The following is a 55,375-nucleotide window of genomic DNA, read 5'->3' as shown; positions in this document are numbered from 1 at the left end:
CGGGCAGTACCGGAGATCTCGTATGTAGCGCCGGTCATGGTCACGGTGGCGTCACCGCCAAGGTCTCGGTTGTAACCCCCGGTGAAGCCCTCGGGATCCTGGATGGTTATGGACTCGACGACCGGTTCCTTGGCGGTTGAGACCATTGCCGTCGTCTCTGACGTGCCGCCACGTGTCGTGATCATGGTCAGCGATTCGCCTGTCATGCACTGCACGCTCTCGGGTGTTACCGGGTTGATGCCATCGATGCTGAGCTGGGCGGTGCCGGCCGGCAATGTCCCGGGTTGGCGCTCGGCGGGTCCTGGCGCTGACGAACAGCCGACCGCGCAGCCGATCACCAGCACAGCCGCGATGAATACCGAGTCGGTTCGCTTCACGGCGATCTCCTGTCAGTGGACTTGCTGCAAACTGTCGGTGGCTACGGCTTCACCATTTGTCTTTGGCGGTGAATCATCGGTTTGCCCGGAGTTTCGAGCAGGCCGCCGGGCGATCCGCGAATTAATTGAGCGCGCCGGCGACGGGGCGGTATCGGCCAACGATGACGCACCGGCCGATACCTGTGTCAGTGCGGCGTTCTGGATCTCGGTGTCGAAAGGTAGACCGTCGGCGACGGTGATCAGGGCGACCAGTGCTTGCACGCATTGTTCGGCGATTTCGTCTCGTTCTACGTCGCCGTGGTGCAGCCAGTCGGTGGTGACATTGTCGAGGTAGCCAGCCCAGCCTTCCACTGCTGATCGGAGGCGCGGACTAGGGTCGGCGGGACAACCGAGGCTGTGTAGGAGTTCACGTCGAGCCTCGCGTCGCGCGGCTTGGGCGATTTCACGGATGTGCGGCGGGGCAGCGTTTCCGTCTTGCATCAAGCCGGTGAATCGCGCTGCGTGCCGCTCCACGTACTCGAAGTGGCGACGGACGTAGCCGCGGACCCGGTCCGGCCCTGCGAGTTCGTCTTCTCGCGGACGTTCGTACTGCAACATGTCCTTCCATGCCTGGTCGACGGCATCGGAGAAAAGGCCACGTTTGCCGCTGAAGTAATACGAGACCAACCCGTGGGCCACACCGGCATCACGACATATGTCATCGATCGACACGTCGTCATAGGGCCGTTCGGCGAAGTGCTTCATGGCTATGTCGAGAATGATTCCGCGCCGCGCGGACTTCCGCGGCCTGTCGCGTATCGCTCGCACTGCTGGTTGTGCCATGCCACTGATCTTAAGGGAAACCACCGCTGATGTTGACTCTAGGTCAAGTTAAAGCCAAGTTTGACTTTAAGTCAAAGTCAAACTACGTTGTGATGCATCCCATACTGTTCCCTGAGAGAGGGGGTAGGTCACCTGTGGACTTCGATTTTGTGATCGTCGGTGCAGGATCCACGGGGTCGGTCCTTGCGGCCCGCCTGAGCGAGGACTCCAGTCGGTCAGTACTGCTGTTAGAGGCTGGTGAGCTGTACGGCGGTGAGCCGAGCAATTTCCCGGACTGCGTCACCAACCCTGCGAACATGACCAGTTCGATGCCGGGGGGGCCGCACAACTGGACCATGCTCGGAACCCTTGTGCCGGGTGTTCAGGTGCCGATACCCCGCGGAAAGGGCATCGGCGGCTCGGGTGCCATCAATGGCGCCTATTTCGAGCGCGGCACTGAAGCGAACTTCGACGAGTGGGCGAAGCTGGGCAATGACGCCTGGTCGTACGATCAGGTGCTGCCGTTTTTCAAGCGTTTGGAGAAAGACCTCGACTTCGGCGGAGACCTACACGGGGCCGATGGTCCGATCGCGGTCCGACGAGAAACTGCCGACCGCGCGCCGGAGTTCACGGGCGCGTTCACTGCCGCCTGCCGCGGAATGGGATTCCCCGACGAGCCCGACAAGAACGCCGGGGGCACTGATGGAGTGGGCCCGGTGCCGCTCAATGTTGCCGATGGAACCAGGATCAGCAGCGGCATCGCTTATCTGGTCCCAGCGTTGCGCCGTCCGAACCTCACCGTCATCGGCAATGCCCATGTTCGCAAGGTGGTGCTCGAGGGCAGCGTCTGTGTCGGTGTGGAGGCTGACGTCGACGGTAAGCGGGAGGTATTCCGAGGAGCCACGACGGTGTTGTCCGCCGGGGCGCTCCGGTCACCTCAACTCTTGATGCTCTCGGGTATCGGGCCGGCGGCGCACCTCCGGCAACACGGTATCGATGTGATTCAAGACCTTCCAGGAGTCGGCGCCAACCTGACCGATCACCCCGAGTTGAGCCTCCGTTGGAACTTCTCCGGTAAGTCGAAGGTCATCGCTGGGCGTGGCGTCATGACCAGTGCGCTGAACTGGACGTCGGAGGGCTCCGATCAGCCGGGTGACTTGGAGATCCTGCCGTTCGTATGCAAGGCCGGCGACATGATGAAGCTCGGCCCGATGCTGAAGGCGCCGCGCAAATCCTTCGCGGGTCTGCGTCAGACGTCACTGAAGTTCATGATCCAGCAGGCGAAAGGGATGAACCACCCGTTCGCGGCGATCGGCTTGCAGCAAGAGGACAGCCGCGGTCAGGTCAGACTCAGGTCTGCCGACCCGTACGAGCAACCGGACATCAACTGGAATCTGATGGCGACCGACAGTGACCGTCGCCGCTTCCGGGAGGGAATCCGGGTCGCCGCCGACGTCTTCGGATCGTCCGAGATGCGAAAGATCGGTGGCCGGATGATCAACCTCGACGAGGCAAGCCTGCAGGACGACAAGGCACTCGACGAATGGGCGGTTCGCAATATCTTCGCCGTCGGCCACCCGTCCTGCACCTGTCGCATGGGTCCGGAGTCGGACACCGATGCGGTTGTCGATCAGTTCGGCCGCGTGTACGGAGTCGACGGGCTTCGTGTCGCCGATACCTCCATTTTCCCCAAGATCCCTTCGCGTGGGCCGAATGCCACGGCGGTGATGGCCGGCGAGCGGATCAGCGATTTCTTGATTTCCCCTTCGACCATTAGGAGCCAGAATGACGCTTGAACAGACCGAGACAAACCAGGTGGAGACTGACGAGTCCACCGCGATCGTGCGGCAGGGGTCCGAAGCAATCGCGGATGCGTTGGTGGCCTCCGGCGTAGAGGTCGTCTTCGGATACACCGGCGGCTCGGTGCCGGCTCTGACGCAGAGTCTCTTCTCGCGTGATATCGCCGATTTCGGCGGTCGCACCGAGATCACCGCGGCATGGATGTCGTACGGATACAACCGGGTCAAGCGCCGCGCGGCGTCAGCCGTGGTCAGTTGGACGGTTGGCGCGCTCCATACGGCGCCGGTCGTCTACTCGGCGAAGCAGGACGGCACTCCGTTCCTGCTGATGGTCATGAACAACCCGCCCGCCATGGAGGCGCGCGACTGTCTTCAGGATGGCGTGGAGATCTATCCGTCGCTGAAGCCGCTGTCGAAGTACATCAGGAAGGTGACCGACGCCGGGGACATGCCGGTGATCGTCCGCCAAGCCGTGAAGGAAGCCAGCACCGGCCGATTCGGTCCGTCCGTGCTCGACTTGGCCCAGACTGCGATGTTCCAGACCACCACCATCAAGGTGGAGGAGCTCGAGCTGCCGAAGCCGCCGGCGGCCCAGACAGAGGATGTCGCCGCTGTCTGGGATCTGCTGTCGGCCGCGGAACGCCCGGTGCTGTACATCGGGGCCGGCGTGCACATCTCCGATGGCGCCGAAGAACTGCGTGAGCTCGCCGAATTGCTTGGTGTGCCGGTGGTTTCCACCTCCTGGGGAGGCCGAGGGGTTTTGCCGGACGCACACGAGCTTTACGCCGGTGCGTCTGGCAACTTCGGCTGGCGTTCGGCCAATGACGTCCTGCAGCACTCGGATCTGTGGATCTCCATCGGAACGTCGTTCTCGCAGATGAGTACCGGTTCCTGGACTCTGAACAAGCCCGAGAAGGTTGTCCACGTCGACGTGGACCCACGCGAGGTCGCCAAGATCTTTCAGCCCACGGTCGGCCTCGTCGCCGATGCGAAAGCGTTCCTGCGGCAATTGCTCAACTGGGCCCGCGACAATGCGACGCAGGCTAAGGACATCAACGAGCGTCTGGGGGGCTGGCGCGCCGATGCCACCGCCTACAAGCAGGAATGGCTCACCGAGATGGACGCCTGGTTTGACGGCACAGAGGTGCCCGTCAACCAGTACTTCCTGATCCGCACATTGTCCGAGCAGCTTCCCGACGACACGCTGGTCGTTGCCGACTCCGGTGGCAATGCGTTTGGTATGTACCGCGCATTCCAGTACAAGACGGTGACGCCGTTGGCAACAGGCGGTCGGTACATGTCGCTTGGTGCCAGCCTCCCGGTGGCGATAGGCGCCAAACTCGCCGCGCCGGAACGGACCGTGGTCAGCTATCACGGTGACGGCGGCTTCTACTACGACCTCGTGGAGCTGTCCAACCTCGCACAGCACAACATGAAGGTCATCGTCGTCATCGACAACAACGGTTGCCTTCTGGCCAACCGTGCGTCGGCCAAGGCCATGGGAATCGACAATCCCTGGGTGGATTTGCCGGAGTCCACCGACTTCGTGGCCGTTGCGAAGGGTTTTGGGGTCGATGGTGAGCGGGTCGAAACACCCGACCAGCTGATCCCCGCCATTCAACGTGCGCTGGCTTCCGAAGGAAGTTACGTGCTCGACGTTCGTACCGAGCCGGGACTGCGGATCGTCCGTGCCATCGCCGGAGTGATCCCCATCGTCGGCGACCGGACCCCGAAGTCCGGACACCTGGCCGAGGTAATCGAAGGGTCATGGCCTAGCTGACACAAACGCGGTGGCCCGGGGGCATCCGGCTCCGGGCCACCGCCTCGACCTGAATCGAGAACTCCATGAGTTGGTTCCTGCGTTACACCTCCCACCTCGGGTACTTTCCCCCGGAACTTCGACCGCAATTCGCCGCGACGGTCGGAAGTGATGACCCGGTCGCGCATATCGAATACGCGTCGTCGATCGGTATGGCGGGCGTCCTCTATCCCTGGGCGGCAGAACGACCGGACACCGAGGTGCGCGCTGTTCGTGACGCGCTCACGTCGACGGGCCTCGGGATCGGCTGTCTCGTCGGAGTGCCGTTGGCGGCCACGTTCGGCGGCCCCTGGGCCGACCGATCTCCCAACGGTCGGTCCACGTTGGAGCAGTACGTCGTCACGGCGGCGAAGACGGCCACCCTGCTCGGGTCATCCACACTGGCTGCGATCGTCACCGCGGATCCCAGCCGCGACGGTGACGCTCAGGTAGAGGCTCAGTTGGACGACGCCGCAGCGAATGTGCGCGACATGGCGGGCGTGGCGGCAGACCACGGTTTGACACTCGCGGTCGAGCCGATGTGCGTCCTGCCCGGCATGCTGGTGAACAGCACGCAACGGGCCGCCGCACTGCTCGACCGGGCCGATCACCCCTCGACGGGGCTGATCTTCGACACCGGTCATGTCGCCAGCATGGGCGAAGACATTCTGACGACGTTTGCCGACGTCTTCGACCGTATCGCTGTCCTACAGTTGGTCGATGATCCGGGTCGTGTCGAACCGGGAGCTGGAAACCTTCCACTGGTGGAGCTTGCGGCCGATGCAAACCGCCGGGGTTATTCCGGTTTGATCGACCTGGAGCATGACTGGTCGACGCCCGATGCAGCCGGCGAACAGGCCGGATTGGACCGGGTGCGCGCCTTCGATGACGCGGTCCGATCCGCCGTAACCGGTTTGTCGTCCAATGAGGCCGGATGATCTCGAAATCTACTTTGTCGCAAGATATCTCACACGGATCGGGTGCTCGTCGAACTGTCGGCGAGCACCGTTGGTCGCCGGTGTCGTGAGATTCGCGCGCGGCGGGCGCCGCGCCTGAACGATTGGGGGCAACAAGATGAGCGAGCACGTCAGTGGCGATGGCGCCGAGAAGACAGTCCGTGACTTCTTTGCCATGTGGACACCTGCAGCTGGGTCCCTTGAGCAGGCCATCGACCGATTCTTTACGGACGAGACGGTGTGGGAGAACGTAGGTCTGGGAGCCATGGTGGGAAAAGACCAGGCGATCAGCTTCATGACCGGATTTCCCATTCCGCTTGCCTACATCACGGCTGAGGACATCACGATGGCCACCGCCGGTGACATCGTGTTCGCCGAGCGCGTCGACCACTTCCATGACGACACCGGCGCGATCATCCTGTCGGCGCGGCTGAACGGTGTGTTTGTCGTCCACGACGGCAAGATCGCACAGTGGCGCGACTACTTCGACACCGCTGGCTTCGCTGCCGAACTTCAGAAGTTGGCAACCCCCTAGCGCCACACCATCGTTGGTCTATCAGCCTGTGACGAGGAATTATGGCAGAGGCCCTGTGGTTCACCGCTCCCAAGACCGTCGAATTGCGCTCTGAACCGGTGCCTGCACCGGCTGCGGGACAGATCTGCGTGCGTGCACTGTGCGGCTTGGTGAGTGCAGGTACCGAGATGAACATGTACCGCGGGCAGGGCAATCTTCCTGACATCGGGCTCATCCCCAATGCGGAAGGCAGCCTGCCGTTCCCCGTGAAATTCGGCTACCAAGAAGTCGGGGAGATCGAAGCGGTTGGGCCGGGATCCCAGTTCGCCGTGGGCGATCGGGTGTTCTGCATGCACCCACATCAATCGCGTTTCACCCTTGCCGAACAGTTCGCTTTCCGGATTCCGCCCGATCTCCCATCGCAGAAGGCGGTGTTCGCGGGTCTGTTCTGGGTCGGCCTGAACACCGTGATCACCACACCCCCGCTGGTCGGTGATTGTGTGGTGGTCAGCGGTCTCGGAGTGGTGGGCAGCATGGCCGCATACCTTGCCAACTTGACCGCCGCGAGTTTGGTGCTGATCGACCCCAATGCCGAGCGTCGCAGGCGCGCGGCTTGGATCGGAGCCGATGCGGTAGTCCACCCGGACGAAGCCTCCGCCGCGGTCGCTGAGTTTTCCGGGAATCGCGGCGCGGACCTGTTCATCGAAGCCAGCGGTGCAGTCTCGGCCCTGCAGCAGGCCCTTCAACTCACTGGTATGGAGGGGACAATAACGGTCACGTCGTGGTACGGAACGCGACCAGTCGAACTTGTGCTCTCACCCGAGTTTCATCTCCGGAATCAGCGAATCGTGAGCACCGGGCCGAGCATGCCGTCCCATCTGGCGCCGCGTTGGGACATGAACAGAGCCCGCGAAGTGAGCTGGCGGCACTTGGCTCGACTCGACGTCGCCGAGTACTTGGTTTCGCATCGCGTGCCGTTCTCCGATGCCGGCGAAGCGTACCGGCTGATCGATGATCACGATACGGAGACGTTGGCGGTCCTGCTTGAGCATCGTTCCTGACGGACGCACTCCGGAGTAGGACGGCGCATGGACCGTCGGTGCGCCCACCGTCTCGCGCCAGGTCGGTGCGACCCAGCCACTGTGCCCGGAGGCACCTTTACGTAGGTACTTGCGCGAGCAAAAAAGGAACCCAACGCTCGGAAAGCTGTCTCGCCAGGAATTTGACTTTAAGTCAAAGTCAAACTACTTTGTGATCTAGCGCATAACCCACATCACCAAGGGGGTGGATGATCGTTGAAGATTGACCGTTCGGACCTGCTCCCGTGTGAGTCTCGCGTCCGCTGCCAAAGCGGCGGTGAATGATGTCGATCTCGGTGGATTCCACAATGGCGACCACGATCAGCTCGGCTGAGTCGGGGTCCCGGGGAGCGGGTGAGTTCGATGTCACCGTCGTCGAGCGGCGGCAGGTGTCCGATTGTGTGATCGCGCTGACCTTGGAAGGCCCGTCAGGTGAGCCACTGTCGTCGTGGGACCCCGGCGCGCACATCGACGTACTGCTGCCCAATGGATTGATCCGGCAGTATTCGTTGACCGGCGACAATCGGGATGATGGTCGCTGGCGGATCGGCGTCCTGCGTGAGGTGGCGGGCCGTGGCGGGTCCGCATGGATCCACGACAATGTCGCCGAGGGGTCGACACTCCGGGTTCGCGGACCGCGCAACAACTTCAAGCTCGTACCGTCGCCCCAGTACGTTCTCATCGCCGGCGGTATCGGGATAACTCCGCTGTTGGCCATGGCGGCCGCGTTGGAAACCGACGGGTCGCAGTGGCGGATGGTGTACGGCGGCCGTACACGGAGTTCGATGGCGTTTCTCGACGAGTTGGGCGGCTACGGCGAGAAAGTCCAGATCGTCCCGCAGGATGAGCATGGTGTGTTGGATCTTGCGGGTATCCTCGGAGACCCCGCATCCGACACCCTCGTATATTGCTGCGGTCCGACCGGGTTGCTCGAGGCAGTCGAAACATACTGCACTGCCTGGCCTTCGGGGGCGTTGCGGGTTGAGCGGTTCAGCGGTAGCGAGCAAACCAACGGACAAGCCGCCGATCAACCGGTCGAGGTCGAGCTGCAGCAGTCGGGCATGACGCTGACCGTACCCGCCGGGAAGTCCATCCTCTGCGCTGTGGAAGAGGCCGGTATCGACGCTCTTTATTCCTGTCGAGAAGGGACGTGCGGTTCCTGCGAGACACCGGTGCTGTCTGGGGAGATCGATCATCGCGATCATGTCCTCAGTGAAGAGGAGCGGATGGCCAACGACACCATGATGATCTGTGTGTCGCGTGGGCTGTCCAAGCGGATCGTCCTGGACCTCTGATGTTCCGGTCCATGTGGCCATTACAACTTCGGATTGAATCGAGGAGCTAGATGTACCCGAAATCCTTTCCCCGCCAACAGTGGTACGTAGCCGGCCATTCAGAAGACTTCGGGCGTGACTTGTTGTCGCGATGGATCCTGGGGGATCCGATCTGCTTCTATCGGCGCCGCGACGGTGCGCTGACCGCGCTGGTCGACCGCTGTATCCATCGACAGATGCCGCTCAGTCTGGGCCGGCTGAAGGGCGATGACCTGGAGTGCGGTTACCACGGCATCCTGTACGCCGATGACGGTCACGCCAAGGATATTCCATCGCAGCGGGCCGTGCCGCCCGCGTGTCGGGTGCACCGCTACCCATTGAAGGAATCGGGTGGTTTCGTCTGGATCTGGATGGGTGATCCGGAGCGGGCGGACGAAAGTCTGATCCCTGACCACCCGTGGTTGGAATCCCCGGAGTGGACAGTCGTCCGAGGAACCTTGCACATGGACGCGCGTGCGCAGTTGATCAATGAGAATCTACTAGATCTATCGCACGTCTCGTATCTACACCCCGAGTCGATCGGTACCGAAGAGGTTGCAGCGGCCCCGATTTCGACGAAGTTCGAGGGGCGTTCGGTGCGGGTGATTCGTTCGATGCAGGGCATCGAGAGTCCTCCGTTCTTCGAAAAGACAATGGGGCTGGGCGGCCTCATCGATCGCGAACAGATCGCAGAATTCATTGCCCCCGGATTTCACATCACTCATGTGATGGCCAAGCCGGCCGACTCGACGAACGACGAGGAAGCGTGCCGACACAAGGCCGTTCATTGCATCACGCCAGAGCGGGAGAATTCAGCCCACTACTTCTGGGCTGTCACCCGCGATTACGCGATAGGCAACGATGAGGTGGACCACCTGATGCGGGAGGGAGTGCCGACGGTGTTCCGGCAGGACATCGCGGCAGCCGAGGCCATTGAGCGGGTGATTTCTGCTTACGCTCCGGGATATCCGGTTGAGCTGAACATCAAGGTTGACGCGGGACCCTTGCGGGCGCGGCGGATCATCGAGCAGCTGGTTGCCGAAGAAACCGTTGACGAGACCAGCACTCAGCCTGCGTGAGCGACGATGTCCAGGTTTCCCGAATACGAGCCGATTGGCATGTGGTGGACTGTCGACGCACCTTCGTTGCGCGTCCCTGATCCCGCCCACGACTACGTATCGATCTGGTCCGCCGGAGACGACGGACCGTCGATTCTCCTCGTTCCTCCCAAAGGTTCCGATCACACCGCTTGGGAGCATCTCGTGCCGGAGCTGGCCCCGCATTTCACGGTGCATGCCATGGATGCCCGCGTCGCGGATCGCGACGTCGTCGGGGTGCGAACGGCGGCTGACGCGGTGGGCGCGCGCATCGTGGTCGCCGACGGTGATGCCGCCGACGCGGCCGTGCAGGCGGCGCGCGCAAACGACACAGTACTGCTCTGTGAACGGCCACGGTCAGTAGCGGCGCCGGAAGCTGACGTTGCCGGGGCATCAGACGACAACGTGCAAACTATCCGGCTGCGCGCTGACGCGGATGGGGCCGATCAACTCATCACTGCCTTGCGGGCTGTCTCCGGCCCGGCGGGGCCGCCGGCACAGGTCCGGTCCGTCGACGATCAGGAAAGGGGTGTCCGATGACCGTGCACGACGAGAAAGTTGATTCCGGCGCCGACGATCGCTACGAGGAGTTGGCTGAACTACATGCAGCACCGCTGTGGCTTTATCACACGAATTTGGTTCCGCCAGAGCCACGCCCCACCGCTGTCCCGGCGATCTGGCGTTATGCGGAGCTGCGCCCGCATCTGATGCATTTTTTGGGCGCGCTGTCGTTGGAGGACGCCGAGCGCCGGGTCCTGATGCTGGTGAACCCGGGAATGACCGATCCCCCCGCGACGACGACATCGCTGTACGCGGGCCTGCAAATTATCGGCCCGGGTGAAACGGCGCAGGCACATCGGCATGTCGCCAATGCATTTCGGTACATCATGGAAGGCGCCGGCGCGTACACCACGGTCAATGGTGAACGGGTTCACATGAGTCCAGGCGATCTGCTGCTGACCCCGAACTGGCACTGGCACGATCATCATCACGAAGGTGACAATCCGATGGTCTGGCTTGATGCCCTGGACTATCCGCTGACCAATACACTCGATGCCAGCTTCTTCGAATTTTACGGCGACCGAACCCAAAAGAGTTCGGTGCCCGATGATTTGTCGTCCCGGCAGTACATTCACGGTCAACTCGCCCCAGCCTGGGAGACGGTGCGATCCCCGGCGTCGCCAATCGGCAAGTATCCCTGGACCGAGACGTTGAAGGCGTTCGAGGCGATTGCCGATGACGCGTGGGGTAGTGCCGCTGAGGGTGTGCTCCTGGAGTACCGCAATCCTCAGACAGGCGGCTCGGTCTTACCGACGATGTCTTGCCGAATCAGCCGACTACGTCCCGGATTCCATGGGGAGAGTATCCGGCGCACAGCGAGCGCGATCTACCACGTCGTCCAAGGATCGGGCGTGGCTCATGTCGGAGAAACGGTGTTGGAGTGGCATGACAAGGACATCTTCGCAGTCCCGCCGTGGCACCAACTTCAGTTGCGGAATTCCAGCCAGACCGAAGATGCGTATTTGTTCAGTTACACCAATGAGCCGGTGTTGAAGGCTCTTGGCTTCTACCGCGAGGAGTCCACCGAGGACTCCTCGCCATCCACCAACTAGGAGGCGTCGATGCGTTTCGTCGTTTTCGCCGAGCAGCGGCTCGGCCTCGTCGATGGCGATACCGTCATCGATGTCACCTCACTGGTCCCCGGACCTGATACTGCTGCAGGTCCTTTGGACCGGTTGATCAACAACGCGGGTGCACTCGGCACGTTCTCGCAAGCGGCGCTGAGCGATTTGCCCCGTCATCCGATAGACGAGGTGATACTCCAGGCGCCGCTGCCCAGGCCGGCGAAGGTCATCGGTGCACCGGTAAACTACGTGGACCACAAGATCGAGATGTCCGAGCAGCGGTCGATCGCTGACCTCGGCGTATTCCTCAAAGCGTCCTCATCGGTCATCGGTCCTGGCGGGACGGTGATCATGCCATACAACGACATGCGCACCGACCAGGAGGGAGAACTCGTCGTCGTGATCGGGCGTACCGCTCGTCACGTCGACGCCGCAGACGCACTGGACTACGTGTTCGGCTACAGCTGTGGTCTGGACATGACCGTCCGCTCCACAGAGGACCGGTCGACGCGCAAGTCGTTCGACACCTTCAGCCCGCTGGGCCCGTGGGTTGTCACGGCAGACGAGGTCTCCGATCCAAGAGATCTCACCCTGCAGACGCGGGTGAACGGCGCGCTCCGGCAAGATGTTTCGATAAGTGACTTGATCTTCGGCATTCCCGAACTCATCGCCTACACGAGTTCTGTGATGACTCTGTGGCCCGGCGACGTCATCTTCACCGGCACCCCTGCAGGCGTCGGCCCGGTCACGAACGGGGATCTGATCGAGGTCACGGTAAGCGACATCGGCACCCTCGCCGTCACGGTATCCGACGAGCAGGCTGTCAATTACGCGGATCGGCCCGGCTGGAGCGCCGTGTCACCGACGCCGAAGCTGGTGAGTAGCGAATAGGACAGACATGAGCATCGACGCCGATTCTGTCCCTGCTGGGGGACCACCGAATGTGTTTGATGCCAGCTTGCCTGATCTGGACTATTACCAGCTGTCCACCTTCGAAGAGGTCCACCGGCGGATTGCCCAGGCACGTGAGGTCGCACCGATCGCGCTTGGGCCGCTTGGGCCGGAGTGCCTGACTTACGAGTTGGTGCGTGCAGTGCTGCGTGATGTCCGGTTTATCGCAGTGCCGGGCTTCGGGATCGGCCTGCAGGGGGTCAGCAGTGGACCGCTCTGGGACAGAGTGACCAAGGTGATCACGTGTATGGAGGGCGAGGATCACCGTAGGTTGCGTCAGCTGGTGTCCAAAGGGTTCGCGCCGCGCAGCGTTGCCCGGTTGGAGTCGTTCATCGCCGGTCTCATCTCGGAGCTCGTGGCCCCTCATGTTGCGGCAGGACAGTGTGATGTCGTCACTGACATCAGCCGGCCCTATCCGACACCAGTTATCTGTGAACTGATCGGCGCACCTCGCAAAGACTGGGGCCGGTTCTCTGACTGGACCGATGAATTCGCGAAGATATTCGCGCACAACGTAGTCGAAGATGCCCCGGATATCCTCGCCGCCTGGGAGGCGATGGATATCCACATCGAGGGCCTCGTCGCGGCACGACGAGAAGCGCCGGCCGACGACGTGATCTCAGAATTGGTGCGCTCCGAGGCCGACGACCACATCAGTCACAGCGAGTTGCTGGTGATGATCATGACGTTCTTGGCGGCCGGTTCCGACACCACACGCAATCAACTGGGTGCCAGTGTGGACGTGTTGTGCGACCACCCCGAACAATGGGAAATCCTCGCCGATAGGCCCGATTTGGTGCCCGTAGCGGTGGAGGAGTTGTTGCGCTACTCGCCGGTCTTCCTGCATGCGCCGCGGGTGGCCATTGAGGACGTTACGTTGGGGGGCGTCACGATTCCGGCCGGCACCGTCGTGAATGCGAACCTTGCGGCGGCAAACCGGGATCCGGCCGTGTTTCCCGATCCGGACCGACTGGATATCTTGCGAGACGGTTCGGCCCCGATGATGACGTTCGGCGGGGGTACACACAACTGTCTCGGAGCACACCTGGCCAGACTTGAGCTGGTTGGGGCGCTGCGGGTGATCGCTCGGCGGATGCCGAAGCTACGGCGCAGCGGGCCGGCGCCTTGGAAACCGTTCGTGGGCATGACCGGCCCCGTGACGCTACCTGTGGAGTTCGAGCCCGGTCACTGATCGATTGCTGAGCGGCACACCGGTAGCAGCTGTCGAATTCGGATACAGGTGCGCTGCTGATCGTTGGATCCCGTCAGGAGGCTGCAATGTTCTACGGTCGTTTGGCCAATCCCGCGTCCACCATCGGCACGGACCCCCGGTCTGATCCGCGCATGGTCAAGGCCTTGGCGCCGTTCGGACTGGACGGTCGCGCACCATCGCCTGAGATTGGCGTGGATGCGCCTCTTTCGGAACGACTCGCGTTGGTGGCGACGACCGAGAGGGGTTTGGGCGCCGTTTTCGACACGCTGGGAGAAGCGATCCCGGTGGTCGACGGAGTCACAACCACGTCGACGACCATATCCGGCAGCGACGGTAACGTCGTGACCCTGTACATCAGCCGTCCCGATGGCCGCGGTGACGCGTTGCCCGGTGTGGTGCACATTCATGGCGGTGCGATGGCCATGTGCAGTGCCACCGATATCAGCTATTGCCGCGTGCGCGAATACCTCGCTGGCACAGGGGTAGTCGTCATCGGTGTCGAGTTTCGCAATTCGGGTGGAAGGCTGGGGCCCCACCCGTATCCGGCGGGTTTGAACGACTGCGCTGCGGCCATCCGTTGGGCAGCCGAGAGTAAGACCGACCTCGGGATCACCCATATCGTCGTGTCTGGCGAGTCGGGCGGCGGTAATCTCAGCCTGGCTGTCGTGCACAAGGCCAAACGCGAAGGGTGGCTGCACGAGATCGCCGGGGTCTACGCTCAATGCCCTGCGATATCGAATGCCTATGTCGAACAGCCCGCAAACCTGCCCTCGCTGAAGGAAAACGACGAATACTTCATCAGTTGCCGGTTGGCGGCGCTGTTTATGTCGGTCTATGACCCGGATGGGCTGCATGCCTTCGATCCGGCGTGCTTCGCGGCGACAGCGATAGACGAGGATCTGATCGCGCTTCCGCCCCACGTGATTTCGGTAAACGAACTCGACCCGGCCCGCGATGAGGGGCTTGCCTACTATCGCAGGCTGGTTCGGGCAGGAGTGCCCGCGATCGGGCGAATGGTTGCAGGCACCTGCCACAGTGGCGACATACTTCTGGCGGGTGCCCTGCCGGAGGTATTCGATGCGACGATGCGTGATGTGAGCGGTTTCGCGTGGCGATGCAGCCGCTATCACCGGTGTGAACCGATACCGGCACAGCCGATTTCACCAGGTGACGGACAGTGACTGCAGCGCTGTCAGGATCCGGTGTGCCCGCCGGTTCTGCAGCTGTTCACCTTCCCCTAGTCGCAGATCCGGCAGCCGCCGGATCAAGCACTCAAGGGCGACCCGTCCCTCCATTCGGGCCAGCGGGGCACCGAGACAGAAGTGGGTCCATTTCCCCAAGCTGAAGTGCTTGTTCACATCCTGACGTTCGAGGCTGAAGGTGTCCGGATCGCTGAAGACGGTCTCGTCCCGCATTGCCGAAGCGAAAGCCAGGATGACTGTAGATCCCTGCGGTATCGGGATTCCGGCCAGGACAGTGTCCCGCGTGACATACCTGCGCAGACCTCGAGCCGGGCTCTCGGCTCGGAGAGCCTCCTCGATCACCATCGGCACCAAACCCGGGTCGGCTTTGACCTTCTCCCAGAGTGCCCGATCACGCAGCAAGGCGAAGATGGCAGCGCCGATGAGGCTTGCGGAGTTTTCGAAGCCGGCGAAGAAGAGATTCGACACCAGCCGCACGACCTCCCGGGTCGTCAGCGCCGGTGAGCTATCGTCCGATGTTGCGGTGACCAGTCTCGAGGTGAGGTCGTTGCCAGGCGTTTCCCGCTTGTGCGCTATGAACGCACGGAGCCAGGTGTCGTAGGCGAGTACCCGCTCGGCTGCGGCTCGCCGCTGTGCTGCAGGCACAGATGGTGACCCCGCCTCGGTTGCTTCTACCAGCCCCCCCGCCAACCGTCCGAAGTTGGCGACTTCCTCCGTTGGGATACCCATGATGCCGCAGATCATTTGCATCGTGAGCGGCTGTGCGAACTCCTGGTAGAGGTCGGCTGATCGGGCACCGATGAAGCCGTCGACCAGCTCGTCGGCCAATCGACGTGCTTCGGGTTCGTACTCCGCGACTGCCTTGGCGGTGAAGGCCCTCTGCGCGAAGCCGCGCAGCCGAGAATGCTCTGGCGGATCCGTGTTCACCAGGGGCTCACCGCGGGGGTCTCCGTCGGGCAGCAACTCCTCGATTTCGTTCACCTGCTGGAACTCGATGACGTTGCGCGACGAATAGGTTGCGGTGTCTCGCAATGCCGTGAGGCAGTTGTCGTACCGCGTCACCCACCATTCGTCGACTTCGGGGACGTAGAAGACGGGCGCGGCTTTCCGGGCTTGGGAGAGCCATGGGTGCGGGTCGCGGAGTTGCTCGGGATTCAGGGGGTCGAACGGGCACTCGTTGACAACAGGTGGCCGGGCAACCTCGTTTGTGCCTGTCATTTCTTCCTTTTTCTTGCGGTGGTTCGGAGCGGTTGAATTCGGGTCGTGCGAGCGATGGCCGCAAGGCGCGAGGCTGCTTGGCCGACGTCCGCCGAGAACGCCGAACACCGCCAAATACGTTGTCAGACATCAGGCCACACCAATCGGCGCTGTCCGAAAACTCGGGCCTCGACAAGTTCCACGACGACCGGAGTTGACTGTGGGTCAACAGTAGATCGGCCCGTGGAGAGCCGTCAACGAATTGACAACATCGGCCACGCGCGTGTCGACACTGGTCCACATGGTTGATGTCCGCGACGGCGATGCCCGGCCGCCTGAATGGGGCCGGCAATCCGGCGGCTTGGCGATCGCGGTCAGTGGCATGCCTCACTTGACAACACCGGTAGTGATCCACGTAATATTTGACTGTGAGTCAATGTTGGCTTCCATGCTTTATAGACATTGCATGTGATGACGTCAACACCCGGTTTGCCCGCGGGATCGGCGGGCCGGAGCGTCCGGTGTGCGTCATCGGAGGGCGACGATTGTCACGGGACAACCAGTAAGAGTGGGACGGGGCGCTGCGCCCGAGGTCTGAGAGTGAGAAGCAACGAAATGGCTACCGAAGACTTGCGATTCGACGGGCAAGTAGCAGTTGTTACCGGCGCTGGTGCCAACCCCGGCCTCGGCCGGTCTTATGCGCTTTTCCTGGCATCACGCGGCGCCAAGGTCGTGGTGAACGATCTCGGCGTCGGACCGGACGGCAGTGGTGCTGTCGGCACAGGCGTCGAGGCGGTGGTCGAGGAGATCAACAGCAACGGCGGCGAGGCTGTCGGTGATGGTCACTCGGTTGCCGAACCCGAGAGCGCCAAGGAGATCGTCGGTCAGGCAATCGACCGGTGGGGCCGGGTCGACATCGTCATCAACAATGCCGGCATCGCCCCCTTCGGCGGCTTCGATCAGCTTGCCGACGACCTCATCAGTCGCGTGGTAGGGGTTCACCTGATGGGTCATATCTGGATGTGCCGCGCAGCATGGCCGCATATGGCAGAGCAGGGCTACGGGCGTCTGGTCAACGTCAGTTCGGGCGTCGCGGTGATGGGAATGGCCAACCAGTCGATCTACGCTGCGTCCAAGCTCGGCATTGTCGGCCTCACCCGCGTACTGGCCGCCGAGGGGGCTGAGCTGGGAATCAAGGCAAACGCGATCATGCCGATGGCGAGCACCCTGGCGCTGGAGAAGCTGACCCCGCCGGGATTCAACGACCAGATCCGCGATTCGGGCCAGGTACCTGAAGTGGTCGCGCCGGTTGTCGCATACCTGGCCCACCGGGAGTGCAGTGTGTCCGGCAAGGTGATCGACGCGAAGGCGGGAGCGGTCAGTGAGGTCTTCTTCGCGCAAACACGAGGTACCCGGCCCAATCCGAAGCTGACAGTCGAGGACGTTCGCGACGTTTTCGCTGAAGCCGTCGATCGTTCCGTGTTCACCGCCTTCGACGACTACGTGGGTGATCTGTCGCAGTCCCCGGAAGAAGTTGTCGCGGCAGCTTCTCAATGATCGGACTCTTGCCATGATCAGCCCCTCGTGGCCCAAACCGGTACCGCATATTTAGGAGGATCTTGTGACTACTATCGACCGTCCGGTCACTGAAGACGGCAGCTTGACGAACGGACATCTCGACAGGTTGCTTGCGGAGATGGATCGAGACCTGGTGCGCGGTATGGTCTCGCCCCAGGCATTCAACGACCCCGAAGTGCATCGCGCGGAACTCGAGAGGATCTTCACCCGATGCTGGGTGTTTGTCGGTCACGTCTCGGAGATACCGAATTGCGGAGACTACGTTCTGCGTTATGTCGGAGAGGACCAATTCATCCTGGTCCGCGACGAGAACAACCAGATTCAACTGCTTCTGAACAACTGCGCGCACCGTGCCACTGCGGTGTGCCGAGCGGAAAAGGGAAACACCTCCCACTTCCGCTGCCCCTACCACGGATGGATCTACAAGAATTCCGGTGAGTGGAACGGTGCGCCCAAGCGCAGGCAGACCTATCGCGCGTTGAATCCTGCTGAATGGGGCCTGCAGAGGGCACCCTTGGTTGACGTCTATCAGGGGCTGATCTTCGCCTGTCTGGACCCGAACGCAGTGTCGTTGCGCGAGTATCTCGGCGATATGGCCTGGTACCTGGATGTGACGTTCGGTATCCAGGAACAGGGGATGAAGGTCTTCGCCGACGCCCAGCGATGGATGGTGCCGGGAAACTGGAAGTCAGGCGCCGACAACTTCGTGGGCGATGCATTTCACGTGCAATCGGCGCACCGGTCGGCCGAAGAGATCGGCATCATCCAGAACATCAGTTCGACCACGGATACGGTCCATCTGGTTGCCGTCGACGGTGGCCACGGCATCTTGTCGCACGAGCGGATCCTGCCGGAGCCGTGGGGCGTACAGAACTATCCTCCGGACGTCGCGGCCCTGTTCGATCTGAACCGGGTGGATGCCAACCAGCGCAAGTTCTTGGACAAGTACTTCGTCATCGGGTTCAACGTCTTCCCGAACTTCGGGATGGTTTCGACCATCGGGCCGGGCGAGGACGGAATGCCGATCGTGTACACGTCGCTGCGGCAGTACCAGCCGCGCGGGCCGGAGAAGTTCGAGCTGTGGACGTGGCCGATGGTGTGGTCCGCTGCGCCTGCGGAATTCAACGAGGCGTCGCACCACGCCGCAGTGCAGAACTTCGGCGCGGCTGGGCTGTTCGAGCAGGATGACACCGTCGTATGGGCGGGCGCCGCCAGCGCCGGTCGGTCGCCGTTCGCGCGTAAGTTCATGAAGCTCAACTACCAGCTCGGCTTGGACGGGATGAGCGATTTCGAGCCGCTTCCGGATTGGCCGGGGCCCGGCTTCGCCAGCACCACCGGTTACGGAGAGCGAAATCAGCGCCAGTTCTGGCAGCACTGGCGCAAAGTGCTTGGACAGGCCTGAGTGGGCGGAAGGGACCAGCAATGACAACAGTGGAGCAGAGCGAGCCGGTTCGCACCAGCTTTGAAACCGAACGCGCATGTACAGATTTCCTCTACGCCGAGGTCGAGTTGCTCGATGACAACGACTACTCGGCATGGCTTGATACTTGTGTCTCGAAGGATCTGGTCTATCTGATCCCTACCCGAACCACGCGCCAGCGTGCTTCCGGCATATCGGAATTCAGCACCAAGGGCTACCACGTACGCGACAGCTACGCGGGAATGCGCCTGCGTGTCAATCGGCTGGCCACCGAGCACGCCTATGCGGAAGATCCGCCTTCGCGAACCCGTCGATTCGTGACCAACATCCGCGTTCGGGCGGTGTCGGACACCGAAGCCGAGGTGAACAGCAATATCTTGGTGCACCGGTCTCAGGGTGATACGGCTGATTACGACCTGATCGCGGCGGGCCGGCGGGACGTTCTGCGAATCGAAGAGGGTCAGTGGCGGCTCTTGCGGCGTGTCGTACTCCTCAACCACACCATATTGCCGACGCCCAACCTCGGTATCGTGTTCTGAGCCATGGCCTCCGTCGAGTACGGCGACGAGCCGTCCATCCAGATCTCGAACGAGTTCGCTGACATCAGAATCCGCAAGGTGTATACCCGCAACGGCGAGCGGCTGCAGATCGAAGCTCCGCGCCGGGGCTACCGGATACTTCTCGACGCGGTGCAATTGGAAGCACTCACGTGGCAGACACCCGATACATTTTCGCAGTTCTTACGGGCTTCTGTGGGCCGCGACGATGAGTGACGGTGTGTCTTTGGCCGTCATATGGCGACGTTGACTGTGAATCACCCTGCGCAACAAGGGGTTGATGATCCTGAGCTGATTGACCCGAGCTGTGAATGCATTGGTGTCGCCGGTGGGGCAGTTTCGCCGCGGAACGATTGAGCTTGGGAGAAACGATGTCTGGCACAGCGCACCGCCGCGCAACAACGACGCCGACGGTTGCATTGGTCACGGGCGCCACCAAGGGAATCGGCCTGGAAACGGCGCGCCAACTGGCGGCAGCCGGCTGCACGGTACTGATAGGTGCCCGCGACGCGGTCGTTGGTTGTGAGCGTGCCGATGAGTTGCGCCGCGAAGGGTTCGACGTGGTCTCGATCTCACTGGACGTGACTGACGCCGCCAGCATCGCGCGGGCTGAGTCGTGGATTCGAGATACCTACGGCCGCTTAGACATACTTGTCAACAACGCCGGCGTGCTGTTGGAGGCGGACCTGGCGAAGGCTGCGGAGTCCATCGACAGCATGTTCTTGAAGCCTTTCGACGTGTCGACAGACATCCTCCTGCAGACGTTCCAGGTCAACACTTTTGGGCCGATCGCGGTAGCCAACGCGATGCTGCCGTTGCTGCGTAAGTCGGAGGACGCAAGGATCCTCAACGTCTCCAGTGCCCTGGCCAGCTTCGACCGTGCGAAGGCGATGGCAGCGAAGGCCGTGGGCGCGACGGGTGATGACCCGCCATATCCAAACATTTTGGCCTACAACAGTTCCAAGGCTGCTCTAAACGCTGCGACGATGCAGTTGGTGATAGCGCTGCGCGGCACCGGCATCAGGGTGAACTGCGTCGACCCTGGACATTGCGCCACGGATATCAACGGGCACACCGGCGAGCGGTCGGCGGCCGATGCGGCTGAGGTCATCTGTGAGCGGTTACTAGACGGCGGCGACGCAACGGGCAAGTTCTGGGATCAAGACGGGGAGGCGCCATGGTAGGGCCTGGCGAGATGTCTGCGTGGCCGAGAGTTTCCGATAGACCGATCCGACACTAGTGAAAGGCCGATGCGTTGAGGTTGATCTGCATCGAAGAGCACGCCATCGACGACACCTTCAATCGGGCGGCGGAAGCGACGATGAACCGCGAAGCGCCCTACATGTCACAGCTGAACGTGTCGGCCGCCGGTTCGCCGGAAGCACCGCCGTCATCTATGCCGACGATGTTGCCGATGGCGCAGGCAGTAAACCTCGGCCGTGATCTCGGCGCCGGCCGGATCGATGCCATGGATTTGCACGGCATCGATATGCAGGTGGTCTCCTACAGCACGCCATCCCAGTTGGGCCCGGCCGAAACCGCGGTAGAGCTGGCCAGGGCGGCCAACGATCGGCTGGCTGCCGCCGTCGCGGCCAATCCCGATCGTCTCGCGGCATTCGCTGCGCTGCCATGGCAGGACCCGTCGGCGGCCGCGGAGGAATTGACGCGCTGCGTCGAATCGCTGGGTATGCGCGGTGTACTGCTGCTGGGGCGGCCGGGCGCCACGTTCCTCGACGATCTCCGCTACGAGCCGGTTCTGCAGCGCCTCAGTGAGCTGGGCCTCCCGCTGTATGTGCATCCGTTCTACCCCGTTCAGGACGTGCAGCGCAGCTACTACGCGGGATTCGCACCCGCGGTGGAAGCCGCGTTCTCCCTTGCCGGATGGGGTTGGCATCATGAATCAGGCGTTCACGTGCTGCGGATGATCCTGGGTGGGGTTTTCGAACGCCATCCGAATCTTCAGGTGATTTCCGGACATTGGGGCGAGATGGTTCCTTTTTTCCTGTCGCGCCTGGACGACGCCATGCCTGCATCGCTCACCGGTTTGTCGACAACCATCAGTGAGGTATACCGATCCCATGTCTTTGTGACGCCGGGCGGCCTACTCGACGAGCTCCAGTTCGACTACATCTACCGCTGTCTGGGCGCGGACCGGATCATCTGGTCTGCCGACTACCCGTATCTGAGCATGAACGGGCACCGAGAGTTTCTTGACGGGCTCGCAATCCCCGATGAGGACAAACACAAGATCACCCACGGAAATGCCGAGAAGCTACTCGGGGTCTGAGCTGGGCGGGCCGCTCCGATAGCAGCGCCGGGTCGTCCGGCCCGGCGTGCTTCGGGACTCAGCCTTCTCGGCCCGCAGAACTGACCGTCACCTGTGCAAGGCGTTCCTGCAAGTCTGCGATCGAGATACCAAAGGTCTGCAACACCCGTACCGTTCCTGCGGTCGGGTCGATCTCAAAGGTCGCGTAGTCGGTGTACACCCGGCTGACACAGCGCAGCCCCGTGAGCGGGTAGGTGCATTCCGGCACCAGCTTGGCTGCACCCTTTTTGTCGAACAGGTTCATCATCACGTAGACCTTTTTCGCGCCGATGGCCAGGTCCATGGCTCCTCCGACGGCGGGGATGGCGTCAGGCGCGCCGGTGTGCCAGTTGGCCAAGTCGCCGCGCGCGCTGACCTGGAAGGCGCCGAGGACGCACACGTCAAGGTGTCCGCCGCGCATCATCGCGAAGGAATCGGCGTGATGGAAGTAGGCCGCGCCTGCGGTTTCGGTGACCGGGATCTTGCCTGCGTTGATCAAGTCGGGATCGACTTCGGCGCCGATTGCCGCTCGGCCCATACCCAGCATGCCGTTCTCGGTGTGCAGCACAACGCCGGCCTCGGTCGGCAGGTAGTCGGCGACGAGGGTCGGTTGGCCGATTCCGAGGTTGACGTACGAACCCGCTGGAATGTCGCGGGCGATGACGGCTGCGAGTTCGGCGCGGTCCAGCGGACCGCGATCGAGATGCTCGACCAGCTTCGAGTTGGTGCGGATTGTCGTGCTCATGTGGTTACCTCGAGAATCCGGTCGACGTAGATACCGGGTGTGACAACGTTTTCGGGATCGATTTCGCCGGCATCGACGACGCGGGACACCTCGGCGATGGTGAGTGCTGCGGCGGTGGCCATCACCGGCCCGAAGTTCCGTGCCGTCTTGCGATAGACCAGATTTCCGGCTCGGTCGCCCACGTGGGCGCCGATCAATGCGACATCACCGTGAATCGGATACTCCAGTACATAGTCTCTGCCTTCGATCGTCCGTGCCTCCTTGCCTTCTGCCAGCGGTGTGCCGACGCCGGTCGGGCAGAAGAAAGCCCCGATGCCCGCGCCGGCGGCTCGCATCCGTTCGGCCAGATTGCCCTGAGGGACCACCTCAAGAGCGACCTTGCCCGCCCGGTACAGGGCGTCGAACACATAGGAATCGGTTTGCCGCGGAAACGAGCAGATCACCTTGGTGACCCGACCGGCGGCGAGCAGCGCCGCCAGTCCGCTGTCGCCGTTGCCCGCATTGTTGCTGACGATGGTGAGATCGCGCGCGCCCTGTTCGATCAACGCATCGATCAGTGTCGTGGGCATGCCGGCCATCCCGAAGCCTCCGACCAACACCGTTGCGCCGTCGGCGATACCTTCCATCGCCTCGGCGGCGGAGTCGCAGATCACCGTGCGACTCATAGCGCGGTCCCGTCGTACTCGGCGAGTGCCTGGCTGGCGATTCGGAATGCCGTATTCGCGTCTGGCACACCGCAATAGATCGCGGTCTGCAACAGCACCTCCTTGATTTCGTCCGTGGTGAGGCCATTGCGGCGCGCTGCGCGCACGTGCATCGCCAGCTCGTCATGGTGGCCGCGCGCCACCAGTGCCGTGAGCGTGACGATCGATCGGCTGCGCCGGTCGAGGCCGGGACGGGTCCAGATGGTCCCCCAAGCGTAACGCGTGATCAGATCCTGGAAATCGGAGGTGAATTCGCTGGTGTTCGCGATCGCCCGGTCGACATGCGCGTCGCCGAGCACGGCGCGTCGCACCGTCATACCCGCGTCGTACAGCGGGTCGGGCAACGCCATCTGCTCGACAATGAGATCGGCGACCTGCATGGGCACCTCGATGGGTGCCAGGTGTCCGACATCGTCCAACACCACCAGGCGCCCGTCCTTGACTCCGGAGGCGATGAGCGCCAGCGATTCGGGTGGTGTCGCAACGTCTTCGGCGCCGGCGACTGCCAGCAACGGCGTGGTCATCTCGCCGAGTCTCGCGGTCACGTCGAACTCGGCCAGTGCCTCACATGCTTGTGCGTACGATTCGTCGTCGCTGCGGCGCAGGGCATCCAGCAACTCGTCGGCGAGGTCCGGCCGGCGGTCGACGAAGCCGGCAGCGAACCAGCGCTGTCGGGCAGTCTCGACAATGGCCTCGGTGCCCGACGTGCGGACCGTGGCGGCACGGGTTGCCCAATCCTCCGGCCGGCCGATGACCGCGCCGGTGCACAGCAGCGTCGCGGTACGCACCCGCTCGGGTCGGTCGAGCAGGAGCTGCAGACCGACCGCCCCTCCGATGGAGTCGCCCGCATAGTGAAAGGTCGCTCCAGGAGCAATATCGTCGACGAGCGCGAGCACGGCAGCGGCCAGCTCAGGGATCCGGACCGGGCCTGCTGGGCTGTGGCCGTGGCCGGGCAGGTCCCAGGCCACCACATGTACGCGGCGGGCGAGGTGCTCGGCGGCCGACCCCCACAGCGATTCCGCCGAAGTACCCAACGACGGTCCGAGAATCAACAGCTCCGCACTGGGCGGTCCGCCGAAGTCGGTGCCGACCAACGGCGCGGTCATCTGGCCTCCTTCAGATAGTGGCGCGCGCGCTGTAGCGTTGCGCTGACGAGCTCGTCCGTCGCGCCGGTGTATTCGGGAAGTATCTGGCGGCCGGTCAATTCGGCCATCGTTCGCTGTTCGGCGAGGAGATCCCCGGCAGCAGCGAGATTGCCTTCCAGGCGATCGGGGTCGACGACCAACCCGGACAGTAATTCGCTGGTTTGCGCCCCGGCGACAACGGTGCGGCGGGCCAGCGTGCGCAGAGTGGCCCATTCGGTGTGCCAGCCGCCGTCGGCGCGCTCGTCGATGCTCGCGGCCGAGGCCGCGTGCAGGGTTGCGCCCAGCGGTGGCGCGGCCAGGGCGGCGCGGCGGACGAGCACGGACAGTACCGGGTTGTTCTTGTGCGGCATGGTCGACGATCGGCCGCCGTGCCGCTCCGAGAATTCGCCATTCTCGGCCCGGCTGGCGGTCGTGACGTCGTTGGCGATGTGCGCCCATGCGTCACAGCACGTCACCATGGCGTCTCCGGCCCGGGTGATCGACGCCCGGTTGGTGTGCCATGGGGGAGTATCCACAAGTCCCAGCTCCGCGGCGACGCGAGCGGCCAGTGCGATTGCACCGGCCGGGGTGCCGGTGAGCTCGGTCGCCGCGGCCATGGTTCCCGCAGCTCCGCCTACTTGCACCGGTGGGGTGGGCACGGCATTCACGGTTTCGGCGGCTTCCAGCACCGCGGCGAGCCAGTTTGCCATCTTCATGCCGACTGTGCTGGGCAATGCGGGCTGCGTCAACGTGCGCGCAAGCATCGGTACGTCGTGGTGCGTATCGGCCAGTCCAACCAGGGTGCCGACCTGGTTGGTGAGTTCGTCACGTATGCGGGTCAATGCGTCGCGCAGGCACAGCATGAGGGCAGTGTCGACGACATCCTGACTGGTCAAACCACGGTGCAGCCAGCGCGCGGTATCGGGGCCGGAGCGCTCGCGCAGTAGTTCGAGCAGCGCTCGCACCGGGTTGCCGTCGGCCTCGGCAGCAGCCGCCACCGGTCGGGCGTCATCCGGTGTGACAGTTGCGGTCAGGTCAGCGCGTGCCTCCACCGGTGCGACTCCGGCATCGACGAGGGCGCCGAGCCAGGCGTTCTCCACCGAGACCATCGCCGCCAGGTACGCCGCATCACTGAAGATCTCGTCCGCCCGGTGGTCACCCGGCCAGAACAAGTCCGTCACCGAGGTTCCCGGTACTGCAGGAAGACTGTTTCATCAGCGCCCTGCAGCCTGACGTCGAAGCGGAACCCTTGCTGCTCGGGAACCGCGATCAAGGTGTTGCGCCGCGCCTCGGGAATCGAGTTGAGCAGCGGATCGGCGTCCAGTCTCTCGTCGGGTAGGTAGGCGCGGGTGAACAGCCTGTTGAGCAAACCGCGGGCGAAAACCGTCACGGCGATGAAGGGCGCCGAATCATGCTGTGTAGCCGCAGGTTTCACGGTCGTGAAACTGTAGTGGCCGTCCGCGTCGGTGCTGGCTCGACCCCAACCGGTGAAGGTCCACCCGTCACGGTGCAGGGACCCGGTTGCCGAGCACACCCTCCCGTCGCCGTCGGCCTGCCATATCTCCAACAGTGCGTCAGGCACGGGTACTCCGGCGCCGTCGGTGACGACACCGTGGAACCGGATGGCGCCGGGAGAACCCGTCGGCACAAGCTCGTTGTCGCCCCCGAAAGGCAAGGCGTATCCGAAGAACGGCCCGATGGTCTGACCGGGTGTCGCTGTCAGTGCAGGCATCAGCGCTCCTCGAACGGCGTACGGGCCGAACCGGTCAGCACGATGTCCCATCGGTAGCCGGTCGCCCACTCATGGCTGGTGATGTCGTGGTCATAGGTGGCGACGAGTCGGTCGCGTGCCTTCTGGTCCGTAATCGACTGGTAGATCGGGTCGAGGCCGAACAGCGGATCGCCGGGGAAATACATCTGGGTGATCATCCGCTGCGTGAATTCGGTTCCGAACAGAGAGAAGTGGATGTGCGACGGACGCCACGCGTTGTGGTGATTGCGCCATGGATAGGGAGCGGGCTTGATCGTGGTGAAGCGGTAGACACCGTCGTCATCGGTCAGGCAGCGCCCTACGCCGGTGAAGTTGGGATCCAGCGGTGCGGGATGCTGATCGCGTTTGTGGATGTAGCGACCGGCGGCATTGGCTTGCCAGATCTCGAGAAGCTGGCGACGCACCGGCCTGCCGCTTCCGTCGACGACACGTCCGGTCACCGTGATCCGCTCACCGATGGGTTCACCTGTGTGTTGGATCGTCAGGTCCGCCTCGGCCGGAGCGACGTCACTGACTCCGAAACACGGCGCCCACAATTCGACCGATTCCGGGTCGGTGTGGTGCAACGGGTTGAGTGGATGGCGGAGGACGCTACTGCGGTAGGCCGGATAGTCGAGTCGCGGCTGGGTCTCCTCGACCCCGGAGAGTTCGTACGCGGCAGCAGTCGCCGCGATTTCTGCGCTGATCTCAGCCTGGGTCGCTGACGCGGCGTCAGGGGAGGTACCGACGATTGCTGTCATGTCCGAACGGTATCGCTGCCGGCACAGCCATCAAAGCCTAGAATTTCACTCAGTGGAAGGAGTGGCCATGGCGGGGAACACGTCGTCGCCTGGGGCGTCGGTCGCGTCCAGGCTGGTGGCCCTGCTCGGCGCCTTCGATGAGCAACATCGGAGTCTCACCTTGACCGATCTCGCACGTCGCGCCGGGGTGCCCGTGCCGACAGCACACCGCATGGTCGGTGCGCTCGTCGAAGGCGCCGTGTTACAGCGACTCGACGACCGTCGGTATGCGATCGGACGGCTGGTGTGGACAGCCGGACTTTTGGCACCGGTGCAAGGCCGGCTGCGGGAGACCGCGGAGCCGTTTCTGCACGATGTTTACGCCGCCACGATGGCCACGGTGCATTTGGCGGTGCGCGATGACAACCAGGTGCTGTATCTGCACAGGATGCAGGGTCAATCGTCAGTGCCGATAGTGAGCAAGGTTGGTAGTCGGCTACCGATGCACACCACCGGGGTGGGGAAAGTGTTGCTGGCTCATGCACCCGCCGACGTGCAGAATCGCGTACTGGCGAATTTGTCTCCGGCAACGCCGTACACGATTACGCATCCCGAAATGCTGAAGGCGCAGTTGGAGCGAATTCGCCGCGATGGTGAGGCGACGACCAGTGAGGAAATGTCATTGGGGGCGTGTTCACTGGCGGTACCGGTGATCCGTGCCTCCGATGGAGAGGTGGTGGCCGCAATAGGTGTGGTCGTGGCCAGCCTCAGGCGCGACCGCCAGCGATTCCTCGGTGCGCTTCAGGTCGCAGCTCGGGGCATCGGCCGGCGCCTCTGACCGCGCTCAAATCTCACGGTTGGCCGACGCTCGGGCGCATCCGCCTAGCCGAGGTGTTCGCCGATTTCTCGCGCTGCCTCCACGAGCAGTGCTGCCACCGCGCGGTACTGCGAGCTACCCAGCCGGTGAACCGGAGCCGAAACATTTAGCGCCAACAGCATTCCGGGTGCACGCGTGAGGATGGGCACGGCGACCGAGGCCACACCCTCCTCGCTCTGTTCGCGGTTGACTGCATAGCCCTGCTTCCGAATACGTTCGAGTTCGGTGTGCAACTCGGTTCTCGTGGCTACCGAGTGTGGGGTCACACGGACCAATTCTTCCTCGGGATACAGCTGGTCGACCTCGGTGTCGGAGAGCCGGGCCAAGAGTGCCTTTCCGGTGGAGGTGCAGTGCGCGGGCATCGTGCGACCGAGCCGGGAAGCCACTCGAACAGCTGCCGGTCCTTCCGTTGCGGCGATGAATCGAACGTTCGCGCCGTCGAGGATGCCGATATGGACTGACTCCTTGAGTCGTTCGCTGAGCTGGCGCATGACGGGTTTGGCTGTGCCCTCGACATCGATGCGACTGAAGACCGCGAATGCCACCCGAGCCAACGCGGGCCCGGGGTGGTATGCCTTCGACACCGGATCCTGGCGCACGAAACCTCGGTATTGCAGCATCGACAGCAGTCTGTGGGCCGTCGAGGATGCAACCCCGAGGTAGTTCGTTGCGTCCGTCAATCGGATCTGGGGTCGTTCACCAAGCAGCAAGATGAGTTTCAATGCCCTGTCGACAGACCCGATCGGATACTGCGGCACGAGGGCATCCGATTCGTTGCCGGGTCGGCCCGCGTTGTTCTGCATAGCCGAAACGATACCGTCGTTTCATGAGGAAAAGACCTGTTGGGCACGTCGCCGCGCGCTTCTCTTCTCTGTAATACAGAGGAAGGCATTGGGGTCGCCTTCCGATCATCCCTGGTCGCGGGACTATTCGCACGCTCATCTCGACTCCGGGGGTTGACCTCGGGCCCGGAACGGGATCAAAATGTTCTACAGAACAGAGTAATTCTCTGTTGTGCAGAGAATAGTTGAAGGTGGGAGCGGCAATGGAGAATCACCAACAGGTTCTGGACGACGTCCGGCAGGGCATGCTTCCGGCGCACATCTACAACGACAGCGCACTTTTCGAGCTCGAGAAGGAGCGGCTCTTCCGCCGCGCATGGATGTTCGTCGCCCACGAGTCCGAAATCCCGAACGACGGGGACTATGTCGTGCGGCGCCTGCTCAATGACTCGTTCATCATCGCCCGCGATTCGAAGGGCGATGTCAGGGCGATGTTCAACATGTGCCTGCATCGCGGCATGCAGGTGTGTCGCGCCGAGATGGGCAACGCCTCCAACTTCCGTTGCCCCTATCACGGCTGGTCCTATCGGAACGACGGCAGGATCATCGGTCTGCCGTTTCACAAGGAGGCATACGGCGGGGAGGAAGGCTTCCAGAAAAAGGGTCAAACTCTCTTGCCCGCGCCGAATCTCGCCAGCTACAACGGGCTCATCTTCATCAGCATGGACCCCGATGCGCCGCCCCTGGAGGAATTCCTCGGCGGTTTCAAGTTCTACCTCGACTACTACACCAAGCAGAGCAAAGCTGGTCTGGAGGTCTCGGGGCCGCAGCGGTGGCGCATCAAGGCGAACTGGAAGATCGGTGTGGAGAACTTCGCCGGCGACATGTATCACACGCCGCAGACCCACGCGTCGGTCGTAGAGATCGGCCTCTTCCGCGAACCCAAGGCCGAGAAGCGCAAGGACGGGGCCACCTACTGGGCCGACTGCGGAGGCGGCACCACCTACAAGCTCCCGCCGGGAAGCTTCGAGGAGCGGATGGCCTATGTGGGGTACCCCGCGGAGATGGTCAGCCGGATGAAAGAGGTCTGGACTCCGGACCAGCAGCGTGTGGTCGGGGAAGACGGCTTCATGATCTCGGCTGCATCGTGCTTTCCCAACATGAGCTTCGTACACAACTGGCCAAAGATCCAGAACAGCGACGAAGTGTTGCCGTTCATCTCGATTCGTACCTGGCAGCCGATCAGTGAGAACGAGACCGAGGTGTACTCGTGGTTCGCCGTCGACGCGGCGGCGCCGGAGCAGTACAAGAAGGACTCCTACAAGGCGTACCTCATGTGCTTCGGATCGACGGGCATGTTTGAGCAGGACGACGTGGAGAACTGGGTCTCATTGACCAATACTGCGGCCGGCAGCATGGCGCGCCGGCTGCTGCTCAACAGCCGGATGGGTCTGCTGGCAGACGGGGCTCCCGTCGTGGACGCGTTGTCCGAGGAGCAGTTTCACGGCCCCGGCACCGCGATCGTCGGCTACAACGAGAACAATCAGCGGGCATTGCTCCGGCTGTGGGCCGACCACCTCGAGCGTCCCGCCGTGGCGACGGAGACCACCGCGATCGGCACCCACCGTCCCGACGGCATCCCGCCACTCGTGCAAACCAACGGTGCCGGTTCTCCCGCCGATGCCGATCTCGAGGAGGTTCAAGCATGACGTCTGCGCCGTCGAACATCCGCCACGGCTTCCGTAGGGCAGATGACCACGCCACGTGGCAGCTGTCGCGCTTGGGCGATTACGCGCCACGGCAGGTGCGAACGGGTAAACCGTTGCCGTTCAACGACAGCCGGCACCTCCAAGCCCACCAGTTCCTGGTCGACGAGGCTTACCTGCTGGATGCCCAGCAGTACGACGAATGGTTGGATGGCCTCACCGAGGACATCTTGTACTTCATGCCCGTTCGTGTCACGACGGCACTGGGCGCCGGTTATGACACGGCTCCGGCGATGGCGCACTTCGACGAGAACAAGTATTCCCTGAGCCGCCGGGTCGAACGGTTCCGCACCGAACATGCCTGGACCGAGGATCCGCCGTCCCGGCTTCGTCATCACATCACCAATGTGCGTACCTTCGCTTCCGATGACGATGCGCACCTGATCGTCGAGTCCGCCGAACTGTTGTTCCGCAGTCGCGGTGATGTCAACGACGCCGCGCTCGTCTCGTGCGGCCGGGAAGATCTGCTGCGCTTCGAGGATGACCGGTGGAAGCTGGCCCGGCGGACCATCATGGTCGACGAGTCGGTGCTGCGGATGCAGAATCTGGCGGTGTTCCTGTGACCAGCTTCGAGCCTGGAGATCCCCAGACCCAGGGCACCGGCGAACTGGCTGCACTGCTGTCTACGGCCACCGACAATGTCATCGCGTTCGGCAACGAGTTCACCGAAGTGACTGTCCGCCTGGTGGATACCCGAAACGGATCGCGACTGCTCATCATGTCGCCGAAATCCGGACAGTGGATCACGCTGGACGCATTGGAGGTCGAGGCATTGACTTGGCAGAATCCGCGCACGTTGGCCGCCATGGTCGGAAACATGTACGGCCCGCTGCTACCGGACGACGGAGCAGACGCATGACGGGGTGGCTGGAAGGCAAGCGGGCCCTGGTGGTCGGCGCGGGCTCGGGAATCGGCCGGGCAGTTGTCGACGCGTTCCGTGCCGAAGGGGCCCGCGTCGCGGTTCTGGAACGGGACGCATCCAAATGCGCCGCGTTACAACGCGAGTTGCCAGATGTTCCTGTTGTCGAAGGTGATGCCACCACCGCCGAGGCAAACGACCGCGCGGTCGGCGCGGCGGTCGATGCCTTCGGTGGGCTCGACACCTTGGTCAACTGCGTCGGGATCTTCGATTTCTACAAGGGCATCACCGACATCGCGGTCGACGAGCTTCCGACAGCCTTCGACGAGATGTTCCGCACCAACGTGCTGAGCCACCTGCAGTCCGTACGAGCGGCGGTTCCGGCACTGAGGGCGCAGCAGGGCTCTTCCATCCTGCTCACCGAGTCTGCGTCGTCCTACTACGCAGGTCGGGGCGGCGTCTTGTACGTCGCGTCCAAGTTCGCGGTCCGTGGTCTGGTGACTACTCTCGCCTACGAACTGGCCCCGGAGATCCGCGTCAACGGGGTCGCGCCGGGCGGGACGCTGAACACCGATCTGCGTGGTCTTCGGAGTCTTTCTCTCGATGACATCCGATTGGACGACACACCCAACCGGGCGCGCGATCTTGCCGCCCGTACTCCGCTACACGTTGCGCTCACCGCCGAGGATCATGCGTTCAGCTTCGTCTTCCTGGCCTCTGACAGGGCGCGCGGAATAACTGCCGGAAGCGTGCATCCCGACGGCGGGTTCGGGATGGGCACAGCCAAACCTCCTCGTACCGAGTGAGCTGAAAGGACAACGACAATGGCCGTAGTCAAGGCGAATCTGAGTGCATGCCAAGGGTATGCGAACTGCGTCGTCGCAGCCGACGACTATTTCGACATCGATGACGACGGAGTGGTCGTCCTCCTCAAGGTCGATGTTCCCGAGTCCGAACGTGCACGGGTCGAAGAGGCAGCTCGCAGCTGCCCGGTGTCGGCACTCGAGGTCGTCGACTGATGGCCGAGACTGTAGTCATCGTCGGGAGCTCCAACGGTGGCGTGGCCTCCGCACAGGCACTGCGTCGGTCAGGCTATGCCGGACGGATCATCCTCCTCGGAGAAGAGACGGACTGGCCCTATGACAAGCCGCCGCTGTCGAAGGAATTCCTTGCCGGGACAGCAACGGCGGACGACATCTCACTGATCACCGAGGCTGAGGCCGACGAACTCGGGATCGAACTTCGACTCGGGTGCCGCGCGGCAAGCGCGGACTTGGCGCACAACGTGATCGAGCTCGAATCAGGTGAAAAGGTTGGATTCGACTACCTGATCATCGCCACCGGCGCACGGGCGCGCCCCTCGCCATGGGGTCGACCGGCCGGTGTGGAACTGCTGCGCAGCCTCGATGACTCTCAGCGGCTGCAGTCCGCACTCGAACGCGGCGGCAGCCTGGTCGTCATCGGCGGTGGGTTCATCGGCTCGGAAGTTGCGGCGACCGCCCGCTTGAGTGGGCTGGAAGTCACCATCGTCGACCCTCTGCCGACGCTCATGGACCGGGCGCTGGGCCCGGTCGTGGGGGACAGGTTCGTGGAACTGCATCAGCGCCACGGTGTCTCGATGTACCTCGGTACCGGCGTGCAGCAGCTGACGCGCGAAGACGGTCGGCTGAAGATCGAGCTCACCGACGGTGAGACTCTCAGCGCCGACTCGGTGGTTGTCGGCATCGGCGCGATCCCGAATGACGACTGGTTGGCCTCGTCGGGCTTGCTGGTGGACAACGGTGTGGTCTGTGACGAATACGGTCGGGCGGTGCAGCAGTCCAACGTGTTTGCCGTTGGAGATGTCGCCTGCTGGCACCACCCCCGCCACGGACAGCCATGCCGGGTCGAACACTGGACCAATGCCACCGATCAGGCAAACGTGGTCGCGCACAACATCGCTCACCCTGAAGAGCTCATGTCGCACGCTCCGGTCGAGTATGTCTGGAGCGACCAATACGATTGGAAGCTGCGGATCGCCGGTCAGACTGGGTCCGCGACCAAAGTCGAGCTGGTCGAAGCGGATCAGTCGGCAGGTCGCTTCGCGGCGTTGTACAGCGCCGACGGGTCGGCCCTCAGCGGTCTCGCGGTGGTCAATTGGCCCCGCGCGCTGGTTGCGGGCCGAAAGGCATTGCAAGGGGGCACCTCGTATGACGAGTTCAAGCAGACTCTGGAAGGACTTGCTGCCGGCCAGCCCAAGCCCGCCGAAGGCGCGAGGATATGACCAACGACGAATTGTCGGCGTTGCGCGTCCAGGTGGCCGAGGCCTGCCGCGTGGCGGCCAGCCGTGCCCTGGTCGATGGCATCCTCGGGCACATCAGCCTCCGCGTCGACGACGATCATCTGCTCATCCGATGCCGCAGCGACTCGGACACGGGTGTCGCGTTCACCCGGCCAGATGACGTACGCCTCATCCGTTTCGACGGAACTCCCGGTGCAGCAGGGGAGTTGGATGGCTACCGGGTTCCCAACGAGTTGCCGATCCATGTCGAGACATTGCTAGCACACCCTCAACACCGTGCGGTCGCACATCTGCATCCGCCGGCGGTCGTGGCTGCCGAACTGGCGGGTATCACGATCGAGCCGATATACGGTGCTTTCGATATACCGGGCGCCTGGTTGGCGCGCCGGGGCATCCCGGTGTACGAGCGGGCGGTGCTGATCCGCACTCCAGAGCTCGGTAGAGAAATGGTCGCAGCTATGGATGGGCAGCCGGTGGTGATCTGCCGTGGACACGGAATAACGAGCGCCGCAGCGACAGTGCGCCAAGCCGTGGTGCAAGCTATCAGCGTCGATCAACTGGCGCAGATGTCGCTCCGCGTCCGCGCAGCGGGAGGGACGCTCCGTCCCATCGATGACCGGGATTGGGACGACCTGCCCGACCTCGGCCCGAGCTTCACCGAGGACTCGGTGTGGCGGCACGAGGTGGCCCGTCTGTCTCCCGAAACGCGGTGACTCCAGCCGTTTGACTCATCGGTCGATACCCATGTGTCGAACGCGGTCCACCTAAAACAGCAGGAGGTTTTGGTGCCACCGATGCCGCTGCGCGGCGTTGGCCCCTAGATACAACTTTCGTAATGCGGCATCTACAGCCATGACGTGCTGTCGTTGGCCGCGCGTGCCGAATTAAACAAGCAGAAGCCTGGCGACGTTAGGGCGATGGGAGAGTAACGCGTTGAAGAAACTTGGTCGTATCGAGAGCATCGAGCTATGAGCCAGACGGTGCGCGGTGTGATTTCTCGGTCTAAAGGTCAGCCGGTCGAGTTGGTCGACATCGTGATTCCGGATCCGGGTCCTGGTGAGGTGGTGGTCGACATCATCGCGTGCGGGGTGTGTCATACCGATCTGACCTATCGTGAGGGTGGGATCAACGACGAGTACCCGTTCCTGTTGGGCCATGAGGCGGCCGGCACCGTCGAATCGGTCGGTGAGGGTGTCACCCATGTCGAGCCCGGTGATTTCGTGATCCTGAACTGGCGTGCGGTGTGTGGGGAGTGCCGGGCCTGCAAGCGGGGCCGCCCGCAGCTGTGCTTTGACACCCACAACGCCGGCCAGAAGATGACACTGACTGACGGCACCGAGCTGACCCCGGCGCTGGGGATCGGGGCGTTCGCCGACAAGACCTTGGTGCACGAAGGGCAGTGCACCAAGGTCGATTCGGCGGCCGATCCGGCGGTGGCCGGCCTGTTGGGCTGCGGGGTGATGGCCGGCATCGGGGCGGCGATCAACACCGGCGCGGTGAGCCGTGATGACACGGTCGCGGTGATCGGCTGCGGCGGGGTGGGTGATGCCGCGATCGCCGGTGCCGCCTTGGTCGGGGCCAAGAAGATCATCGCAGTCGACATGGATGACAAAAAGCTGTTATGGGCGAAGGATTTTGGAGCTACGCATATTGTCAATGCTGCTGACGTAGATCCGGTGGCGGCCATCCGCGACCTGACCGATGGGTTCGGGGCTGACCTGGTGATTGATGCGGTCGGGCGACCAGCGACATATGAGCAAGCGTTCTATGCCCGTGATCTGGCCGGCACCGTGGTGCTGGTCGGTGTGCCCACCCCAGAGATGCAGCTGCGGTTGCCCCTAGTGGACTTCTTCTCCCGCGGTGGATCGTTGAAGTCCTCCTGGTACGGCGACTGCCTGCCCGAACGCGACTTCGCCACCCTGATCTCCCTGTACCTGCAGGGCCGACTCCCACTGGAGAAGTTCGTCTCCGAACGCATCGGACTGGACGCGATCGAAGACGCGTTCCACAAGATGCATGCAGGTGAAGTCCTGCGGTCCGTGGTGGTGCTCAAGAAATGAGCAACATCGAGCGAGTCGTCACCAGCGGCACCTTCGAACTCGACGGCGGTTCCTGGGACGTCGACAACAACATCTGGGTCGTCGGCGACGACAAGGATGTCGTGGTGTTCGACGCCGCCCACACCGCCGCCCCCATCATCGAGGCCGTGGCTGGACGCAACGTCGTCGCGGTCATCTGCACCCACGGTCACAACGACCACATCACCGTCGCCCCCGAACTCGGCAAGGCGCTCGACGCCCCGGTGCTGCTGCATCCCGCCGACGAAATGCTGTGGCGAGTCGTCCACCCGAACAACGATTTCCACACCGTCGAGGACGGTCAGGTGCTGCAAGCCGGCGGCATCGAACTGCACGCCCTGCACACCCCCGGACATTCCCCCGGATCCGTCTGCTGGTCGATCCCCGAATTGAAGGCGGTAATTTCGGGCGACACCCTGTTCCAGGGCGGCCCCGGCGCTACCGGCCGGTCGTTCTCGGACTTCCCGACGATTCTGGACTCGATCTCCAAGCGGCTGGGGCTGTTGCCCGGTGAGACGGTGGTCTACACCGGCCACGGCGACACCACCACGATCGGTGACGAGATCGTGCATTACGACGAATGGGTCGCGCGCGGGTGTTAGGCCTGGTCACCGTGAGCCGATTCACAGCACCGCTGCGCGTGAGCACTCCCACGTACCGGGATTACATATCTCGGTAGCAACCTTCTGCAGAGCGGTTGGAACAATTGAGCTTTGAGGTGGCACGTGGTAGCTAATGCAACGCATCAGGTTTCAGTTCAGTCAGCTGTCCCGCGGTGGACCCCACGCGAGTCCGAATTGCTTGCTGTCACACTGCGGCTGCTGCGTCAGCATGGCTACGAGAGGCTCACCGTTGAGGCAGTGGCCACCGAGGCGAAGGCAAGCAAGTCAACCATGTATCGCCGATGGCCGTCCAAGGCGGAACTGGTGCTGGCGGCGTTTATTGAAGGTGTTCAACTTACGACGATTGCTCCTCACACCGGGTCTCTGCGAACTGATCTGCTGCAAATTGGCACCATGGTCTGTGAACAATCCAAACAACACGCCGCAACTCTGAGGGCAGTCCTAAATGAGTTGCCGCATATGCCTGCCCTGGAGGCCGCTCTTCGAGACAAATTCGTCCATCATCGCAAAGCGCTCATTTTCGAAGTGCTCGTTGGATCCGTCGATCGAGGGGAGATCGACGCGGAGGCGGTCAACGACGAGATCTGGGACGTCCTTTCCGGCTACTTAGGGTTTCGTGCCCTGGTGCCAGGTCGTCCCCCTACCATTGAGACTGTCCGCATGCTCGTCGACGAGGTCCTCATGCCTAGCTTGACCCGCCACCGATGACACAGCCAGAGTGGTTGCTACTTAACCAAGAACATGGCGGCCACTACACGCTCGTATCGATGGCCCGTCGATGGGCCATCCCGGCGAGGGGCAGCGCAGAAGTGTAGACATGTGGGAAGCGCGGGCCGATAATTCGGCGACCTTCTAGCGACGAAATCCCCGCGAAGGATCACGCGGCGGCATATTGAGAAATGTTGTGAACCAGTTTTCGGGCTGCAGGTTGCCGCCAAGCCCGAGGAATCGGTTACCAGAGTAATCGGGGTCCTCAATTCCGTCATGGGGTCCCTCGGAAAGAAATTCGAAGTCGTTGTCCTGGAAGAACACTTCGCGTAGAAGATCAAAGTTCCGATCTGCGGGATGGGCAGGGAGACGGTCTATATGTTCCGCAGCCAGATCCTCCACCGAAGCGCTTTTGGCCTCCTCAATCATCTTCCAGAGTGCGACCTCTTCTCCGACGCAGGTCGGAAGTGGCCATTCGCCGACCTCCAGGTCGTGGGCCAGATCGTCGTAACAGCGAGCAGCTTGCCGGCGCCACTGCGGCCCTTGACCGTGGGTGTTTGGAGGATAGCTTGAAAACAGGCCGGTATTGCCCTGGAGTTCTTGATTGCACTCGTCGTGTGCCTGCTCGCTTAGTCGTTGGGCCGCGATGTGAAGTAGGAAGGCGGTACGGGGAGTGAGTGCGATTAGTGACTGGTCCTGTTCTTCGCTCGGCTCGCGAGTCAAACCCTCCGATGGTCCAAGATCATCGAAGTCGTTGCAGTGCAGCGCTTCTCCAGCGTCTTTGTCGACTCCTGTTGTTGTTGCGTCAACTCTGATTCCAGAGTCTTGCAGAAGAGGTGACCGGCTAAGCTCACCAAAAACCTCAAACAGTGCTTCTTCGTACTCGGCGAGGGTTGCGACACCAGCAGCGGCAGGAAAAATAGTCGCCGTGTCCGAGTGAAGGTCGATCCCCTTACTCTCGAACCTATTGCGGAGACTTCTTGCTTTGGCAAACAGCCGCTCCGTGTCTTCGATAGTCAGTTCAACTTCAAGGGTCACTATGAACCCGGGCCGTTCGGGTTGCTCTCTCGTTGCCACGGGGTTGATTCTGTCAGGATCAGGGTTATCTGAGGCCAGGAATTCAGCCAGCTTCGATGAGTCGTCGAGCTTGCGGCCCCGGCCGATCTTGTTTGAACGTGCCAAACCGTCAGGCAGGAGCGGGAAGCCTTGGCGTGTGTGGCATCACTCCCAGTCGCGCATGGGGCTAGAGATGTAGTTCGTAGCTTGGGGGGAGTCAATGACAGCTCGCCGCAAGCATGCTCTGCTCAGCTCGCATCGAGATTGGGCCGAATCCGGCTTTGATCGCGCTGATGTTGGCGGCGGTCATGGTTAGGGCGCGGCACGAGCTGACAGGCGCTGGGCCGTCAACGAGCGACAGCAACGTTGCTAAAAGTGTGTAAGCGTTGACTTTATTGAGGGCAACGGCGGCGCGGTGTGACGTAGGTAGCTCGGCGAGCGGCCAGGCTAGCCACGGGCGCAGACCCCACGCTCGAAGGTGCGGATCACGGTGGGGACGGCCTTGTGTCGGGGCATCCGGCCGTTCTGGACGTCCCGATAGGCTGCGTTGATCAGACCGTAGAGGGCATGCTCAATCCACCGTGAGCTGACGCCGGGGTCGAACACGCCTGCGGTTTGGCCGCGCTGGATCAGACTGGAGAGCCGGCGGGCGGTGGACAGCGATTCCCGCGCCGTGTCGCGCGTGCGTCCAGGTTCGCCGAACAGAAACGACATCCGGTGTCCCACCGGAATCAGCGCAGTGATCACACGACGCATCGCCGTGATTGCGCACCCGTCCTCGGGTGCGGCCGCGGCCACAGCAGCAGCGACCACCACGACCGAATCGGCAATAGTGGCTGTGACCAAGGTTTCCCGGTCGGGAAAGTAGCGGTGCACGGTGGTGCGACCGACCCCGGCGGCCTGGGCGATCTGGGACAGGGTGGCGGTGTGGTTATCGGCCAACAGTTCGGCAGCGGCCTCGATGATCGCCGAGCAGGTGCGGGTTTGCGACCCCGAAAGCCGACCTGGTCCCCTTCTCACGGGGCGGCCCTACCTGACAAAGAGGCCGGGAAGGTGCTGCCAAATACGTTGCGCCCACGCAACGATCGGCATGCGGCACAAGCCAGTGCGCACATGTGTCTGGAATGCTCCCTTTCCGCCGGTCCCGGCATGTCATGGCGGTTCGGGCGTGATCGCGGTGCCGGGTGAATCGAACTGTTGTCGAGAAGCGATGCCATCGCAGCACGGCAGGCCCATGGCGCTGCACATCTTTTCCGTGCACCGCATCGACATCGTTAACGTTCCCCGGGCCGCGCCCAGCTGCCGTCATCGAGAAGCCGTTGGCAGGGTAGGGCCGTGGATCCAACGACGCCGGCATGCACCCGATTCAGATCTTGCGTAGTTCGAACAGCGGCAAGATCCGCGAGGTATGCTCTTGGTACTGGGCGAAGGGCGGCATCACGGTCGTGATGTGCCGCCACGCCGCCTCCCGCTCAGGCCCTGCCAACTCGCGGGCCTCGACGGCAAATGCCTGATCGCCGATCTCCACACGTGCCCGCGGGTGTGCGCGCAGATTGTGTACCCAAGCCGGATTGATGTCTGCCCCTGCGTAGGAACCGACGACAACAATCTTGCCGACGATGTCGAAGCGCCCCAGCGGGGTGACCCGGTCCTTTCCGGTCTTGGCCCCGGTGGTGTGCAACAGGACCAAGTTGGCGCCGTGCCAGGGGCCACCGACTTTTCCTCCGTTGGCGCGGAATTCGGCGATGACCTCGGGGTTGAAGGAGGTGTCGGGCAGATCTGGCACAGTCATGCCTCCTTGCGCGCGCTGAGCAACACGCCGGGCATCATCACGCGACCGGAGCTATCGCGCGTGACGTCGACTGCCGGGCCTTGACCGCCGGCGAGGGCGGTGTCATTGGCGTAGAGAGTGGCCGGCCTGACACTGTCGACTGTCCACAGGGTGGCGACGGTGTCGCGCAGCTCGTCGGCGGTGAATCCGTTGGGGCCGGGATGATCGTCACCGAATGCTTGTTTGGCGAACGCGAGGATGAACAGGGCTGCTCCGGGGGCGGCGGCACGGTGGATGCAGCGCACATAATCCTGTCGTCGCTGCACCGGCAGGGCATGAAGCAGCCCGCTGTCCATGACGCTGTTGAACCGGCCGTCGTATCCGCCGAAGTCGGTGATGTCGGCTTGAGCGAACGTCGCCGAGGTCAATCCTTGTTCGGCCGCTGCAGCGGTGGCTGCGGCGATAGCAGTGGCACTTCCGTCGAGTCCGACCACCCGATAGCCCTGGGCGGCCAACGCAAGCGACAGCGCGGCATGGCCGCAACCGGGGTCAAGGACCTCGCTACGGACCTTGCCTTGCTCGATGAGCGCCGCCAGTTCAGGCTGCGGTGCACCGATGCTCCACGGGGGTGGCGCGCTCTGCTGGTAGGTGCTGTCCCAGTCAATCGGCGGCTGTGTCATGTGTGTGCACTCCTTGATCGAGCCGGGCGCCCGGGCGTGCTGCTCGAACGCTTTCACCCACAGTGCCCAAAATCGCACCGGCTGTCTACTTTTGCTGGTGGTCGACCGTCAGTCCGCGGGGGACTGCGCCGCGTCGATGCGCGTGGCCACGACGGCCCAGACCGGCCAGTGAAGGACGTTGTTGTCGAGAAGGGGGCCGATGATGTTGAGACGATCCAAGACGGGCTTCATCCGTTCGCCGTACTGCCCGTCCTGGTTGGTGGCCATGTGCGCGAATGCCTCGGTGTTGAAATGGTGCTGGAAGGTAGTCGTTCCCAGGTGGTCGATGCGCCATCCTGCCGGCGCCAGCACGCGTTCGAAGTTTTCAGCAGTGAGCCCTTCCCCGGGGATGCCGTTGAGGTTGTATTGCCCGAACTCGAACATGAACAGTCGCGCTCCGGGCTTGGTCACGCGATGCAACGCAGCAGCATAGGACGATTGGGCTGGTTCGTCGTCGGCGAAGACGTGGTACACGGCACTGTCCACGACCGTGTCGTATTCGTTGTCCTTCAACCCGTCGAGTGTCGTGACGTCGGCCACCAGGAAGTCGACATCCACCCCGGCGCGTTGCGCATTGAGCTTTGCCCGCTCGATGGCGGCCGGTGAACTGTCGACGCCGGTTACCTGATATCCCTTACTGGCGTAGAGGATCGCGTTGTGGCCTGGGCCGGTGCCCGGGTCCAGTACCTTGCCGTGGACCGCACCGTAGGCCACGAGTAGCTGCACCGCGGGTTGGGGTCCACCGATGTCCCAGGGGGTCAGTGGTGGCAATCCATTCACCGTCTGCCCGTCGCGGTAAAGGTCGTCGAAGCCGCTCCAGTTCGCAGTGTTCTCAGGCACGTATCAATCTCCTTTGAGGTCAGTTATCTGTTGGTGCAGCGGCTATTTCGATTCCGATGCGATTGTCGATGCCACCGTCGAGCCTGGTGAACAACACGTACCACCACCCGCCCAGACGGTATTGGCGCCGTTTCGCCTCATACACCCGTTGAGTCGCTGAGCGGTCGAGCAACGTAGCGATTGCAGGCACACCCTCGCCACGGCATCGCCCCCGACGGTCGCAGACGGCGACCTGCGCATGCGCGTCGTGACGGAGGCGCCTCACCTTCCACGAGTCGCGGCCGGTGAATACGAGCAACGTCTCGCCCGTGATGACGCCGCGGATCGGGGTGGGCTTGGGCCGCCCGTCGCGCGTGAAGGTAGTCAGCAGAACATATTTGGAGCGCACAACTTCGGCGAACGTTGGGGCGGCCATGGTTATCCGGACCCACCATTCGGCGTGTTTGCACCCTGCATCATGTGTCCCCCGGCGACTTGGTGGCTTATCCGCGATGGTGACGGAACGTCGATGAAAGTATACGCCCGTTTCTTTTTGTGACGGTGGGGCTCACGTGGCCGGCGATGGTGGACACCGGGCCGGCGGCGAACGAGCGCTTCATACATCTGTACATGCCACCGTCGCGGTGCTGTTGGAAACGCGCATAGTCCGGCCGACTTCTGACGGCCATCGTGACACCCATCACAAAGTCTCGATCGCGACGTATGCGGCAGGGAAGGAAAGCGGATGGGCATCGCAGCCGAAGGCTCGCATGAACTGAAGAAGGGCCTCAAACAGCGGCACTTGACCATGCTCTCGTTGGGCGGTGTCATCGGTGCCGGCCTGTTCGTCGGATCAAGCGCGACGATTCACGACGCCGGACCCCTGGCATTCATCACTTACGCCCTGACCGGGCTGATCGTTCTGCTTGTCATGCGGATGCTCGGCGAAATGGCCGCGGCGCGGCCGTCGACCGGATCGTTCACCGACTACGCCCGGATGGCGTGGGGACCGTGGGCAGGTTTCTCGACAGGCTGGCTGTACTGGTACTTCTGGGTCATCGTCGTCGGCTTCGAAGCGGTCGCCGGCGGGCAGATCATCCATGACTGGATTCCCGCTATTCCGGTATGGGTCATCGCACTCGCGTTGATGGTGGTCATGACGCTGGTCAACCTGATGTCTGTTGGTGCGTTCGGCGAAGCCGAGTACTGGTTCGCGAGTATCAAGGTGGTCGCGATCGTCGCCTTCATCGTCGTCAGCTCGCTGTTCGTCCTCGGGCTGTGGCCCGGCGCATCGGCGGACTTCTCGAATCTCACCAGTCACGGGGGACTACTGCCCCACGGTTTGGCCACCCTGTTCGTCGGTGTCGTGGTGGTGATCTTCTCGATGACGGGAGTCGAAGTGGTCACGGTGGCCGCGGCCGAATCGAAGGAACCCGCCCGTGCCATCCGCAAGGCGGTCAACTCGGTGGTCTTTCGCATCCTGTTCTTCTTCGTGATCTCGACGTTCCTGATCGCCGTGATCGTCCCCTGGGACTCCGTCGTCCCCGGCGAATCCCCGTTTGTGGCCGCGCTCAACCGAATCGGAATTCCCGGCGCCGGCAACCTGCTCAACCTGGTGATCCTGGTGGCGGTGCTCTCGGTCCTGAACTCGGGTCTGTACACGTCGTCGCGTCTGCTGTTCGTCATGGGAGGCCGCGGGGACGCGCCCAAGTGGATGTCGGCCACCAACAAGCGCGGGGTACCGGTCAAGGGCATCCTGTCCTGCACCGTCGTCGGCTACGGGTGCGTGGTGTTGGCTGCCCTGTGGCCCGACACCGTCTTCATGTTTCTGATCAACGCGTCCGGTGCGGTATTCCTATTCGTCTACCTCATGATCTGCGTTTCGGAGCTGCGCCTGCGCAGGGTCTGGGAGCGGGAATGCCCCGAGATCCTGCAGTTCCGGATGTGGCTCTACCCGGTCCTGCCGATCCTGGTCACCGCGGCCATCGTCGCCGTCCTGGTGAGCATGGGCCTGAGGCCGGACCACCGCATCGAACTCTTCCAGGGGCTGGCGGTGTGGACGGTGCTGACCGTCGTATACGTCGTGGTCCGGCGGCGACGCGATGCCGCCGCACTCCGCGCGGCGGACACCAGTGCCCTGTCGACCGCAGAACCCGCAGAAACCGGCGACGATCTCCGCGTCGAGCGCGCCATGCATTGACGCGGACGTGCCCCTCCGGTCAGGTGCCGAGGTCGTCGAGCGGCAGCTTCGCCCGCTCGGCGGCCTTGAGTGCCAACCAGAAGCGGGCAGCACCTTCGGTGGTTGTCGGTTTCAGGCCAGTGAGCTGCTCAACCTTCTTGAGTCGGTAGACCAGCGTTTGCCGATGCACGTTCAACGCATCGGCGCTTGCCTGCCACACCCCGTCATTACGCAGGAATTCACGCACCGACTCGACGAGGCCACCGTCGTTCGCGCGGTCGTAATCGATCAACGGACCAAGCGTGCTGCGCACTAGGCGGCGGATGTCTTCGATGCTCGACGGCAGGAAGTCGCTACCGTCGTGTTCGCCATAACTGGCCACTGCTGTGTGTCGTTCGTGTGCTTGCGCAACGGCTAGTTGTGCTTGCCGCAGCGCCTCGGCGACATGTGAATTCACCGAGAGTGGTGTACTCAGACCCACTGCGCAGGTAGGCGCCAACTTCACGGCAGTCTGCCTGAGAACCTCGGGGTCGTGGGGTACGAGTCCGATAAGGGTCGCGCCGCGCAGCATCAACAGCGGCGCATAGTCCTGCAGGCAGATCTGTCGGTGAATTGTGGTGTGGTCCAGCAGGTTTCCGTCGGGCGTGCTCCAACAGGCCATCACGGCACCGTCGCTCATGCCTCGGTGGCGTAGCTCGGGCCAGACCGCTGGCAGCGTGATGCTTTCGTCGAGCAGACCCGCCAACAGATCCTGCCCGGAGGCCCGGAGCCAGTCTTTCTCGGCGGCGGCGTGTTCCAACTCCAGGGCGATCAGGCCACCGATATGTTGCAGCAGGGCACGGTCATTGACCGAAGTGCGGTCAACGGCAGCCACGAGAACAACCTCACCTGTGCCTGGGATGGCAACGTGTACTGACTCTGCGGGCGCCGTGGCATCGGCCCTCACCGCGTCGGCGCGACGACCCGCTGCGATGACCTCGCCGGCCAACTGGTCCCGAACTTCCAATGCCCATCCCGTGGCGATTTCAAGGGCAGATAACCGTTCGCCGAATGTGCCTCGTTCATGAAGGGACTGCCAGTAGACGTCATAGAGCCTTTTGATCGATTCGACGCGCTGGCGTTCGGATTCGATCGCACTCTCGATGACGGTGCGGGCCAGCTCGACGAAATGCAGATCGAAGCTTGCCGTCAATACGGGAAAGCCTTTGCTCTCCGCAACTTTGAGCATCCCGTCGGTCACCGCGGGCGCGGTCGGACTGGAGGCGACAACCAGCGCGCTGACCTTGCTGTCGATCAACTGCGCCATCCACTGGCGCTGGTCGGGCTCCCTAGCAGGCATTCCGGCGCCGGTGGTCATCACCAGGTCGCCGTTGTCGAACCAGTTCCAGGGATCGGCGAGATCACATGCGTGAGCCCAGGTGACCAGGCGTGAGCCGCCGCGCTCGCCGGCTAGGTAGCGCAGACCCAGCGACGGCACGGCGACAAGCTGATCGACCGAGATCACGCGATCACCTCCTCATACAAAAGTACAACGAGACTGCGGAACTCTGTCGGCATCGCGTATGTCCGGGGTCACATTGTCTGGCCAGACTTGGCGTCGAACCGCAGTACAGCGCATGGAGGCAGAAACATGGTGGCCAGAGACGTCGACCGAGCAGCACTCAACGTCGCTTCCGGAGTCCCGTTGTGGCGGGAGGGCCGCACCCAGCTCACCCGACCGGCTCTGCAGGGCGACATCACCGCAGACGTCGCCATCGTCGGCGCCGGGTTCACCGGCTTATGGACCGCCTACTACCTGATGAAATCCGATCCGTCGCTGCGCGTTGTCATCCTGGAGCGCGACTACGCCGGATTCGGGGCGTCGGGCCGCAACGGCGGTTGGGCCTCCGCGATTTTCCCGGTGTCGCTGGCTCACGTCGCCAAGATCTACGACCACCCGGCGGCACTGCGACTGCAAGCTGCCATGAACGCCACCGTCGTTGAAATCGGTGACGTCGTGGACGCTGAGTCGATCGATTGTGACTACGCGCGTGAGGGTTTCGTGTCCCTGGCGCGCAACGAGGCTCAACTCGCCCGCGCCCGAGCCACCGTCGCCGGATCCGAGGCCTTCGGCACCAGCGGACAGTGGAGCCTCCTGGACCCCGCTGAAGCGCGGCAGCGGATCAACGCCACCGACGTTCGCGGTGCCCTCTACACCGAACACTGCGCCCTGCTTCAACCCGACAAGCTGGTTCGCGGGCTAGCGACAGCAGTGGAAAAACTCGGCGTGACGATCTACGAGAACACCACTGTCGAGAACATCGACGCCGGCGTGGTCCGCACCCAGCGCGGCACCGTCAGGGCCGAAACCGCGGTACGCGCAACCGAGGCCTTCACCCCGCAGTTCGCGGCCTACCGCCGCAACGTCGCACCGCTGTACTCACTGGTCGTGGCCACTGCGCCGATACCCCAGGCGCTGCGTGAACAGCTGGCGCTGACCTCACGCACTGCGTTCAACGACATGCGCAATCTGCGCATCTACGCCCATCCCACCGCCGACGGCCGGCTGGTGTTCGGCGGGCGTGGCGCCCCCTACCACTTCGGCTCCAAGGTCGAACCCCGCTTCGACGTCAACGCCAATATCCACGACAAGATCATCACCACGATGCACGAAATGTTCCCGCAGCTGCGGGACGTGCCAGTCACCCACCGCTGGGGCGGGCCGCTCGGGGTGCCGCGCGACTGGTTCCCCTCGGTGGGATACGACCGCACCAACAAGTTGGCCTGGGCCGGACCATATGTCGGCGACGGAGTGGCCACCAGCAACCTCGCGGGACGCATCGTACGCAACCTGCTACTTGACACCCCCGACGAACTCGACCAGCTTCCGGTGGTCAACCACCGCTCCAAGAAATGGGAAGTCGAACCTTTCCGATGGCTCGGTGTCAACGCCGGCCTACAGGCAGCCGCGGCAGCCGACGTGGAAGAGAAGCTGACCGGCAAGCCCTCCAGAGTATCGGCGCTGCTCGAAAACCTCACTGGCGCCCACTAATCCGTCACACCACACAGATTGTCACAGGAGAACCATATGCCTACCCTCACCCACCTGCAGAATGTCGCCAATCTCACCGACCTTGAGCCGGCAGGCCAACGACCCGGTGCTGACAGCGGCGACCCGCAACTCAAAACACTCACCGTTCCCTCGGGCACCGACGCCAACGTCGGTGTCTGGGAATGCGAGCCCGGCGGTTGGGCCGTCATCAACAGGCCCAACACCGAAACCTGCTACATCGTCGCAGGCAAGGCAAAGATCACCGACGATGAAACGGGCAGCGTCGTCGAAATCTCCGCCGGAGACTTCCTCACGCTGCCTCCCGGCTGGAGCGGCCGCTGGGACGTCACCGAAACCGTCCGCAAGGTCTACGCCATCTTCTAGAACGCCAAAACCGTTCACACCGAAAGGAACCCACCATGAATACGGTTGCGCATTGGCTCAACAACGCACCGTTCGAAGGCACCTCGACCGCTACCGCCCCGGTGACCAATCCGGCGACGGGCGCGGTCACCGGTGAGGTCGCATTGGCCAGTGTGGATGACGCACGCGCGGTGATCGACGCCGCGGTGGCCGCGTTCCCGGCCTGGCGCGACACGTCGCTGGCCAAGCGCACCTCGGTGCTGTTCGCCTTCCGTGAGCTGCTCAACTCCCGCAAGGACGAGCTGGCCGCACTCATCACCGCCGAGCACGGCAAGGTGCTCTCCGATGCCCTCGGCGAGGTGAGCCGGGGCCTGGAGGTCGTCGAATTCGCCTGTGGCATCCCGAGTCTGCTCAAGGGCGGGTTCACCGAGAACGCCTCCACCAACGTCGACGTGCACTCCGTACTGCAGCCGCTGGGGCCGGTCGGCATCATCTCGCCGTTCAACTTCCCGGCCATGGTGCCGATGTGGTTCTTCCCGATCGCCATCGCCGCGGGTAACACCGTGGTGCTCAAGCCCTCGGAGAAGGATCCGTCGTCGTCGCTGTGGATGGCCCGGCTGTGGGCCGAGGCCGGCCTCCCCGAGGGCGTGTTCAACGTGCTGCAGGGTGACAAGACCGCGGTCGACGAGCTGCTGACCAACCCCAAGATCAAGGCGATCTCCTTCGTCGGCTCCACCCCGATCGCGCAGTACGTCTACGCCACCGGCACCGCGGCCGGCAAGCGCGTGCAGGCGCTGGGCGGGGCCAAGAACCACGCGGTGATCCTGCCCGACGCCGATCTGGACCTGGCTGCCGATGCCATGGTCAACGCCGGTTTCGGTTCGGCCGGTGAGCGCTGCATGGCCATCTCGGCCGCCGTCGCCGTCGGCCCGATCGCCGACGATCTGGTGGCCAAGATCGCCGAGCGCGCCGCCACCATCAAAACCGGTGACGGAACCAAGGATTCGGATATGGGTCCGCTGGTCACCAAGGTCCACCGCGACAAGGTGGCCTCCTACATCGATGCAGGCGAGGCCGACGGGGCCAAGGTCGTGCTCGACGGTCGGACCGTCATCGCCAACGGCGGAGCCGACGGCTTCTGGCTGGGCCCGACCCTGCTCGACAACGTCACCCCGGAGATGAGCGTCTACACCGACGAGATCTTCGGCCCGGTGCTGTCGGTGCTGCGGGTCGAGTCCTACGACGAGGCTCTTGAGTTGATCAGCAACAACCCGTACGGCAACGGCACGGCGATCTTCACCAACGACGGTGGCGCCGCGCGGCGTTTCCAGAACGAGGTCGAGGTCGGCATGGTCGGCATCAACGTGCCGATCCCGGTTCCGATGGCCTACTTCAGCTTTGGCGGTTGGAAGGCGTCGCTGTTCGGCGACAGCCATGCGCACGGCGCAGAGGGCGTGCACTTCTTCACCCGCACCAAGGCCATCACCACCCGCTGGCTGGACCCCAGCCACGGTGGTATCAACCTCGGCTTCCCACAGAACGGCTAGGAGGAAGAATGCCGCTCGTCCACATCCATGTCATTGAGCAGCGCCGCAGTCAAACCGAGCTGCGCAGGTTGGCTGATGTTGTGCAGCAGGTGATGCTCGACCACTTCGCCGCGCCTGAACGTGACAGGTATCAGCTCATCACAGAGCACAAGGCCGGTCATATCATCGCCGAAGATACCGGCCTCGGATTCGTCAGGACGGACGACATCTGCTTAGTTCAGATCTTTCAGCAGGGGCGGACACTCGGTCACAAACAGGCTGCATACCGGGCATTGGCTGAGCGGCTCAAGGTCGAAACAGGCTTGCAGCCGTCGGACCTGATCATCTCGGTTGTCGAGAATAGCCGTGAAGACTGGTCTTTCGGCAACGGTATCGCCCAGTTCGTCGAGGGTCGTCTGTAAGCGCCGAAGGGCAAGGGGCGCAGGATTCGTGGGACAACCGTCTCGTTTTCGGATCCGCCATTTGGATGGCAAAAAGTGTCCGCCAAATCCGTGGCAATGCTGGGAAAGATGCAGGTAGGGGAGGCGCCGTCCGCCATCCAGAATGGCAACCTACACTTCTTCTTCTTCTTCTTCTTCTTGTCGGTTGCCATTTGAGATGGCGCGACTTGGCGCATGCGCCATCTCAAATGGCAAAACGGGGGCCTCGTCGTGGTGTCGGTTGCAACTTTGTAAGGCGGGTTCTCACAACACTGACGAAGCAACGACGTCGGCCTCCAGGCCGGTCGCGCGCAGCGCCTGCTCGATCACTGCAGATAGTTCTGAACGCCAATACCGGGCGGCTGGCAGCGGCCTACGATTCGGTGGTGGCAATCGTTCGAAATTCGGCGACCCGGATTCTGGCACCCTACGAGAGCGCTTACCCTGCAGTTCTGTCCGCGATGCAAGCGGTCGGGATCGAGGTGCCAACGCCGGCCAACCCGATCGTTGGTGAATCCAAACGCTCGCTTCGGAAGAACCGCTGGGCCGCAACGGTGACTGCGGCCGTGCGTCCAGAGACAGACGCAACCACCGTGATCGACTGGTCTGTGGACATGTTCGGCGACAAACACCACAACGTACTTGCCGAGATCCTGGAGGCAACCACCATCCCGATCGACGACCTGGGCGTCGGTGAGGCCCTGAACCGTCTAGGCAAGGTGGGCCGCTTCTTCGGTCACCTCGAAGCGGGTGCCCTCGCCAACTACGTTCACCTCGATGAACGCGTCGTTGAGCTCGCTCAGGGCATCTACGGGGATCGCCAGGGAATGCTGGTCCTGACTACGCAGCGTTTGTTCTTCTTCGACAGGAGCCTGCTGGGCGCGAAAGTTGAGGAGTTCGACTTCTCGTCCATCGGGTCGGTGGGCTTTTCGAAAAGATTGGGCGGCGAGGCGATCGATATCTCTATTTCGGGACGCTCTGCTCAGATCAGGCAGGTCGCGCACGGTCGAGCCGAGACGTTCACCGCGGCATTCCGCGCCATACGATCCGGCGCACCGACCACGAACACGCAGTCAGCCCCAGCATCAACACCAGATCTGGCTGGTCAGATCCGCAAGCTTGCCGAGCTGCGCGATGCCGGGATTCTCACTGACGAGGAGTTCGTCGAGAAGAAGGCCGAACTCCTCGCACGCATGTGATCAAGTGGCTCCCGTGTCTGCGCACACCACGGCGCCCCGGGTGCTTGCCCGGCGGTTCAGCTGGTGCCCACCAATCACCAATCCGGGACAAGCGAGAGCCGACATGAGGGCGGCAAGGCTACGACTCGGCGCACATAAAGTTGGTGCCTGCCGCGGAACTGAAGGCGCCTCGCACATATGCATCGGCTTCGCTCGCGCTGATGTGGTAGCGCGCGATCAATTTGTTGGCGATGGTTAAGTCGTCTGTCTCACCGGAGTTGACCATCGCGCAGGCGTCGCGTCGGGCGCTGAGTGAGCGATCGTTTCCAGGATCGGGAATGTACGTTCCGCCTACGCCTGGGCAACCAGACTGGTCGTAGTTTTCCCCATCGCCGCAGTGCGGGTTCGGCATGGCATTCGCAGCCGGCGCAGCGATGGTGAAGCCCGCCATCAGCAGGCCTGTCACGATCGAGGTGGCAGCGCCTAAACCGCTGCTCAATCTGATCTGTCGCACAGGGACACCGTATCGTCCGTCGAGCGTATCGACCGCCGAATGAGCGCCCAGACTTCGCGCGCAAGGCGGGTCCACGATCCCGTTTTAGGATCCGCCATCTTGATGGCAGAACGCATCCGCCAAATCCGTGGCAAAGCGGGGAAACCTGCAGTTCAGGGCGTCGCCGTCCGCCATCGAAAATGGCAACCTACACCTCTTCTTTTTACGAACGTTTGACGAACGCAGCAGGGCTCACTAGGGGTCCGAGGGAAGTTGGTAGTTCTGCACCGCCTTGATCACTCGGCCGGCCAGTTCGGAGACAAAAGCGGTGTTGATCGGCTGGTGGGTGAGTGCGCTGCGGAAGTGGATAGGTGCGATGAGCAGTTCGATCACCTGCCGGGCATCGACGTCACCCGGAAGTTCGCCACGCGTGACCGCGCGCGTGATCATCGGCAAGATCATCTGATAGCGCTGCTCCCAGAACGCTTCTCGTGCGGCCGCCAGCTCCTCGGAATCGCTGACAGCAGACAGCGCCCGCACCAGGCCGCGCCCCAGCGGAGTATCGAGGTAGTCACCCAGTGCGGTGCCGAAGGCGGTGAGATCCGTGTGCAGCGATCCGGTGTCGGGGATGGGCAATTCCCTCGCGCTGGAGGCGAGTAGGGCATCAAGGACCAGATTTTCCCGGGTTCCCCAGCGCCGGTAGATGGAGCTGTCGCGAACGCCGGCGCGCCGGCTCACGTCGGGAATGCTGACTTTGTCGGCACCGTGCTCGCTTACCGCCTCGATTACCGCTTGGTGGACAGCCTGTTTCACGCGGGCAGCTCGGCCGCCCGGCCGCGCTCGTGACGATGCGGGATGAGCCATACCGGCATCTTAAAACAGAAGGTCTTGCGTTTAGCGCGAGAAGTTGCCTATTCTTAACGCAGAATAATCTGCGATTGCGTGATCGAGGAGGCTGGCCATGACGTCGGTACTGGATGCTGCGAAGCGGGTGGCCGTCACCGCATGTGCTCTCACGCACACCACCGATCAGGTGGCGGGACGATTGGGGGTGGCGCCGTTTCTGCCCAAACTGTTCGTGGATCGGTTCACTCACTTGGGTGGCTTCACCGATGCGCAGTTCCGCAATCAGTTGGCCGCATGCCGAACATTCGAGGATGCAGGGTGGGCATCGCATTGGCAGGGCTTCGCCCGCGCGCAATTGGTCCGGGCGGACAAGGCGCTCTCGCATCTGGGTGGCCCAGCCGCGGAACAACTCGTCGACCTTGACGTCGATGTCGACGTGCGCGCACTCGGTGAGCTATTGGCCCCTGCCGTGACGATTCTGGCCGACCGAGGAGCCGTGGCCGACCCCGACGCGGTGGCCGAGTTCTGTAGGCAGCACCCTGAGTCGGCAGACGCCGCCGAGGCATTGGACGCGCTGATCAAGACGCTGGTCTACGAATTCGCCGCGGCCTGGCCAGGATTCAGCCCCCACCGACTGCGCGCCTACAAGAGAATGGATCGGCTGACCGAGGTTCTGGTGACGGCACTGGCCCCGGCTATGGGCTGCACAGTCGACGTGGTGCAGATCCCGTCCGGTGGCGGCGATGTCGTGCGCGGGTACCTAGTACTGCCCCAAGGAGCGGCCCGCGTCCCGACGGTGCTGGTCACCAACGGGCTAGAGGGCAGCATCGCCGAGGTGCTGTTTCCGATGCTGGCCCGGCAAGACGGGAGAGTGGGCCTGTTCGTCATGGAGATGCCAGGCACCTACGGCTATACCGAGCGACTGACGGTGGCCGGCGGCCAAAGCGCATACTCCAAAGTCATCGACTACCTGGTAGCTGACCCCCGCGTCGACGCTGACCGGATCGGCATGTTCGGCGCGAGCTTCGGCGGGTACTGGTCGACGCGAATGGCCGCTGTCGACGATCGGCTGAAAGCTGTCGTTTCCAACGGGCCCCTGGCGGATCGGAGTTTCAGCACGCTCAACTCCGTAGGAATGCCAGAGATCATGGTGTGGACTTTGCTCAAAACTCTCGGCGCTAGTAACCCAATCGACTTGTCGCACAAGTTGTCTGACTTCGCGGTGACTGAGCTTTGCAGCAGGATTTCTGCTCAGCTGCTGGTGATCAACGGGGCCCACGACACCTTGGTCGACACGCAGGACTCGATCGATATCGCCGCCGCAGCTCCCGATGCGTTGCTGGCCCTGTACGCCGGTGATGATCACTGCGCCATGGGTAATGCCGAACATTGGTCGCCGCTGGCGGCGAGATTCCTGCGCGACCATTTGACCGCCCCGATCGGGGAGGCGCACGCGTGACCGAGGCAATCAAAAGCCTGCCGCAGATGCGGCGCGTCCTGTACGCCGCTGACCATCGCATCGATACCCAAATCTCCAGCGAAGCAGGTTGGTTGGACGCTCAGGATGCCGCCTAGCCCGAGGATCTGCGCACCCTGCCGGCGGCGTTCACGCCGGAGTTCGAGATCGCCCGTTACCAACAGTTGGGCCTTGTCGACGGGGCCACGGTACTGCCTGTCTGCCCGGCGTCCTTCCGCGATTTCATGGTGTACGAGAAGCATGCGGTTGATGCTGCCCGCGGCCTGACGAAACGGTTCCTGCCGAAGGGCTACCGGGCGTCCCGGATCTACGAAACCATGACTCGCCGAACGTTTCCCATGTTTCGACCCAACGCGCTCTGGTATCGCGAGCCGGTCTACTACATGTCCAACGCGTTGACCATTGTCCCGTCGGGAGTGCCCATTCGCGCCCCGTCCTACAGTCGCGCCCTCGATTTCGAGCTTGAACTCGGTGTCGTACTCGGAAGCCCGCTGCGCAACGCAACCGTCGAGCAGGCGACGGCCGCGATCGCCGCGGTGGTCGTCGTCAACGATTTCTCCGCGCGGGACGTGCAACTGGCCGAAATGCGTTCCGGTTTCGGCCCGCAGAAGGCCAAGCACTTCCTCAGCTCGATGTCGGCCACCGCCGTCGCCGGCTCCGCCCTGGCACACCGTCTCGACGGGTTGACCGCCAGCGTCACCATCAACGGTAAAACTGTGTCACGCACCACGACCGCGGGGATGCGGTATTCCATGGCCGAGGCGATCGCCCATGCATCGCGCGACGAACAACTCTTTCCCGGCGAGCTGCTGAGCACCGGCACATTGCCCGGCGGCAGCGGGATGGAACTGGGCCGATGGCTGGCCCCGGGGGACGAACTGCGGCTGGAGATCGACGCGATCGGTGTCATCGAACACCGAATCCAAAGCTAGAGGTGATCTCTCAGTGAAGATCCATCAAGTCTCAGATTCCGTCTACGTGGTCGCTGGCACCAACGTGAACTGGGCACTGATCAGTAACGGCTCCGGGATCACCCTCATCGACGCCGGCTATCCGGCCGACACCGACGATCTGCTCGACTCGATCCGCCAAATCGGGCACCACCTCGAGGATGTGACCGCCGTCCTGTTGACCCACGCTCACCTCGACCACATTGGCGCGATCCCCACGCTCGTCGAGCGCATCGGGATGCCGGTCTACACCGGAACCGAAGAAGTGCGGCACGCCAAACGCGAATACCTGCAACAAATTACGCCTGTCGAAATGCTCAAACAGCTCGCCAGTCGGCGTGGTCGACGGTGGGTCACCGAGACCGTCACAGCCGCGCGAGGGGGAATCAAGACAACAGTGCCCACAGCGACTGCCGCCGTGGCCGAGGTGCTCGCCCAACTGCCGGGTGGGCTGATCCCCGTGCCGTCACCGGGACACACGTCCGGTCACACCGCCTATTTCATGGCTTCGGAGAAGGTGCTGTTCTCCGGTGATGCCCTGGTCACCGGGCACCCCCTGCTGGACGACGACGGCCCGCAACTTCTGCCGTCGCTCTTCAATCACGACGAGGCACTGTCCCGGCTCAGCGCACGGCAGCTCGCCGCCCAACCTGCTCATATCTTGGTCCCCGGACACGGCGCGCCCATCGTCCACAACGAATCCACGCCGTAAGCAGGGTTGGCTGAACCGTGGAAGCCGTATTGGGTGTCATCGCCTGGTGCCGCCGGCGCCGCGGCCAGCGGCACGTTTGGGGTTGCACCCTGTACCCAGGTACGGGTTTATCGTCGATATATGGCCACCGATGCAACGTCGCCGCGGGGGCCCGAGTCCTGCTCGTTGCCCACCGGTGAGCAGCCGGCACGAGTCGCTGAATTCGACCGGTTGTTCGCCGATTCGGTGCTGCGGTCCGCGAGGCTATCGGCCACCCGATTGGCTCTGGTGTTGCCGTCGGCCGCTGAGGCCACGGCGCGGGATCTGGCGGATCGAGAGGCCGGTTGCTGTTCGTTCTTCACCTTCGACTTCGCCGGTGCAGGGACAGATGTGGTGATGAGCATCTCTGTGCCGCACGCGCAGGTCGAGGTGCTCGATGCGTTGGCCGACCGAGTCGACGCCGTGCTCGCCGGCAGGGCGCCGTCATGAGTGGGGCGGGTCTGCGCCGCGGTGAGCTGGCTGCCGCCGCGGGGGTGAATATCGATACCTTGCGGTACTACGAGCGGCGCGGTCTGCTCCGCGAACCGCAGCGTTCCCTCAATGCCACCTGCGCACGTTGGTGGGCGACGCGCACGCTAACTGTCGTTTCGGGAGCACGGTGTCATGATCGATTTCCTTGCCGACGGCGCCGACAACATAGTCGGTATCCGGTTCAGCGGAAAGCTCAGCCCGTCCGACTATCGTGATGTGCTCGGCCCACACGTCGAGGCAATGCTGCAACGGTTCAGGGCCCTGAAGGTACTCATCCTGATGGACGAATCCTTTGAGGGCTGGACATTCTCGGCGGCATGGGCGAACACCGTCTTCGACTTCAAGCACCGAGGTGACTTCGACAAGATCGCGATGGTCGGCGCCCCGAAATGGGAAGAATGGTGCGTCCAGAAACCTGCTTCGTGGCTGATACGTGGTGAACTGCGAACCTATCCACGGGACCGGCTTACCGACGCATGGCGATGG

60 protein-coding genes and 2 pseudogenes (3 of these 62 only partly in view) are annotated in these 55,375 nt (G+C 63.1%); 42 read left to right on the top strand and 20 right to left on the bottom strand.

Annotated elements, in window-relative coordinates; translation table 11 throughout:
• Positions 1-377, bottom strand: the 5' portion of a protein-coding gene (locus E0T84_RS16245) for a lipoprotein LpqH (RefSeq protein WP_249383656.1). 64 nt of this gene lie to the left of the window's left edge; 377 of the gene's 441 nt are visible here — the first part of the coding sequence; the start codon lies at positions 375-377; its stop codon lies beyond the left edge, outside the window.
• Between the two features lie 12 nt (positions 378-389).
• Positions 390-1,199: a TetR/AcrR family transcriptional regulator gene (locus E0T84_RS16240; RefSeq protein ID WP_138744934.1), complete on the bottom strand. Its 810-nt coding sequence runs from the start codon at positions 1,197-1,199 to the stop codon at positions 390-392.
• A 29-nt stretch (positions 1,200-1,228) separates the two neighbouring features.
• On the opposite strand from E0T84_RS16240, the gene mftG reads away from it, so the two are divergent.
• From mftG to E0T84_RS16180, 13 genes and pseudogenes are all read left to right on the top strand, one after another.
• The gene (gene mftG, locus E0T84_RS16235) at positions 1,229-2,974 is read left to right on the top strand and encodes a mycofactocin system GMC family oxidoreductase MftG (protein ID WP_138744933.1); all 1,746 of its coding nucleotides are present in this window, start codon (positions 1,229-1,231) and stop codon (positions 2,972-2,974) included.
• Positions 2,964-4,757 (top strand): thiamine pyrophosphate-binding protein, encoded by a 1,794-nt coding sequence (locus E0T84_RS16230; protein ID WP_138744932.1) that lies wholly within the window; start codon positions 2,964-2,966, stop codon positions 4,755-4,757. The genes mftG and E0T84_RS16230 overlap by 11 nt, the downstream gene beginning before the upstream one ends.
• Before the next feature lie 65 nt (positions 4,758-4,822).
• Positions 4,823-5,713 (top strand): sugar phosphate isomerase/epimerase, encoded by an 891-nt coding sequence (locus E0T84_RS16225; RefSeq protein ID WP_138744931.1) that lies wholly within the window; start codon positions 4,823-4,825, stop codon positions 5,711-5,713.
• Positions 5,714-5,849: 136 nt separating this feature from the next.
• The gene (locus E0T84_RS16220; protein WP_138744930.1) at positions 5,850-6,266 is read left to right on the top strand and encodes a limonene-1,2-epoxide hydrolase family protein; all 417 of its coding nucleotides are present in this window, start codon (positions 5,850-5,852) and stop codon (positions 6,264-6,266) included.
• A gap of 41 nt (positions 6,267-6,307) precedes the next feature.
• Positions 6,308-7,306: a zinc-binding alcohol dehydrogenase gene (locus E0T84_RS16215; RefSeq protein ID WP_138744929.1), complete on the top strand. Its 999-nt coding sequence runs from the start codon at positions 6,308-6,310 to the stop codon at positions 7,304-7,306.
• A 326-nt stretch (positions 7,307-7,632) separates the two neighbouring features.
• Positions 7,633-8,619, top strand: coding sequence for a PDR/VanB family oxidoreductase (locus E0T84_RS16210; protein WP_138744928.1), 987 nt, complete (start codon positions 7,633-7,635; stop codon positions 8,617-8,619).
• 50 nt (positions 8,620-8,669) lie between these two features.
• Positions 8,670-8,888: pseudogene (locus E0T84_RS32745) on the top strand (Rieske 2Fe-2S domain-containing protein); the annotation flags it as partial.
• 213 nt (positions 8,889-9,101) lie between these two features.
• Entirely contained in the window at positions 9,102-9,716 is a 615-nt protein-coding gene (locus tag E0T84_RS32330; RefSeq protein ID WP_249383653.1) for a hypothetical protein, read from the top strand.
• Between the two features lie 6 nt (positions 9,717-9,722).
• A complete protein-coding gene (locus tag E0T84_RS16200) occupies positions 9,723-10,274 on the top strand; it encodes an alpha/beta fold hydrolase (RefSeq protein ID WP_138744926.1) in 552 nt (183 codons plus the stop codon).
• On the top strand, positions 10,271-11,347 hold the full coding sequence (locus tag E0T84_RS16195; protein ID WP_138744925.1) for a cupin domain-containing protein: 1,077 nt from the start codon (positions 10,271-10,273) through the stop codon (positions 11,345-11,347). The genes E0T84_RS16200 and E0T84_RS16195 overlap by 4 nt, the downstream gene beginning before the upstream one ends.
• 9 nt (positions 11,348-11,356) lie before the next feature.
• Complete coding sequence (locus E0T84_RS16190) at positions 11,357-12,250, top strand: fumarylacetoacetate hydrolase family protein (protein ID WP_138744924.1); 894 nt, start codon at positions 11,357-11,359, stop codon at positions 12,248-12,250.
• A gap of 7 nt (positions 12,251-12,257) precedes the next feature.
• A complete protein-coding gene (locus E0T84_RS16185; RefSeq protein WP_138744923.1) occupies positions 12,258-13,502 on the top strand; it encodes a cytochrome P450 in 1,245 nt (414 codons plus the stop codon).
• 86 nt (positions 13,503-13,588) lie between these two features.
• Positions 13,589-14,704 carry an alpha/beta hydrolase fold domain-containing protein gene (locus E0T84_RS16180; protein WP_138744922.1) on the top strand — a complete coding sequence of 372 codons (1,116 nt, stop codon included), beginning with the start codon at positions 13,589-13,591 and terminating at the stop codon, positions 14,702-14,704.
• On the opposite strand, the gene E0T84_RS16175 is transcribed toward E0T84_RS16180, so the two are convergent.
• The gene (locus E0T84_RS16175; RefSeq protein WP_138744921.1) at positions 14,684-15,943 is read right to left on the bottom strand and encodes a cytochrome P450; all 1,260 of its coding nucleotides are present in this window, start codon (positions 15,941-15,943) and stop codon (positions 14,684-14,686) included. The two genes, E0T84_RS16180 and E0T84_RS16175, sit on opposite strands and share 21 nt — an antisense overlap.
• A gap of 594 nt (positions 15,944-16,537) precedes the next feature.
• On the opposite strand from E0T84_RS16175, the gene E0T84_RS16170 reads away from it, so the two are divergent.
• The 6 genes from E0T84_RS16170 to E0T84_RS16145 all read left to right on the top strand — a co-directional run bounded on the left by E0T84_RS16170 (position 16,538) and on the right by E0T84_RS16145 (position 21,764).
• Positions 16,538-17,479, top strand: a complete 942-nt coding sequence (locus tag E0T84_RS16170) for an SDR family NAD(P)-dependent oxidoreductase (protein ID WP_171055048.1) — start codon at positions 16,538-16,540, stop codon at positions 17,477-17,479.
• A gap of 64 nt (positions 17,480-17,543) precedes the next feature.
• Positions 17,544-18,902: a Rieske 2Fe-2S domain-containing protein gene (locus E0T84_RS16165; protein ID WP_249383652.1), complete on the top strand. Its 1,359-nt coding sequence runs from the start codon at positions 17,544-17,546 to the stop codon at positions 18,900-18,902.
• A 20-nt stretch (positions 18,903-18,922) separates the two neighbouring features.
• Complete coding sequence (locus tag E0T84_RS16160; RefSeq protein ID WP_138744919.1) at positions 18,923-19,459, top strand: aromatic-ring-hydroxylating dioxygenase subunit beta; 537 nt, start codon at positions 18,923-18,925, stop codon at positions 19,457-19,459.
• 3 nt (positions 19,460-19,462) lie between these two features.
• A complete protein-coding gene (locus tag E0T84_RS16155; RefSeq protein WP_138744918.1) occupies positions 19,463-19,693 on the top strand; it encodes a dihydrodiol dehydrogenase in 231 nt (76 codons plus the stop codon).
• A gap of 203 nt (positions 19,694-19,896) precedes the next feature.
• The gene (locus E0T84_RS16150) at positions 19,897-20,661 is read left to right on the top strand and encodes an SDR family NAD(P)-dependent oxidoreductase (RefSeq protein WP_212757712.1); all 765 of its coding nucleotides are present in this window, start codon (positions 19,897-19,899) and stop codon (positions 20,659-20,661) included.
• Positions 20,662-20,732: 71 nt separating this feature from the next.
• The gene (locus E0T84_RS16145) at positions 20,733-21,764 is read left to right on the top strand and encodes an amidohydrolase family protein (protein ID WP_138744916.1); all 1,032 of its coding nucleotides are present in this window, start codon (positions 20,733-20,735) and stop codon (positions 21,762-21,764) included.
• A gap of 58 nt (positions 21,765-21,822) precedes the next feature.
• Here E0T84_RS16145 and E0T84_RS16140 read toward each other — a convergent pair whose 3' ends face one another.
• From E0T84_RS16140 to pcaH, 6 genes are read right to left on the bottom strand one after another with little or no spacing between them, the layout of a single operon-like run.
• Positions 21,823-22,527 carry a 3-oxoacid CoA-transferase subunit B gene (locus E0T84_RS16140; protein ID WP_138744915.1) on the bottom strand — a complete coding sequence of 235 codons (705 nt, stop codon included), beginning with the start codon at positions 22,525-22,527 and terminating at the stop codon, positions 21,823-21,825.
• Positions 22,524-23,192 carry a 3-oxoacid CoA-transferase subunit A gene (locus E0T84_RS16135; protein WP_138744914.1) on the bottom strand — a complete coding sequence of 223 codons (669 nt, stop codon included), beginning with the start codon at positions 23,190-23,192 and terminating at the stop codon, positions 22,524-22,526. The genes E0T84_RS16140 and E0T84_RS16135 overlap by 4 nt, the downstream gene beginning before the upstream one ends.
• A complete protein-coding gene (pcaC, locus tag E0T84_RS16130) occupies positions 23,189-24,337 on the bottom strand; it encodes a 4-carboxymuconolactone decarboxylase (RefSeq protein WP_138744913.1) in 1,149 nt (382 codons plus the stop codon). Before pcaC ends, E0T84_RS16135 begins: the two co-directional genes overlap by 4 nt.
• Positions 24,334-25,536 carry a lyase family protein gene (locus E0T84_RS16125; protein ID WP_138744912.1) on the bottom strand — a complete coding sequence of 401 codons (1,203 nt, stop codon included), beginning with the start codon at positions 25,534-25,536 and terminating at the stop codon, positions 24,334-24,336. The genes pcaC and E0T84_RS16125 overlap by 4 nt, the downstream gene beginning before the upstream one ends.
• Positions 25,533-26,087, bottom strand: coding sequence for a protocatechuate 3,4-dioxygenase subunit alpha (gene pcaG, locus E0T84_RS16120; protein ID WP_138744911.1), 555 nt, complete (start codon positions 26,085-26,087; stop codon positions 25,533-25,535). The genes E0T84_RS16125 and pcaG overlap by 4 nt, the downstream gene beginning before the upstream one ends.
• Positions 26,087-26,866, bottom strand: coding sequence for a protocatechuate 3,4-dioxygenase subunit beta (gene pcaH, locus E0T84_RS16115; protein ID WP_138744910.1), 780 nt, complete (start codon positions 26,864-26,866; stop codon positions 26,087-26,089). The genes pcaG and pcaH overlap by 1 nt, the downstream gene beginning before the upstream one ends.
• Before the next feature lie 67 nt (positions 26,867-26,933).
• On the opposite strand from pcaH, the gene E0T84_RS16110 reads away from it, so the two are divergent.
• Complete coding sequence (locus E0T84_RS16110; protein ID WP_138744909.1) at positions 26,934-27,683, top strand: IclR family transcriptional regulator; 750 nt, start codon at positions 26,934-26,936, stop codon at positions 27,681-27,683.
• Between the two features lie 44 nt (positions 27,684-27,727).
• Here the strand turns inward: E0T84_RS16110 and E0T84_RS16105 are convergent, their stop codons facing one another.
• Complete coding sequence (locus E0T84_RS16105) at positions 27,728-28,525, bottom strand: IclR family transcriptional regulator (RefSeq protein ID WP_138744908.1); 798 nt, start codon at positions 28,523-28,525, stop codon at positions 27,728-27,730.
• Between the two features lie 242 nt (positions 28,526-28,767).
• Between E0T84_RS16105 and E0T84_RS16100 the strand changes: the two genes are divergently transcribed.
• The 10 genes from E0T84_RS16100 (at position 28,768) to E0T84_RS16055 (ending at position 36,819) form a co-directional block, all read left to right on the top strand.
• Positions 28,768-30,213, top strand: coding sequence for a Rieske 2Fe-2S domain-containing protein (locus tag E0T84_RS16100; RefSeq protein ID WP_138744907.1), 1,446 nt, complete (start codon positions 28,768-28,770; stop codon positions 30,211-30,213).
• Positions 30,210-30,833, top strand: coding sequence for a 3-phenylpropionate/cinnamic acid dioxygenase subunit beta (locus tag E0T84_RS16095; RefSeq protein WP_138744906.1), 624 nt, complete (start codon positions 30,210-30,212; stop codon positions 30,831-30,833). The genes E0T84_RS16100 and E0T84_RS16095 overlap by 4 nt, the downstream gene beginning before the upstream one ends.
• Positions 30,834-30,889: 56 nt before the next feature.
• Positions 30,890-31,129 (top strand): dihydrodiol dehydrogenase, encoded by a 240-nt coding sequence (locus E0T84_RS16090; RefSeq protein ID WP_171055052.1) that lies wholly within the window; start codon positions 30,890-30,892, stop codon positions 31,127-31,129.
• Positions 31,126-31,935: a 3-(cis-5,6-dihydroxycyclohexa-1,3-dien-1-yl)propanoate dehydrogenase gene (gene hcaB, locus E0T84_RS16085; RefSeq protein ID WP_138744904.1), complete on the top strand. Its 810-nt coding sequence runs from the start codon at positions 31,126-31,128 to the stop codon at positions 31,933-31,935. The genes E0T84_RS16090 and hcaB overlap by 4 nt, the downstream gene beginning before the upstream one ends.
• A gap of 18 nt (positions 31,936-31,953) precedes the next feature.
• The gene (locus E0T84_RS16080) at positions 31,954-32,148 is read left to right on the top strand and encodes a ferredoxin (RefSeq protein WP_138744903.1); all 195 of its coding nucleotides are present in this window, start codon (positions 31,954-31,956) and stop codon (positions 32,146-32,148) included.
• Positions 32,148-33,392 carry an NAD(P)/FAD-dependent oxidoreductase gene (locus E0T84_RS16075; protein ID WP_138744902.1) on the top strand — a complete coding sequence of 415 codons (1,245 nt, stop codon included), beginning with the start codon at positions 32,148-32,150 and terminating at the stop codon, positions 33,390-33,392. Before E0T84_RS16080 ends, E0T84_RS16075 begins: the two co-directional genes overlap by 1 nt.
• Positions 33,389-34,123: a class II aldolase/adducin family protein gene (locus E0T84_RS16070; RefSeq protein WP_138744901.1), complete on the top strand. Its 735-nt coding sequence runs from the start codon at positions 33,389-33,391 to the stop codon at positions 34,121-34,123. The genes E0T84_RS16075 and E0T84_RS16070 overlap by 4 nt, the downstream gene beginning before the upstream one ends.
• 255 nt (positions 34,124-34,378) lie before the next feature.
• Positions 34,379-35,470 carry an S-(hydroxymethyl)mycothiol dehydrogenase gene (locus E0T84_RS16065; protein WP_138744900.1) on the top strand — a complete coding sequence of 364 codons (1,092 nt, stop codon included), beginning with the start codon at positions 34,379-34,381 and terminating at the stop codon, positions 35,468-35,470.
• The gene (locus tag E0T84_RS16060; protein WP_138744899.1) at positions 35,467-36,090 is read left to right on the top strand and encodes an MBL fold metallo-hydrolase; all 624 of its coding nucleotides are present in this window, start codon (positions 35,467-35,469) and stop codon (positions 36,088-36,090) included. The genes E0T84_RS16065 and E0T84_RS16060 overlap by 4 nt, the downstream gene beginning before the upstream one ends.
• Before the next feature lie 123 nt (positions 36,091-36,213).
• A complete protein-coding gene (locus E0T84_RS16055) occupies positions 36,214-36,819 on the top strand; it encodes a TetR/AcrR family transcriptional regulator (protein ID WP_138744898.1) in 606 nt (201 codons plus the stop codon).
• 144 nt (positions 36,820-36,963) lie between these two features.
• Here the strand turns inward: E0T84_RS16055 and E0T84_RS16050 are convergent, their stop codons facing one another.
• The 6 genes from E0T84_RS16050 to E0T84_RS32740 all read right to left on the bottom strand — a co-directional run bounded on the left by E0T84_RS16050 (position 36,964) and on the right by E0T84_RS32740 (position 41,620).
• On the bottom strand, positions 36,964-38,001 hold the full coding sequence (locus E0T84_RS16050) for a hypothetical protein (RefSeq protein ID WP_138744897.1): 1,038 nt from the start codon (positions 37,999-38,001) through the stop codon (positions 36,964-36,966).
• A 321-nt stretch (positions 38,002-38,322) separates the two neighbouring features.
• Positions 38,323-38,895, bottom strand: coding sequence for a TetR/AcrR family transcriptional regulator (locus tag E0T84_RS16045; RefSeq protein WP_138744896.1), 573 nt, complete (start codon positions 38,893-38,895; stop codon positions 38,323-38,325).
• 346 nt (positions 38,896-39,241) lie between these two features.
• Entirely contained in the window at positions 39,242-39,667 is a 426-nt protein-coding gene (locus E0T84_RS16040; RefSeq protein WP_138744895.1) for a nitroreductase family deazaflavin-dependent oxidoreductase, read from the bottom strand.
• The gene (locus tag E0T84_RS16035) at positions 39,664-40,326 is read right to left on the bottom strand and encodes a class I SAM-dependent methyltransferase (RefSeq protein WP_138744894.1); all 663 of its coding nucleotides are present in this window, start codon (positions 40,324-40,326) and stop codon (positions 39,664-39,666) included. Before E0T84_RS16035 ends, E0T84_RS16040 begins: the two co-directional genes overlap by 4 nt.
• A 108-nt stretch (positions 40,327-40,434) precedes the next feature.
• Positions 40,435-41,205 (bottom strand): class I SAM-dependent methyltransferase, encoded by a 771-nt coding sequence (locus E0T84_RS16030; protein WP_138744893.1) that lies wholly within the window; start codon positions 41,203-41,205, stop codon positions 40,435-40,437.
• 19 nt (positions 41,206-41,224) lie between these two features.
• A complete protein-coding gene (locus E0T84_RS32740; protein ID WP_138744892.1) occupies positions 41,225-41,620 on the bottom strand; it encodes a PPOX class F420-dependent oxidoreductase in 396 nt (131 codons plus the stop codon).
• Between the two features lie 309 nt (positions 41,621-41,929).
• On the opposite strand from E0T84_RS32740, the gene E0T84_RS16020 reads away from it, so the two are divergent.
• Positions 41,930-43,384, top strand: coding sequence for an amino acid permease (locus E0T84_RS16020; protein WP_138744891.1), 1,455 nt, complete (start codon positions 41,930-41,932; stop codon positions 43,382-43,384).
• A 19-nt stretch (positions 43,385-43,403) separates the two neighbouring features.
• Here E0T84_RS16020 and E0T84_RS16015 read toward each other — a convergent pair whose 3' ends face one another.
• A complete protein-coding gene (locus E0T84_RS16015) occupies positions 43,404-44,867 on the bottom strand; it encodes a PucR family transcriptional regulator (protein WP_138744890.1) in 1,464 nt (487 codons plus the stop codon).
• A 126-nt stretch (positions 44,868-44,993) separates the two neighbouring features.
• On the opposite strand from E0T84_RS16015, the gene E0T84_RS16010 reads away from it, so the two are divergent.
• From E0T84_RS16010 to E0T84_RS32325, 5 genes are all read left to right on the top strand, one after another.
• Entirely contained in the window at positions 44,994-46,394 is a 1,401-nt protein-coding gene (locus E0T84_RS16010) for an FAD-binding oxidoreductase (protein ID WP_138744889.1), read from the top strand.
• A gap of 36 nt (positions 46,395-46,430) precedes the next feature.
• The gene (locus E0T84_RS16005; protein ID WP_069426662.1) at positions 46,431-46,778 is read left to right on the top strand and encodes a cupin domain-containing protein; all 348 of its coding nucleotides are present in this window, start codon (positions 46,431-46,433) and stop codon (positions 46,776-46,778) included.
• 35 nt (positions 46,779-46,813) lie between these two features.
• A complete protein-coding gene (locus E0T84_RS16000) occupies positions 46,814-48,304 on the top strand; it encodes a CoA-acylating methylmalonate-semialdehyde dehydrogenase (RefSeq protein WP_138744888.1) in 1,491 nt (496 codons plus the stop codon).
• A gap of 8 nt (positions 48,305-48,312) precedes the next feature.
• Positions 48,313-48,705 (top strand): tautomerase family protein, encoded by a 393-nt coding sequence (locus E0T84_RS15995; protein WP_138744887.1) that lies wholly within the window; start codon positions 48,313-48,315, stop codon positions 48,703-48,705.
• A 401-nt stretch (positions 48,706-49,106) separates the two neighbouring features.
• Positions 49,107-49,922: a PH domain-containing protein gene (locus tag E0T84_RS32325; protein WP_171055047.1), complete on the top strand. Its 816-nt coding sequence runs from the start codon at positions 49,107-49,109 to the stop codon at positions 49,920-49,922.
• A 118-nt stretch (positions 49,923-50,040) separates the two neighbouring features.
• On the opposite strand, the gene E0T84_RS15985 is transcribed toward E0T84_RS32325, so the two are convergent.
• On the bottom strand, positions 50,041-50,415 hold the full coding sequence (locus tag E0T84_RS15985; protein ID WP_138744886.1) for a hypothetical protein: 375 nt from the start codon (positions 50,413-50,415) through the stop codon (positions 50,041-50,043).
• A gap of 234 nt (positions 50,416-50,649) precedes the next feature.
• Positions 50,650-51,207, bottom strand: a complete 558-nt coding sequence (locus E0T84_RS15980; RefSeq protein ID WP_138744885.1) for a TetR/AcrR family transcriptional regulator — start codon at positions 51,205-51,207, stop codon at positions 50,650-50,652.
• 148 nt (positions 51,208-51,355) lie between these two features.
• Here E0T84_RS15980 and E0T84_RS15975 point away from each other — a divergent pair, with 148 nt between their 5' ends.
• The 6 genes and pseudogenes from E0T84_RS15975 to E0T84_RS15950 all read left to right on the top strand — a co-directional run.
• Positions 51,356-52,699 carry a S9 family peptidase gene (locus E0T84_RS15975; protein ID WP_138744884.1) on the top strand — a complete coding sequence of 448 codons (1,344 nt, stop codon included), beginning with the start codon at positions 51,356-51,358 and terminating at the stop codon, positions 52,697-52,699.
• Positions 52,700-52,941: 242 nt separating this feature from the next.
• A complete protein-coding gene (locus E0T84_RS15970) occupies positions 52,942-53,649 on the top strand; it encodes a fumarylacetoacetate hydrolase family protein (protein ID WP_371725995.1) in 708 nt (235 codons plus the stop codon).
• A 13-nt stretch (positions 53,650-53,662) separates the two neighbouring features.
• The gene (locus tag E0T84_RS15965) at positions 53,663-54,379 is read left to right on the top strand and encodes an MBL fold metallo-hydrolase (RefSeq protein WP_070188562.1); all 717 of its coding nucleotides are present in this window, start codon (positions 53,663-53,665) and stop codon (positions 54,377-54,379) included.
• Between the two features lie 120 nt (positions 54,380-54,499).
• A complete protein-coding gene (locus tag E0T84_RS15960; protein ID WP_070188563.1) occupies positions 54,500-54,847 on the top strand; it encodes a hypothetical protein in 348 nt (115 codons plus the stop codon).
• Positions 54,844-54,954: pseudogene (locus E0T84_RS32320) on the top strand (MerR family DNA-binding transcriptional regulator); the annotation flags it as partial. The gene E0T84_RS15960 and the pseudogene E0T84_RS32320, both read left to right, overlap by 4 nt.
• A 67-nt stretch (positions 54,955-55,021) precedes the next feature.
• Positions 55,022-55,375, top strand: the 5' portion of a protein-coding gene (locus tag E0T84_RS15950; RefSeq protein WP_138744882.1) for an STAS/SEC14 domain-containing protein. It continues 12 nt past the right edge of the window; 354 of the gene's 366 nt are visible here — the first part of the coding sequence; it begins with the start codon at positions 55,022-55,024; its stop codon lies beyond the right edge, outside the window.
• On the bottom strand, positions 55,339-55,375 hold the final stretch of the coding sequence (locus E0T84_RS32735; RefSeq protein WP_083284489.1) for a hypothetical protein. 146 nt of this gene lie beyond the right edge of the window; only the last 37 of its 183 coding nucleotides appear in the window; the start codon falls outside the window, past its right edge; the stop codon is at positions 55,339-55,341. The genes E0T84_RS15950 and E0T84_RS32735 overlap by 49 nt on opposite strands.

The sequence above is a fragment of the Mycobacterium sp. DBP42 genome (assembly GCF_005924235.1).
In the GTDB taxonomy this organism is placed as follows: Bacteria; Actinomycetota; Actinomycetes; order Mycobacteriales; family Mycobacteriaceae; genus Mycobacterium; species Mycobacterium syngnathidarum.
This window is presented reverse-complemented; position numbering and strand designations above follow the sequence as displayed.

Excerpts from the sequence above, each read along its gene's own strand:
- E0T84_RS16240 (WP_138744934.1), bottom strand. The coding sequence starts at position 1,199 with ATGGCACAACCAGCAGTGCGAGCGATACGCGACAGGCCGCGGAAGTCC.
- mftG (WP_138744933.1), top strand. The coding sequence starts at position 1,229 with ATGTTGACTCTAGGTCAAGTTAAAGCCAAGTTTGACTTTAAGTCAAAG.
- E0T84_RS16230 (WP_138744932.1), top strand. The coding sequence starts at position 2,964 with ATGACGCTTGAACAGACCGAGACAAACCAGGTGGAGACTGACGAGTCC.
- E0T84_RS16225 (WP_138744931.1), top strand. The coding sequence starts at position 4,823 with ATGAGTTGGTTCCTGCGTTACACCTCCCACCTCGGGTACTTTCCCCCG.
- E0T84_RS16220 (WP_138744930.1), top strand. The coding sequence starts at position 5,850 with ATGAGCGAGCACGTCAGTGGCGATGGCGCCGAGAAGACAGTCCGTGAC.
- E0T84_RS16215 (WP_138744929.1), top strand. The coding sequence starts at position 6,308 with ATGGCAGAGGCCCTGTGGTTCACCGCTCCCAAGACCGTCGAATTGCGC.
- E0T84_RS16210 (WP_138744928.1), top strand. The coding sequence starts at position 7,633 with ATGGCGACCACGATCAGCTCGGCTGAGTCGGGGTCCCGGGGAGCGGGT.
- E0T84_RS32330 (WP_249383653.1), top strand. The coding sequence starts at position 9,102 with ATGGACGCGCGTGCGCAGTTGATCAATGAGAATCTACTAGATCTATCG.
- E0T84_RS16200 (WP_138744926.1), top strand. The coding sequence starts at position 9,723 with ATGTCCAGGTTTCCCGAATACGAGCCGATTGGCATGTGGTGGACTGTC.
- E0T84_RS16195 (WP_138744925.1), top strand. The coding sequence starts at position 10,271 with ATGACCGTGCACGACGAGAAAGTTGATTCCGGCGCCGACGATCGCTAC.
- E0T84_RS16190 (WP_138744924.1), top strand. The coding sequence starts at position 11,357 with ATGCGTTTCGTCGTTTTCGCCGAGCAGCGGCTCGGCCTCGTCGATGGC.
- E0T84_RS16185 (WP_138744923.1), top strand. The coding sequence starts at position 12,258 with ATGAGCATCGACGCCGATTCTGTCCCTGCTGGGGGACCACCGAATGTG.
- E0T84_RS16180 (WP_138744922.1), top strand. The coding sequence starts at position 13,589 with ATGTTCTACGGTCGTTTGGCCAATCCCGCGTCCACCATCGGCACGGAC.
- E0T84_RS16175 (WP_138744921.1), bottom strand. The coding sequence starts at position 15,943 with ATGACAGGCACAAACGAGGTTGCCCGGCCACCTGTTGTCAACGAGTGC.
- E0T84_RS16170 (WP_171055048.1), top strand. The coding sequence starts at position 16,538 with ATGGCTACCGAAGACTTGCGATTCGACGGGCAAGTAGCAGTTGTTACC.
- E0T84_RS16160 (WP_138744919.1), top strand. The coding sequence starts at position 18,923 with ATGACAACAGTGGAGCAGAGCGAGCCGGTTCGCACCAGCTTTGAAACC.
- E0T84_RS16155 (WP_138744918.1), top strand. The coding sequence starts at position 19,463 with ATGGCCTCCGTCGAGTACGGCGACGAGCCGTCCATCCAGATCTCGAAC.
- E0T84_RS16140 (WP_138744915.1), bottom strand. The coding sequence starts at position 22,527 with ATGAGCACGACAATCCGCACCAACTCGAAGCTGGTCGAGCATCTCGAT.
- E0T84_RS16135 (WP_138744914.1), bottom strand. The coding sequence starts at position 23,192 with ATGAGTCGCACGGTGATCTGCGACTCCGCCGCCGAGGCGATGGAAGGT.
- pcaC (WP_138744913.1), bottom strand. The coding sequence starts at position 24,337 with ATGACCGCGCCGTTGGTCGGCACCGACTTCGGCGGACCGCCCAGTGCG.
- pcaG (WP_138744911.1), bottom strand. The coding sequence starts at position 26,087 with ATGCCTGCACTGACAGCGACACCCGGTCAGACCATCGGGCCGTTCTTC.
- pcaH (WP_138744910.1), bottom strand. The coding sequence starts at position 26,866 with ATGACAGCAATCGTCGGTACCTCCCCTGACGCCGCGTCAGCGACCCAG.
- E0T84_RS16110 (WP_138744909.1), top strand. The coding sequence starts at position 26,934 with ATGGCGGGGAACACGTCGTCGCCTGGGGCGTCGGTCGCGTCCAGGCTG.
- E0T84_RS16105 (WP_138744908.1), bottom strand. The coding sequence starts at position 28,525 with ATGCAGAACAACGCGGGCCGACCCGGCAACGAATCGGATGCCCTCGTG.
- E0T84_RS16100 (WP_138744907.1), top strand. The coding sequence starts at position 28,768 with ATGGAGAATCACCAACAGGTTCTGGACGACGTCCGGCAGGGCATGCTT.
- E0T84_RS16095 (WP_138744906.1), top strand. The coding sequence starts at position 30,210 with ATGACGTCTGCGCCGTCGAACATCCGCCACGGCTTCCGTAGGGCAGAT.
- hcaB (WP_138744904.1), top strand. The coding sequence starts at position 31,126 with ATGACGGGGTGGCTGGAAGGCAAGCGGGCCCTGGTGGTCGGCGCGGGC.
- E0T84_RS16080 (WP_138744903.1), top strand. The coding sequence starts at position 31,954 with ATGGCCGTAGTCAAGGCGAATCTGAGTGCATGCCAAGGGTATGCGAAC.
- E0T84_RS16075 (WP_138744902.1), top strand. The coding sequence starts at position 32,148 with ATGGCCGAGACTGTAGTCATCGTCGGGAGCTCCAACGGTGGCGTGGCC.
- E0T84_RS16070 (WP_138744901.1), top strand. The coding sequence starts at position 33,389 with ATGACCAACGACGAATTGTCGGCGTTGCGCGTCCAGGTGGCCGAGGCC.
- E0T84_RS16065 (WP_138744900.1), top strand. The coding sequence starts at position 34,379 with ATGAGCCAGACGGTGCGCGGTGTGATTTCTCGGTCTAAAGGTCAGCCG.
- E0T84_RS16060 (WP_138744899.1), top strand. The coding sequence starts at position 35,467 with ATGAGCAACATCGAGCGAGTCGTCACCAGCGGCACCTTCGAACTCGAC.
- E0T84_RS16040 (WP_138744895.1), bottom strand. The coding sequence starts at position 39,667 with ATGACTGTGCCAGATCTGCCCGACACCTCCTTCAACCCCGAGGTCATC.
- E0T84_RS16035 (WP_138744894.1), bottom strand. The coding sequence starts at position 40,326 with ATGACACAGCCGCCGATTGACTGGGACAGCACCTACCAGCAGAGCGCG.
- E0T84_RS32740 (WP_138744892.1), bottom strand. The coding sequence starts at position 41,620 with ATGGCCGCCCCAACGTTCGCCGAAGTTGTGCGCTCCAAATATGTTCTG.
- E0T84_RS16020 (WP_138744891.1), top strand. The coding sequence starts at position 41,930 with ATGGGCATCGCAGCCGAAGGCTCGCATGAACTGAAGAAGGGCCTCAAA.
- E0T84_RS16010 (WP_138744889.1), top strand. The coding sequence starts at position 44,994 with ATGGTGGCCAGAGACGTCGACCGAGCAGCACTCAACGTCGCTTCCGGA.
- E0T84_RS16005 (WP_069426662.1), top strand. The coding sequence starts at position 46,431 with ATGCCTACCCTCACCCACCTGCAGAATGTCGCCAATCTCACCGACCTT.
- E0T84_RS16000 (WP_138744888.1), top strand. The coding sequence starts at position 46,814 with ATGAATACGGTTGCGCATTGGCTCAACAACGCACCGTTCGAAGGCACC.
- E0T84_RS15995 (WP_138744887.1), top strand. The coding sequence starts at position 48,313 with ATGCCGCTCGTCCACATCCATGTCATTGAGCAGCGCCGCAGTCAAACC.
- E0T84_RS15975 (WP_138744884.1), top strand. The coding sequence starts at position 51,356 with ATGACGTCGGTACTGGATGCTGCGAAGCGGGTGGCCGTCACCGCATGT.
- E0T84_RS15970 (WP_371725995.1), top strand. The coding sequence starts at position 52,942 with ATGGTGTACGAGAAGCATGCGGTTGATGCTGCCCGCGGCCTGACGAAA.
- E0T84_RS15960 (WP_070188563.1), top strand. The coding sequence starts at position 54,500 with ATGGCCACCGATGCAACGTCGCCGCGGGGGCCCGAGTCCTGCTCGTTG.